This window comes from Paenibacillus sp. J22P165, assembly GCF_059692015.1.
Genome location: NZ_JCAUAP010000001.1, coordinates 461,372 through 519,042, shown reverse-complemented (window position 1 = coordinate 519,042; position 57,671 = coordinate 461,372). Strand labels below are relative to the sequence as shown.

The 57,671-nt window shown below is 48.1% G+C and carries 48 protein-coding genes and 2 riboswitches (2 of these 50 running past the window's edge); of the genes, 15 read left to right on the top strand and 33 right to left on the bottom strand.

Features of this window, described 5'->3' with window-relative positions:
• Nucleotides 1-35, top strand: a riboswitch (PreQ1 riboswitch); it begins 9 nt to the left of the window's first position.
• Nucleotides 36-46: 11 nt separating this feature from the next.
• Entirely contained in the window at nt 47-544 is a 498-nt protein-coding gene (gene queF, locus AC58QM_RS02320) for a preQ(1) synthase (protein ID WP_497281020.1), read from the top strand.
• Nucleotides 545-606: 62 nt separating this feature from the next.
• Here the strand turns inward: queF and AC58QM_RS02315 are convergent, their stop codons facing one another.
• The 4 genes from AC58QM_RS02315 to AC58QM_RS02300 form a co-directional block, all read right to left on the bottom strand.
• Complete coding sequence (locus tag AC58QM_RS02315) at nt 607-3,999, bottom strand: cadherin-like beta sandwich domain-containing protein (protein ID WP_497281018.1); 3,393 nt, start codon at nt 3,997-3,999, stop codon at nt 607-609.
• Nucleotides 4,000-4,817: 818 nt separating this feature from the next.
• Nucleotides 4,818-5,057, bottom strand: a complete 240-nt coding sequence (locus tag AC58QM_RS02310; RefSeq protein ID WP_310501182.1) for a hypothetical protein — start codon at nt 5,055-5,057, stop codon at nt 4,818-4,820.
• 53 nt (nt 5,058-5,110) lie between these two features.
• Entirely contained in the window at nt 5,111-7,168 is a 2,058-nt protein-coding gene (locus AC58QM_RS02305; protein ID WP_497281016.1) for a molybdopterin oxidoreductase family protein, read from the bottom strand.
• 80 nt (nt 7,169-7,248) lie between these two features.
• On the bottom strand, nt 7,249-8,499 hold the full coding sequence (locus AC58QM_RS02300; RefSeq protein WP_497281014.1) for a helix-turn-helix domain-containing protein: 1,251 nt from the start codon (nt 8,497-8,499) through the stop codon (nt 7,249-7,251).
• A gap of 144 nt (nt 8,500-8,643) precedes the next feature.
• Between AC58QM_RS02300 and AC58QM_RS02295 the strand changes: the two genes are divergently transcribed.
• Genes AC58QM_RS02295 through AC58QM_RS02275 form a run of 5 tightly spaced genes read left to right on the top strand, consistent with a single transcriptional unit; the run spans nt 8,644 to nt 13,739 of the window.
• Complete coding sequence (locus AC58QM_RS02295) at nt 8,644-9,687, top strand: ABC transporter substrate-binding protein (RefSeq protein ID WP_497281013.1); 1,044 nt, start codon at nt 8,644-8,646, stop codon at nt 9,685-9,687.
• A 35-nt stretch (nt 9,688-9,722) separates the two neighbouring features.
• Nucleotides 9,723-10,601 (top strand): ABC transporter ATP-binding protein, encoded by an 879-nt coding sequence (locus tag AC58QM_RS02290; RefSeq protein ID WP_497281011.1) that lies wholly within the window; start codon nt 9,723-9,725, stop codon nt 10,599-10,601.
• Complete coding sequence (locus AC58QM_RS02285) at nt 10,594-11,430, top strand: ABC transporter permease (RefSeq protein ID WP_497281009.1); 837 nt, start codon at nt 10,594-10,596, stop codon at nt 11,428-11,430. Before AC58QM_RS02290 ends, AC58QM_RS02285 begins: the two co-directional genes overlap by 8 nt.
• 24 nt (nt 11,431-11,454) lie before the next feature.
• On the top strand, nt 11,455-12,798 hold the full coding sequence (locus AC58QM_RS02280; RefSeq protein WP_497281008.1) for an LLM class flavin-dependent oxidoreductase: 1,344 nt from the start codon (nt 11,455-11,457) through the stop codon (nt 12,796-12,798).
• A gap of 26 nt (nt 12,799-12,824) precedes the next feature.
• Entirely contained in the window at nt 12,825-13,739 is a 915-nt protein-coding gene (locus tag AC58QM_RS02275; RefSeq protein WP_497281007.1) for a TauD/TfdA dioxygenase family protein, read from the top strand.
• Between the two features lie 62 nt (nt 13,740-13,801).
• Here the strand turns inward: AC58QM_RS02275 and sdaAA are convergent, their stop codons facing one another.
• The 9 genes from sdaAA to AC58QM_RS02230 form a co-directional block, all read right to left on the bottom strand.
• Nucleotides 13,802-14,686, bottom strand: a complete 885-nt coding sequence (sdaAA, locus tag AC58QM_RS02270; protein ID WP_497281005.1) for an L-serine ammonia-lyase, iron-sulfur-dependent, subunit alpha — start codon at nt 14,684-14,686, stop codon at nt 13,802-13,804.
• Nucleotides 14,683-15,363, bottom strand: a complete 681-nt coding sequence (sdaAB, locus tag AC58QM_RS02265; RefSeq protein WP_497281003.1) for an L-serine ammonia-lyase, iron-sulfur-dependent subunit beta — start codon at nt 15,361-15,363, stop codon at nt 14,683-14,685. The genes sdaAA and sdaAB overlap by 4 nt, the downstream gene beginning before the upstream one ends.
• Before the next feature lie 314 nt (nt 15,364-15,677).
• Nucleotides 15,678-18,080: a hypothetical protein gene (locus AC58QM_RS02260; protein ID WP_497281001.1), complete on the bottom strand. Its 2,403-nt coding sequence runs from the start codon at nt 18,078-18,080 to the stop codon at nt 15,678-15,680.
• Nucleotides 18,081-18,132: 52 nt separating this feature from the next.
• Nucleotides 18,133-20,226 carry a heparinase II/III domain-containing protein gene (locus AC58QM_RS02255; protein WP_497281000.1) on the bottom strand — a complete coding sequence of 698 codons (2,094 nt, stop codon included), beginning with the start codon at nt 20,224-20,226 and terminating at the stop codon, nt 18,133-18,135.
• A 13-nt stretch (nt 20,227-20,239) separates the two neighbouring features.
• Nucleotides 20,240-21,130 (bottom strand): carbohydrate ABC transporter permease, encoded by an 891-nt coding sequence (locus tag AC58QM_RS02250; protein ID WP_497280998.1) that lies wholly within the window; start codon nt 21,128-21,130, stop codon nt 20,240-20,242.
• A gap of 18 nt (nt 21,131-21,148) precedes the next feature.
• Entirely contained in the window at nt 21,149-22,045 is an 897-nt protein-coding gene (locus tag AC58QM_RS02245) for a carbohydrate ABC transporter permease (protein ID WP_497280997.1), read from the bottom strand.
• Between the two features lie 99 nt (nt 22,046-22,144).
• Nucleotides 22,145-23,539, bottom strand: a complete 1,395-nt coding sequence (locus tag AC58QM_RS02240) for an ABC transporter substrate-binding protein (protein ID WP_497280995.1) — start codon at nt 23,537-23,539, stop codon at nt 22,145-22,147.
• A gap of 142 nt (nt 23,540-23,681) precedes the next feature.
• A complete protein-coding gene (locus AC58QM_RS02235) occupies nt 23,682-25,304 on the bottom strand; it encodes a response regulator (protein ID WP_497280993.1) in 1,623 nt (540 codons plus the stop codon).
• Nucleotides 25,288-27,111 carry a cache domain-containing sensor histidine kinase gene (locus AC58QM_RS02230; RefSeq protein WP_497280991.1) on the bottom strand — a complete coding sequence of 608 codons (1,824 nt, stop codon included), beginning with the start codon at nt 27,109-27,111 and terminating at the stop codon, nt 25,288-25,290. Before AC58QM_RS02230 ends, AC58QM_RS02235 begins: the two co-directional genes overlap by 17 nt.
• Nucleotides 27,112-27,340: 229 nt before the next feature.
• Here AC58QM_RS02230 and AC58QM_RS02225 point away from each other — a divergent pair, with 229 nt between their 5' ends.
• Entirely contained in the window at nt 27,341-27,772 is a 432-nt protein-coding gene (locus AC58QM_RS02225; protein ID WP_497280989.1) for a VOC family protein, read from the top strand.
• A 572-nt stretch (nt 27,773-28,344) separates the two neighbouring features.
• Here the strand turns inward: AC58QM_RS02225 and AC58QM_RS02220 are convergent.
• The 7 genes from AC58QM_RS02220 to AC58QM_RS02190 all read right to left on the bottom strand — a co-directional run bounded on the left by AC58QM_RS02220 (nt 28,345) and on the right by AC58QM_RS02190 (nt 35,220).
• Complete coding sequence (locus tag AC58QM_RS02220; protein ID WP_497280987.1) at nt 28,345-28,863, bottom strand: DinB family protein; 519 nt, start codon at nt 28,861-28,863, stop codon at nt 28,345-28,347.
• A gap of 200 nt (nt 28,864-29,063) precedes the next feature.
• The gene (locus AC58QM_RS02215; protein ID WP_497280986.1) at nt 29,064-29,309 is read right to left on the bottom strand and encodes a hypothetical protein; all 246 of its coding nucleotides are present in this window, start codon (nt 29,307-29,309) and stop codon (nt 29,064-29,066) included.
• 119 nt (nt 29,310-29,428) lie between these two features.
• Nucleotides 29,429-29,656, bottom strand: a complete 228-nt coding sequence (locus tag AC58QM_RS02210; RefSeq protein ID WP_310501200.1) for a spore germination protein — start codon at nt 29,654-29,656, stop codon at nt 29,429-29,431.
• Nucleotides 29,657-29,762: 106 nt separating this feature from the next.
• Nucleotides 29,763-31,757, bottom strand: a complete 1,995-nt coding sequence (locus tag AC58QM_RS02205) for a beta-galactosidase trimerization domain-containing protein (RefSeq protein ID WP_497280984.1) — start codon at nt 31,755-31,757, stop codon at nt 29,763-29,765.
• Between the two features lie 27 nt (nt 31,758-31,784).
• On the bottom strand, nt 31,785-32,654 hold the full coding sequence (locus AC58QM_RS02200; RefSeq protein ID WP_497280982.1) for a carbohydrate ABC transporter permease: 870 nt from the start codon (nt 32,652-32,654) through the stop codon (nt 31,785-31,787).
• A 13-nt stretch (nt 32,655-32,667) separates the two neighbouring features.
• Nucleotides 32,668-33,567: an ABC transporter permease gene (locus tag AC58QM_RS02195; protein ID WP_497280981.1), complete on the bottom strand. Its 900-nt coding sequence runs from the start codon at nt 33,565-33,567 to the stop codon at nt 32,668-32,670.
• A 93-nt stretch (nt 33,568-33,660) separates the two neighbouring features.
• On the bottom strand, nt 33,661-35,220 hold the full coding sequence (locus AC58QM_RS02190; protein ID WP_497280979.1) for an extracellular solute-binding protein: 1,560 nt from the start codon (nt 35,218-35,220) through the stop codon (nt 33,661-33,663).
• Between the two features lie 303 nt (nt 35,221-35,523).
• Here AC58QM_RS02190 and AC58QM_RS02185 point away from each other — a divergent pair, with 303 nt between their 5' ends.
• Nucleotides 35,524-37,857, top strand: a complete 2,334-nt coding sequence (locus AC58QM_RS02185; RefSeq protein ID WP_497280978.1) for a helix-turn-helix domain-containing protein — start codon at nt 35,524-35,526, stop codon at nt 37,855-37,857.
• A gap of 70 nt (nt 37,858-37,927) precedes the next feature.
• Here the strand turns inward: AC58QM_RS02185 and AC58QM_RS02180 are convergent, their stop codons facing one another.
• The 4 genes from AC58QM_RS02180 to AC58QM_RS02165 are packed head-to-tail and all read right to left on the bottom strand — an operon-like array spanning nt 37,928 to nt 42,259.
• The gene (locus AC58QM_RS02180) at nt 37,928-38,554 is read right to left on the bottom strand and encodes a hypothetical protein (protein WP_497280976.1); all 627 of its coding nucleotides are present in this window, start codon (nt 38,552-38,554) and stop codon (nt 37,928-37,930) included.
• Between the two features lie 8 nt (nt 38,555-38,562).
• Nucleotides 38,563-39,396 (bottom strand): amidohydrolase family protein, encoded by an 834-nt coding sequence (locus tag AC58QM_RS02175; RefSeq protein ID WP_497280974.1) that lies wholly within the window; start codon nt 39,394-39,396, stop codon nt 38,563-38,565.
• Nucleotides 39,387-41,339 carry a DUF8034 domain-containing protein gene (locus AC58QM_RS02170; protein ID WP_497280973.1) on the bottom strand — a complete coding sequence of 651 codons (1,953 nt, stop codon included), beginning with the start codon at nt 41,337-41,339 and terminating at the stop codon, nt 39,387-39,389. Before AC58QM_RS02170 ends, AC58QM_RS02175 begins: the two co-directional genes overlap by 10 nt.
• Nucleotides 41,336-42,259, bottom strand: coding sequence for an aldo/keto reductase (locus AC58QM_RS02165; RefSeq protein WP_497280971.1), 924 nt, complete (start codon nt 42,257-42,259; stop codon nt 41,336-41,338). The genes AC58QM_RS02170 and AC58QM_RS02165 overlap by 4 nt, the downstream gene beginning before the upstream one ends.
• Nucleotides 42,260-42,380: 121 nt before the next feature.
• Between AC58QM_RS02165 and AC58QM_RS02160 the strand changes: the two genes are divergently transcribed.
• Complete coding sequence (locus AC58QM_RS02160) at nt 42,381-43,211, top strand: AraC family transcriptional regulator (protein ID WP_497281573.1); 831 nt, start codon at nt 42,381-42,383, stop codon at nt 43,209-43,211.
• A 102-nt stretch (nt 43,212-43,313) separates the two neighbouring features.
• Entirely contained in the window at nt 43,314-43,397 is an 84-nt protein-coding gene (locus AC58QM_RS02155) for a putative holin-like toxin (RefSeq protein WP_497281571.1), read from the top strand.
• Nucleotides 43,398-43,498: 101 nt separating this feature from the next.
• On the opposite strand, the gene AC58QM_RS02150 is transcribed toward AC58QM_RS02155, so the two are convergent.
• Nucleotides 43,499-44,095 (bottom strand): sulfite oxidase-like oxidoreductase, encoded by a 597-nt coding sequence (locus AC58QM_RS02150; protein WP_497280969.1) that lies wholly within the window; start codon nt 44,093-44,095, stop codon nt 43,499-43,501.
• A gap of 34 nt (nt 44,096-44,129) precedes the next feature.
• Entirely contained in the window at nt 44,130-44,519 is a 390-nt protein-coding gene (gcvH, locus tag AC58QM_RS02145; RefSeq protein WP_497280967.1) for a glycine cleavage system protein GcvH, read from the bottom strand.
• A 199-nt stretch (nt 44,520-44,718) separates the two neighbouring features.
• Nucleotides 44,719-44,815: riboswitch (glycine riboswitch) on the top strand.
• A gap of 213 nt (nt 44,816-45,028) precedes the next feature.
• On the opposite strand from gcvH, the gene gcvT reads away from it, so the two are divergent.
• Genes gcvT through gcvPB form a run of 3 tightly spaced genes read left to right on the top strand, consistent with a single transcriptional unit; the run spans nt 45,029 to nt 48,968 of the window.
• Entirely contained in the window at nt 45,029-46,123 is a 1,095-nt protein-coding gene (gcvT, locus tag AC58QM_RS02140; protein WP_497281569.1) for a glycine cleavage system aminomethyltransferase GcvT, read from the top strand.
• 35 nt (nt 46,124-46,158) lie between these two features.
• Complete coding sequence (gene gcvPA / locus AC58QM_RS02135) at nt 46,159-47,514, top strand: aminomethyl-transferring glycine dehydrogenase subunit GcvPA (protein ID WP_497280965.1); 1,356 nt, start codon at nt 46,159-46,161, stop codon at nt 47,512-47,514.
• On the top strand, nt 47,511-48,968 hold the full coding sequence (gene gcvPB / locus AC58QM_RS02130) for an aminomethyl-transferring glycine dehydrogenase subunit GcvPB (protein WP_497280963.1): 1,458 nt from the start codon (nt 47,511-47,513) through the stop codon (nt 48,966-48,968). The genes gcvPA and gcvPB overlap by 4 nt, the downstream gene beginning before the upstream one ends.
• Nucleotides 48,969-49,182: 214 nt before the next feature.
• Here the strand turns inward: gcvPB and AC58QM_RS02125 are convergent, their stop codons facing one another.
• Nucleotides 49,183-50,106 (bottom strand): Gfo/Idh/MocA family protein, encoded by a 924-nt coding sequence (locus tag AC58QM_RS02125; RefSeq protein ID WP_497280962.1) that lies wholly within the window; start codon nt 50,104-50,106, stop codon nt 49,183-49,185.
• A 1-nt stretch (nt 50,107) separates the two neighbouring features.
• On the bottom strand, nt 50,108-51,385 hold the full coding sequence (locus AC58QM_RS02120) for an MFS transporter (protein WP_497280960.1): 1,278 nt from the start codon (nt 51,383-51,385) through the stop codon (nt 50,108-50,110).
• A gap of 129 nt (nt 51,386-51,514) precedes the next feature.
• Between AC58QM_RS02120 and AC58QM_RS02115 the strand changes: the two genes are divergently transcribed.
• Nucleotides 51,515-52,069, top strand: coding sequence for a hypothetical protein (locus AC58QM_RS02115; RefSeq protein WP_497280958.1), 555 nt, complete (start codon nt 51,515-51,517; stop codon nt 52,067-52,069).
• A 109-nt stretch (nt 52,070-52,178) separates the two neighbouring features.
• On the opposite strand, the gene AC58QM_RS02110 is transcribed toward AC58QM_RS02115, so the two are convergent.
• From AC58QM_RS02110 to sigI, 5 genes are all read right to left on the bottom strand, one after another.
• The gene (locus tag AC58QM_RS02110) at nt 52,179-53,630 is read right to left on the bottom strand and encodes a leucyl aminopeptidase (protein ID WP_497281568.1); all 1,452 of its coding nucleotides are present in this window, start codon (nt 53,628-53,630) and stop codon (nt 52,179-52,181) included.
• A gap of 137 nt (nt 53,631-53,767) precedes the next feature.
• Complete coding sequence (locus tag AC58QM_RS02105; protein ID WP_497280957.1) at nt 53,768-54,781, bottom strand: aldo/keto reductase; 1,014 nt, start codon at nt 54,779-54,781, stop codon at nt 53,768-53,770.
• 13 nt (nt 54,782-54,794) lie between these two features.
• Nucleotides 54,795-54,953, bottom strand: a complete 159-nt coding sequence (locus tag AC58QM_RS02100) for a hypothetical protein (protein ID WP_497280955.1) — start codon at nt 54,951-54,953, stop codon at nt 54,795-54,797.
• Between the two features lie 37 nt (nt 54,954-54,990).
• A complete protein-coding gene (locus tag AC58QM_RS02095) occupies nt 54,991-56,400 on the bottom strand; it encodes an anti-sigma-I factor RsgI family protein (RefSeq protein ID WP_497280953.1) in 1,410 nt (469 codons plus the stop codon).
• A 19-nt stretch (nt 56,401-56,419) separates the two neighbouring features.
• Nucleotides 56,420-57,208, bottom strand: a complete 789-nt coding sequence (gene sigI, locus AC58QM_RS02090; protein ID WP_497280951.1) for an RNA polymerase sigma factor SigI — start codon at nt 57,206-57,208, stop codon at nt 56,420-56,422.
• Between the two features lie 319 nt (nt 57,209-57,527).
• On the opposite strand from sigI, the gene AC58QM_RS02085 reads away from it, so the two are divergent.
• Nucleotides 57,528-57,671, top strand: the start of a protein-coding gene (locus AC58QM_RS02085) for a helix-turn-helix domain-containing protein (RefSeq protein WP_497280949.1). 504 nt of this gene lie beyond the right edge of the window; 144 of the gene's 648 nt are visible here — the first part of the coding sequence; it begins with the start codon at nt 57,528-57,530; its stop codon lies beyond the right edge, outside the window.

The window sequence follows — 57,671 nt, the reverse complement described above, 5'->3', positions numbered from 1 at the left end:
GTTCGCAAACTCCCTCTCTAAAAAACTATGAAATGAGGATTTACCCATGGCAGGCAGAAGTAATGAAGATTTGAAAGACATTACGTTGTTAGGCAATCAAGGAACGAAATATATTTTTAATTATGACCCTACACTCTTAGAAGCATTTGATAATAAACACCCGGACCGGGCTTATTTCGTCAAATTTAACTTCCCTGAGTTCACTAGTCTTTGTCCAGTAACAGGACAACCGGATTTCGCTACACTCTACATTTCGTATATTCCTACGATCAAAATGGTCGAAAGCAAATCCTTGAAGCTCTACCTATTCAGTTTCCGCAACCACGGTGATTTCCACGAGGATTGTGTCAATATTATTATGAATGACCTCATCGACTTGATGAACCCACGATATATTGAAGTATGGGGCAAGTTCACGCCGCGCGGCGGCATCTCCATTGATCCTTACTGTAACTGGGGTCAACCAGGTACGAAGTATGAGGCCATGGCTGAGCATCGCTTGATGAATCATGATCTGTATCCAGAGAAGATTGATAACCGTTAATAAATAGAAAAGCCTCGATCATTCCCAGCTAGTTGCTGAGAGTGATCGAAGCTTTTTTTAATTTATTTATCCTTGTCTTTGTCCTTGCCCCGGATTACCTGCAAGTGATAAGTCTTCACTGACGAATTTTCTGCGGTAACGACTATCGTAATCTCATTTGCACCTGGATGCAATTTGATTGTTTTAGAAGGAGAGCCGCTTGCAACAGTTTCTCCGTCTACGGTCACAGTAGCCGTACTGTCTGAAGTGATAGGTGTGAATTGGATTTTAGAATTGCTAGTTGATACATTGACAGTTTGGGTCGTTAGCATTGGATCAAATACAAACGTTCCTGAGCTAATGGCTAGGTTACTCAGATTCGCATTATCAGAGAGTAAACGTGTAACTACTAGATGATAAGTCTTCGTCGACATATCTTCTGCAGTAACTACAATTACAATGACATTCTCACCAACATTTAAATGGATAGCATTGGAAGGTGATCCGCTAACGAGGGAAGCACCATTTACAGTTAATGTCGCCGCTCCGCTCCCTGTTGTTGGTGTAAGGATAAGCTCAGATGTTGTTTTCGGTACAGAAGATACATATTCCGTCACTGCTGCATCAAATGCAGGGCTCAAAGTACCTGCGCTAATACCTAAACCACTTAATGTGTTGTCCGTGGAAGGCCAAATTTCCGATGCCGTAACGCTAGCAGCCTTATCGTAATTTGTACCTATATTGTTTAATCGATTTTTACTTAGCAGAATGTTGTCGCCAGCTTGTAATTGAATTCCATTTGTATTACCAGTAATCACATTTCCTTCAATTTGTACATTCTGAGGGTCACCCGCTCCGATAAAATTAGCATTCTGGTCTCCTCTATCGTGTTCGAGTAAGATCCCCCAGTAATTGGATGCCGTATTATTTCGAACGATGTTATTAACAATACGGGTTCCTGGTCCATTCAAAATATTGATTCCTACCGCATTCTCAACGGAAGTCGTATTTTCAATAATGTTGTTCTCAATTAACGTATCCGGTGTGCCCATTGTAATAACAATACCTTCTCGCGAATTACGGATTACATTGTCATGAATATGGTTTTTAGGACCGGATTTACTATGGTTAGATGGCGCAGTCCCTCCTGTATTGCCTAGTCCTACACCACCGCCTGTCAAAATATTCTCAATGGTATTACCATACACTTCATTCAAGTATTCCAACTCACCGTGGAGATCGATGGCGTCTAATTTGGTATTGATATAATGGTTGTTTCGCAGAACATTATTGTGTGCCACATTCTGAATAAGGGAACCGTGACGTAAATAAGGACCCTCAAATGTGGAATCTTCCACAACATTCCAATACGTATCATTATCAAAACCAAGTCTGTCTACCTTCGGCATCCCTTGAATGGAGGTTCCGTAGCCTGCTCCGCCGCCTCCAAGATCTGTTGCGTTACGGAAGGTACTACGGCGTACGATCACATCGTGACTGTTCTCAATACGGATTGCCATTCGTCTAAAACGTTCCACGGTTACATGATCTATCGTCACGTTATAGGAGGGGATCTCACCATAGTTAGCTACAGCAATGCTGCTGTCAGGACCACCTGCATCGGGATTATTCGTCGCATGCTCTAAAGAAAAGTTTCGATTCCAAGTCGATGTGATCGTCAAGTTAGACACGACAATATCATGTTGGCTCGATGACTTCACTACGGAACTATTTTTAATATCATCGATGCTTGACTTTAATATGGTACCAATTTCACTTTCACCGCGTACATTCACACCGGACTTCAGCTTCAAATTCACAAAGCCATCAGGCGAAGTGATTAGGTTATACACGCCATTCGGCAAATAAACTTCATCCCCTGGTGCAGCCGCATTAATGGCATTTTGAATCGCAACACGGTCATCATTTGCATTATCAGCAAGATCCACACCATAACTGGTTACATTAATCGTTGCACCTATAACAGGATTAGGCGTATGCAGGACATGCGCACTACCATCTGGATGGGTCAATCCTGCTTTAGCGAATGGAACCGTACCCGCAGGAGGTGTTGGTGTAATATTCGGAACAATAGCAACCGGTGTATCGCCTGTTACATATGGCGCGTAGATCATAACATCGGTTAAGCTTGTAAACGTGCTGCCATCAGAATTTCCATGCCCAACAATCCTTACGAAACGGGCATTCGTATCGGGAATATCAAAAGCTTGCATATTCGCTGTGGTTGCGCGACTGCTTCCACTAAATACATTTGTCCACGCTATTGCATCATTTGAGGTTTCAATATCTATCCGAGTAGAGCGGAGATCTCCCTTATAAAAAGCAATTCCTACATAGCCAATCCGCTTGGTTTCGCCTAGATCAAACATTACATATTGACCATCACCCGAGGCTGACCAACGACTAAATAAATTATTGTCTAAGGTGTTGCTTTCTACATTTCCGTCGCTGCTGCTTGCGTTAACTTCAACGACTGGAATTGGCGAAACCGGCGCTGATAGTGTCGTTGTGTGGTAAGTCAACGGCGGCATGGAAACATTTCCAGCAATGTCTACTGCATAGACCGAATAGGAGACACTAGCATTGGGAGTCAAGCCATGTGCTGTATAAGTCGTACTGCCTGAAACCGTTGCTGCAAGTGCATCATTTTGATAGATCTGATAACTAGCTACCGAGCTATCATCGGTTGCCGCTGGCCAAGCCAATTGAACAAAATCAGTTCCAAGATTAGTCGACTTTAGTGCAGCATCTGTTGGCCACTCCGGCGGGGTGCTATCACCTTGTACGATGCGTTTCACAAGAAGCTGCGTTTCTGGATTAGAAACGGATGTATTGTCTTTTGAGTAGAAGTTAACGGATTTCCCTGTTAGCAACGAATCAGCGACTACAAACGTCACCACGCCATCCGCTAAATGACGTCTCACATAATCAGAGACATCAATATCGTGATAGATCGGTTTGGCACCATTTAACGTTGTAATTGTGAATTGACCTACTCGCTCCATTTGCGATAGATCTTTTTGAGGGACAGTCGCATTGTTCCAAGTAAACGTGCTTTCCTGCCATGAATTATCGGTTAGGCCGAATACTTGCAAATCTGCTGTAGTCAGACTGCTTCCTAATTTCGCAGAAACTTGCAACGTATAGGTATAACTCGGATCAGAAGCTGTTGCGACATCAAATTTCATATACATTTGTTTCTTTTGCGAGCTTGTTGAAGAGATACTGAATAACCCATCCGTGGATCCATTCTTTTTATCGTAGTTCGTATCTGCAAAGGTTGGTGAAGCGGCATCTCCGCTCTTCCACTGAATTGCTGCGTCAGCTGACGGGGGAAGTGCTTTGACGATGACCTCAACATCCTCTGCCATCCCTGCTACCGGAAGGAGCAAAGACAATATCATAGAAAACATAAGCATGATTGCGAACTTTTTTTGGACATTTTGAAATTTCATTGTGCAAAACTCCTTATCGTTATATTTCTCCCATTGTAAGCGTATACAAAAATGATCATACTCGCTTTCCTCGTAAATGAATTGTCATTTATTTAGGTTAGGGAGTGGATAATTTGTGATTTCACATCAAAAAAACCTCTATCAAGGCCATTCCTCGATAAGTCATTGTACCACCACTTTAGTGGGCGCCTGCCGGCCGCGGAAATGCTCTTGCGCACATTTTTTGTGCGCTAGCGAGCGCCTGCCGGCCGCGGAGCTGCTCTTGCGCACTTTTTTTGTGCGCTAGCGGGCGCCTGCCGGCCGCGGAACTGCTCTTGCGCACAATTTTTGTGCGCTAGCGAGCGAACGCCTGCGGCGGAAATGATCTTGCGCACTTTTTTTGTGCGCTAGCGAGCGAACGCCTGCGGCGGGACTGCTCTTGCGCACATTTTTTGTGCGCTAGCGAGCGAACGCCTGCGGCGGAACTGCCCTTGCGCACATTTTTTGTGCGCTAGCAGGCGCCTGCCGGCGGAACTGCTCTTGCGCACATTTCCTGTGCGCTAACGACCGCCGCCGCAGGCGGAACTACCCTTGCGCACATTTCCTGTGCGCTAACGACCGCCGCCGCAGGCGGAACTACCCTTGCGCACATTTCCTGTGCGCTAGCGGGCGACCGCCCCCGGCGAACTGCTCTTGCGCACATTTTTTGTGCGCTAGCGAGCGCCTGCCGGCCGCGGAACTGCACATTTCCTGTGCGCTAACGGCAACCGCCCCCGGCGAGCTACCCCCTCCCACACAAAAAAACCGATCCAAAAAGATCGGTTTTTTTGTGCAAATCCCTAGTACAACGGCTGCGGTGTATACACAGGCTGCTGCGGGCATTGTGGGTACGGCAAAATATCTCTTACTTGATTGAATGTATAATGTTTGGTAGCAAATTGCGTATGGTATAAATACTCAATGACGTAGATCGAGCCACCTTGTACACTGCACAGAATACCAGAAACGCCAGTACCATCCATCAGGGATATGCCTACCGGCCTCCCGATTAAGGCGTAAGCTTTTTGCTGAATGGGCATAAGTCATCATCTCCTGATGTACCCTATGCCATCCTCCGCCCAAAGGTTCAACCTCATTGCAACTTTTCCACGCCTACCCGTCCGGAGAAAAAGGTAGCCCCACCGCCCATATCCGCCACGCGATCTGGTGTCAGGACATTCACGCGCGTTTTGCTGCCTGGCGTATCAGCCCAAAGCCCTTGACTGACAACTACCCCCCGCTGCACATCGCGACCAGCCATAACGACCAACTCACACTCGCCGCGCTCGTTCCACACACGTGCGAGATCGCCGCTGGACAAGCCCAAAGCCGATGCATCGTCTTCATGCATATGCAGCTTCGGCACTTTCTCCATGCGAACATGCTTCTCATTATGCGCAAAGGTTGAATTCAAAAAGTTATGATTCGGCGCTGGAATGAACATAAATGGCAAATCACTGTCCTCAGCAAGCGGCACATACGTTGGAAGTGCTGGAAACCCCTTACTCGCCATCTCCGCCGAGTATAGTTCGATTTTGCCACTAGGTGTCCGCAGTTTCCCGGGAAATAAGGGCAGAGTCGCCGCCTTCATGAATCCCGAATCCAATAAGGCATCGAATGAAATGTCTGCTAAAGCTGGATTTCCTGGGTGATTCAAGGCCTGACGAACCATGTCCTCATCGCTGTCCCGCAGCGCTTCATCCTCGTAGCCCATCTTCGCTGCAAGCAGTCGGAACACATCTACATTCGCTTTGCTCTCACCATAAGGCGCAATCACTGGCAGCTGAAGATGCACATAGTGATGCCAATAGGAGCGATAGAAGTCTGTATTTTCAAAAGAGGACGTCGCTGGCAGCACAATATCCGCATACTTGGCTGTCTCGGTTAAAAACAAATCATGCACGACGGTGAATAAATCCTCCCGCTCCAGCCCTTCTTTCACCTTATTCGCATGAGGGGCGACCAACGCAGGGTTGGAATTATACACGTACAACGCATGGAGAGGTGGGTCTAGCTCTAACAATGCGCTGCCAAGCAGATTCATATTGATTAATCGAGCTTCCTTCGAACGCAAATCTGGCCTTTGCAAGGCAGCAAGGTTATGCTCCAAATATGCACCATTTCCTTTGATTGCACCGCCGCCCTGATGCAGCCACTGTCCAGTTAAAGCTGGCAAGCAGGCAATTGTCCGCACACACATGCCACCGTTATCGTGGTGCTGTATCCCATTCCCAATACGAATAAAGGAAGGAGATGTCTCGCCATATAAGCGAGCAAGGCGATATATGTCTTCCACAGGCACACCTGTAATCTCAGAAACGCTGGCTGGATTATATTGCAGCACGTGCGCTCTAAGCTCCTCATACCCTAGCGTGTACTCCTGGAGGAAATCTTCATCCGTCATCCCCTCAGCGAACAGAATGTGCATCATGCCAAGTGCGAGAGCCGCGTCCGTCCCTGGCAAAATAGGAATGAACCAGTCCGCCCAGCGTCCTGTTTGGTTCTTATGCGCATCAATCACGATGATTTGTGCGCCATTTTTGCGGGCTTTCTCAGCCAGCATCACCTGATGCATATTCGTGCTGACGGCATTGATGCCCCACATGATGATCAGCTTCGCATGCACCGTATCCTCGGGATCGGTCCCATAGCTGCCGCCCATCGTATATTTGTACCCCTCGGTGCCTGCCGATTCGCAAATCGAATACATCAACCGGCTGGCTCCCATCCGATGGAAGAAGCGACGATCCATGCCTTCCGTCCCAATCCGCCCCATATTACCATAGAAACTATACGGCAGAATGGCTTCTGGGCCTTCCGTGGCAATAACTTCCTTCCAGCGACTCGTGATTGTATCCAATGCCTCATCCCAAGAAATCCGCTCAAAAGAGGCCTCTTCCCCTTTGGGACCGACACGTTTCATGGGGTACTGCAGCCTTTTATCATCGTAAATACGTGCCGTCATGTTGCGAACCTTGTTACAAATCGCTCCCTGTGTCACGGGGTGATCAGGGTCTCCTTCTATTTTGACAATCTTCCCCTCTTCTTTATGAAGCAGCAACCCGCACTGATCTGGACAGTCCAGAGGACAGACAGCTGGAAAAATTCCTTGTTGTTTATCGGTCATTGTCGTAGTCATCGTTGCACGCATGTTCTTCTTTCTAGCTCCCTTCCACATACCTCATTTCTTTACTATATACCGAAAAGGATTGGAAGTGAAACCGTGCACTTTTAGTACAAATGTTCAGCTGACCAATCTCCCTCTAACGGATGAGGACTCAACTGAGGTAGTTTTAATGCTTTAATCGCTTGTTGTAAATAGTCCCCATTCCAACGAATGTCCTGTATTTTGGGCAATGCGGGCGTGTGAACAGCGTTATCCTCTTGATTGAGCTGTACGAGCGAATTCATATCTTTTGTATAAAAAGAAGCGTCCCATCTGACTTTGGTCATAATGGCAACAGCAATCTCCACCGGGATTCCCTTCATTCGAGAAATCAGCTCTGCCGCTGCATCGGGATTCTTGCGAATAAAGGCGTGTACGCGGAGATGTGCCTTCAAATAAGCGATAGTATCTCCTTCATGATGTTGAACCCACCTTTCGTCTGCGACGACGCCCGTCAGGTAATCTTCCCCTATCCCTTCTTGAAAAAGCACGTTGCCCACTCCGTGATAGTTAACCAAAGAAATATAGGGCTCCCACATGGCACATCCTGCGATCTTCCGTTTGACAATCCCCGCCATACTTTCATCCATCTCTTTGTGGATAACTTGATTTTCGTTGCCCCCTAGTGATTGGAGCAGCTTAGATAACCGTCTACCTGCACTTGATTGTGCCGCCGACGTCAGTGACCAACTGCAAATTTCCGAAATATCACTGGGCGCAAGTCCTTTGCGCAAAATGAGTGATATCCCCTGTCCACCGGACGTTTTACCATCAAAAGCGATAAGTACAGGATTAAAAGCGGGGAACGTCTGACGCAGCGAAGCACTTAGGACAATCGGATAGTCCCCTAACGAAGCAATCTGAATGCTCCCGCCTATCATCCCTTGCAGAAGGACCGCACCATTCGCACCATCAAACCATTTCACCTGAACGACACGACTTGGATTGGCAGCGGTAAGCTCTTCTTCTAGCCAGCCTAGCTCCTTCATGATGAGAGATGTCCACATATGAGCTGTTCCACTCTGATAGCCAACCGTTAACGTAGGGCTTTCTTGCGTAGATACGGTAGATGATGCTCCTGCTGTAAAGACAGGATTCTGTAAACTTACCGCATGGAGACGTACCCATTGCTCTAATTCTTTCTTATCAATTAAGATCTCTTTACCAATTTTCACAAAAGGAAGTTGCTTTAATTTACGCCACCGGTCAAAGGTCGAACGGCTAACGCCAAGTAAATCAATTGCTTCCTCCAAGGGTATCAGATTGAATCGCTGCATAGACATCAAAGTCACCTCGATTAGGTTCATAATGGTCATTCATCGTCATTCCTGTTCATGTGTCGCCAATTTATTGACAGAAAATGGGTGAAATCGTATATTTCATTATAGAAACTAATACAGAGTAAGTCTATAGGAATTATAAGTTTAAAATCAGAAATTATCGTAAGGGGGAATTGGAATATGTTGACCATACCATTGAAAAGAAGTTATGTGACTGCACTGTCTCTCGTCCTTGCCTCATCCCTAGTCGTATCCGCTTGTGGTAACAAAGATCAAACCGTTTCAGCCAAAGGCCAATCGCCAGAAGTAACTGAGCTCCGCTATCAAGGAGGCGTTGGATCTGTTACGTATCCCGAATTAGCTGAAGATTTAGGCTACCTCGCACCCTTGAAACTGAAATTTATCGGCAATACCATCAGCGGCCCACAAGATATTCAATCGGTCGTAACCGGTGATACGGACTTTGGCGGTGCCTTCAATGGTGCCATCGTGAAACTGATCGCTGCGAAGGCACCGATTAAGCCGGTTATTTCTTACTATGGTGTCGATGATGCTACGTGGACGGGATATTACGTGCTGGAGGGCAGTTCCATTAAGAATGCAAGAGATCTCATCGGCAAAAAAATTGCCGTGAATACCTTAGGCGCACATCATGAATTCGTCATTAAGGAATATTTGCATAGAGCCGGCCTTACGGTAGATGAAATCAAACAAGTCACACTCGTTGTCGTGCCTCCTGTTACGACCGAACAGACGCTGCGCGCTGCGCAGATCGATGTAGCTGCACTCGGCGGGGTACTTCGAGATAAAGCTGAAGAGCGCGGAGGCATTCGTCCATTATTCAAAGATAAAGATTTGTTTGGCACTTTTAGTGCCGGCAGCTATGTGCTGACAGACAAATTCATCAAGAACAATCCCAATGCCTCTCGTAAGTTTGTTGAAGCGACAGCCAAAGCCATTGAATGGGCTCGCACAACACCTCCGAGCGAAGTTGTGGCACGTTATGAGAAGATCATTAACGCACGCGATCGCAAAGAAGACGCCTCTACCGTTAAGTTCTGGAAAAGTACAGGCATCGCAGGAAAAGGGGGACTCATTTCTGACAAAGAATTCGACACCTGGATCCAATGGCTTGTCAACGAAGGTGTGATCAAAGAGGGACAACTGAAAGTCAAAGGCTTATATACGAATGAATTTAATCCTTTTGTCAATGAGAAAAAGTAAATACCATCGGAAGAAAACGTGAAGGAGGCAAAACCATGACAGCTAAAATTAGCATTCAGCATGTGCAGAAATCATTTCGTATTCAGCGAAACTTGGGGCATCTGAAAGAAGATGCACAGCCCATCTCCGCCTTACAGGATATTAATTTGGACGTCAAGCAAGGAGAATTCATGGTCATTGTTGGCCCCAGCGGCTGCGGTAAATCCACATTATTGGACCTCCTTGCAGGGTTAACGAAGCCTAGCAGCGGACAAATTCTACTAGATGGGAAACCCATCACTGGGCCTAATCTTGATCGGGGGATTGTCTTTCAGCAGTATGCCTTATTCCCTTGGAAAACAACGCTTGCCAATGTGGAATTTGGCTTAGAAGCCAAGGGCGTCCCTCGTAAGGAACGACGCAAAATTGCCTTAGAGTTTATTCAGTTAGTGGGCCTATCTGGATTCGAAAATAGATACCCCCACGAAATTTCCGGCGGCATGAAGCAGCGCGTTGCAATCGCTAGAAGTTTAGCTTATGACCCTGAAGTGCTGCTGATGGATGAGCCTTTTGCAGCGCTAGATGCACAAACTCGAGAAACACTACAAAGCGAATTATTGCGCATTTGGGAAGCCACGAAGAAAACGATTATTTTTATCACCCACGGTATCGAAGAAGCCGTTTATTTGGGGCAAAGAGTGGCTGTCATGACCTCGCGTCCCGGTCGAATTAAGACGGTGCTTGATATTCCTTTTGAATCGAGGAGAAGTGAAGAAGATTTGAGATCTAACCCCGATTTCGTCAAGCTGCGGCATGAAGTATGGGATTTACTCAAAGATGAAGTAAGCAGAGCGCAAGAACAAGAGAAAAGTAAGACTTTGGATAGCTTTGAGCCTAGTAAATCAGTGATTAAAGGGGGCGTTATCAATGGCTAGTGTGAATGCAGGTAAAGCCTTGGTCTTAGGTAGAAAGGAAAGTTTTGATGCCATCGGTTGGATCGTAACAAAGCTGCGAAAAGCTTTTAAAAACACCATTGTTATTCTCGCTTTGCTGCTCTTATGGGAATTTGCCCCGCGCCTCGGACTCGTCGATGCCACTTTCTTCCCTCCGATCACCGAAATCGCTGCAGCCTGGTGGCAATTGCTGCTCTCTGGCGATCTAGCTGAGCACACGACTGCAAGCCTGTCTCGCTCGCTCGGCGGATTCTTATTAGCCATTGTGCTGAGTATTCCGCTGGGACTTGCGATTGGCTGGTGGAAGCCCGTATCCGAGTATCTCAATCCTTTGCTTGAGTTGCTTCGAAATACAGCAGCGCTGGCCATTCTACCCGTATTCATCCTCTTATTAGGGCTAGGTGAAACCTCCAAAGTTGCCATCGTGCTCTATGCTTGCGCTTTTCCGCTTCTACTGAACACCATTAGTGGTGTGAAAAATGTAGACCCCCTTTTAATTAAATCAGCTCGTTCCATGGGTCTGTCTTCCATCCAACTCTTTCGCAAGGTTATCATCCCTGCTGCAACTCCCACGATTTTTGTAGGCATTCGGCAGGCAGGTGCAAGCTCAATTCTCGTACTTGTCGCCGCTGAAATGGTTGGAGCCAAATCAGGCCTCGGTTACTTAATTCAATACACGCAATTCAGCTTCCAGATTACGAACATGTACGCCGGCATTATTTCGATTTCCGTGATTGGTGTCATTATTAATTTTTTACTTGTTACGCTTGAAAAAAGATTAACCGGCTGGAAGCAAACATACAGCGAATAAACGAAAAAGGTGGCGTAAATGACGATGAGTCAATCCAAAAGACAACTGCATTTAAATGTTTTTCTCATGAACACTGGACATCACGAAGCTTCCTGGAGGCATCAGGATACGGAGCCTGAGAACATCACCGATATACGGTATTTTCAACGGATCGCTCAAATTGCGGAGAAGGCGAAGTTCGACTCTCTCTTTCTCGCAGATGGGCTGGCCGTAAGTCATAATATTAAGCATGGCGCGTTCGTTGGCCTCGAGCCTTTTACTTTACTGTCGGCATTAGCTGCTGTTACGGAGCATATTGGACTGATTGGCACTGTCTCAACGACGTACAACGAACCGTTTCATGTTGCGCGTAAATTCGCTTCGCTGGACCATATCAGCAAAGGTCGCGCTGGTTGGAATATCGTTACGTCTGGCAGTTCCTTTGAAGCCAGCAATTTCAGTAAAGATACCCATTTAGAGCACAGCAAGCGCTATGAACGGGCAAAAGAATTCTTAGATGTCACAACCAGCTTGTGGGATAGCTGGGAAGATGAAGCGATCATCATTGACCGTGAGTCTGGCACCTTCGCAGATCGAAATAAAGTCCGAGAGATCAATCATGTCGGCGACACATTCAAAGTGCGCGGTCCCTTGAATATTCCTCGATCTCCACAGGGGTATCCTGTGCTCGTTCAAGCTGGTTCTTCCGAGGATGGCAAAGAATTCGCTGCCCAGTATGCGGAAGCGATTTTTACGGCACAGCAAACTCTAGTCGAAGCCCAGCAATTTTACTCCGATGTGAAAGCTAGATTAGTGAAGTATGGCCGCTCTCCTGAGCAGTTAAAAATATTGCCTGGCATCTGCCCCATCATCGGTAGAACCGAATCTGAGGCCAAAGAGAAAGAGCAACAATTAAACGAATTAACCGTTCCTGAATATGGGCTCAATCAGCTATCCAATATGCTGGGCGTCGATTTGCACTCCTACCCCTTGGATGGTCTTTTACCAGAGCTTCCTAGCTTGTCCGATATCAACGGCAATAAAAGCCGCTTTCAACTTGTCGTTGACCTCGCACAGCGCGAGAATTTAACGATCCGCGCGCTGCTTCACCGCCTCGCTGGCGGTCGTGGACATCGTACATTCGCCGGCACCCCAATCCAAATTGCCGATCAACTCGAAGAATGGTTCTTACATGGAGGCAGTGACGGCTTTAATGTGATGCCCCCGTATTTACCTGCAGGTATTGAAGAATTCGCTGAGTTCGTGATTCCGGAACTGCAACGCAGAGGTTTGTTCCGCACGGAGTATACCGGATCCACACTGCGGGGGCATTTGGGACTCGCAAGACCCCTTAACCAGTATGCGACTGTTGCCGTAGAAGGCGCATAAAACTATAATTTGTGGAGGTTATGACGATGAGTACACATGAGCAAGTTAATCAAACAGCTGGGAACATTGAGGTATTACCGATTGCGGGAAGAATTGGCGCAGAAATTAAAGGAGTAAGCCTTCAAGCTGATCTGGATACCCAGTCGGTATCAGCGATTCGACAAGCCTTATTGCAGCATAAAGTGCTTTTCTTTCGTGGACAGCACCAGCTGGATGACGCTGGACAAGAAGCATTCGCCCGCTTGTTAGGTGCCCCTGTCGCTCATCCTACGGTTCCCATTAAACAGGGAACTGACTATGTGCTAGAGTTGGACTCCAATCATGGGGGAAGAGCGGATTCCTGGCACACAGACGTAACCTTCGTAGATGCTTATCCACAAGCATCCGTCCTCCGTGCCGTCGTAGTGCCACTCTCTGGCGGAGATACGGTCTGGGCGAATACGGCTGCGGCGTACGAGCACTTACCTGAGGAGCTACGCAATCTGGTTGATCGGCTCTGGGCAGTGCATAGTAATGATTACGACTATGCCGCACATCTTCCGCAAGTATCCGACTCGGCGAAGCAACATCATCGGGAAGTATTTGCTTCAACCGTGTATGAAACAGAACATCCTCTCGTTCGTGTGCATCCAGAAACAGGTGAGCGCTCCTTGGTGCTTGGGCATTTTGCCAAAAAAATTATCGGCCTTTCCTCTGCTGATTCTGCGCAATTGCTGGCGCTGCTTCAATCCCATATCACCAAGCTGGAAAATACCGTTCGTTGGCGCTGGTCAGCTGGCGATGTCGTCATTTGGGATAATCGGGCAACGCAGCATTATGCGATTAATGATTATGGCGATCAACATCGGATTGTTCGCCGAGTTACGGTAGATGGGGATATCCCCGTTAGCATTGATGGTCGACAAAGCGTTACACGTAAAAAGCAGCCTAATGCCTCTTAGTAAATAATACCCGCCCCCTCATGGTACGGAATGCCATGAGGGGGCGGGTATTTGTACGCCTGCTATTGTTTTCGATTTAGATTGAGTTCCTTCATAATCTTCCGTCCCGTTGGTGTCTGGGCTAAACCGCCTTTGGCGGTTTCACGATGCTTCTCCGGCATCGCCGTGCCCACCTCGTACATGACTTGGACGACCTCATCCGAAGGAATAACTGATCTAACACCAGCCAACGCCATATCCGCTGCAGCCATCGCATTTACCGCGCCGAAACCGTTGCGGACGATGCAAGGGATTTCCACTAGTCCGCCGACAGGATCGCAGATCAGTCCGAGTGTATTCTTGAGCGCAAGCCCTACCGCATGCATCGCTTGCTCAGGTGTACCGCCGCGCAGCTCAACGAGCGCGCCTGCAGCCATCCCAATGGCTGAACCGACTTCCGCCTGGCAGCCTCCTTCGGCGCCAGAAACGAAAGAATTGTTGGCAATCACATACCCAATCGCACCTGCACAGAGCAACCCTCTAACCAAATGATCATCTTCCCAGCCAAAACGTTGCTGTGAACTGATGAATACACCTGGAATAATGCCGCATGAACCAGCTGTCGGGGTGGCAATGATACGGCCCATCGATGCGTTGACTTCCGAGACCGCAAGCGCATACGCCATCGCCTTGCAAGCTTCCTCTCCAAGCGAAGCCTCTGTTGTGGTGAGATAGGAGGCGACACGCTGCGCGTCTTTCCCCGTTAACCCGCTTCGAGAGGTCGTATCCTCTGTCAGCCCTTTGGTCACAGCTTCTTTCATGATCTGGTAATACGCACGCATTTTGTCAAACACATACTCAGGCGGTTTGCCTGACTCGTGACTTTGATCTGCCAACATCACTTCCGCAATCGTCATACCTTCTGCCGCACAAATGTCCGCTAATTGCTTTAAAGTCCGAAATCTCATGCGTCGCCTCCTTCGGCTAGATCAACTTTTCTAACATCGGTGATCATATTTAGCCGTAGAAGTTGTTCTACTAAGGTAACTGGGATCGACGCATCCGTCTCAATAACTGTCATCGCCTCTCGATGGCGCCCTTTACGGTCTAAATCCATAAATCCAATATTAATCAGATTGCTGCCTAACAACGTGGTGATATCCGCGATCATTCCTGGACGATCATGATGTGAAATGACCAATGTGGGATAATTCGCTGTGAATTTCACGTCAAATTGATCAACATTAATAATCTCTACATTGCCGCCGCCGATCGAAGCCCCTCTCATGCTGACTTTCCGCGATTCTGAGGTAAGTACAATTCCCACCGTATTCGGATGATCGGCTTTATCTTTACTAATATGAAAAGCTATGGCTACGCCTAAAGCTTCTGCTACTTCGGCCGCTTGAGGTATACGTGGATCATCCGTTTCAAAATCCAAAATCCCGCCGATCAGCGCGAGATCCGTGCCATGCCCTCGATACGTGTCGGCGAATGATCCGTATAGCGTGATTTCCGCTTTAAGCGGAAGCTCGCCAAGGAGCTGCCTTGCTACGCGACCTAACCGAATCGCACCCGCAGTATGCGAGGAGGAGGGACCGATCATCGAGGGACCGATGATGGAAAACACATCTTTAAAACGCATCACACAGCGCTCCAATCCTAAGGTCTTACTTACTATCTTCTCCTATTGTATGAAGCGAAATTATAAAAGACAAGTCTTTAAATTGACTATATAAAATAATTTTTGGAACAGTTGTGAGCACAGAGGAATACACCTTTTTGAGCATTGTGTTGCCCAATTAGTGGGGTGTACCTTTTGACCATTGTTACAAAAAACACCCACGTCAGCCACAAGGCTAACGCAGGTGTCTCCAACAAATTAGTATACTTCAACCTCAGCGAACGCCATCCGATACCAATTCCCATCGCTCGGATTGAGGCGCAAGTGCGTGCCCATTACCTTTTGATTATTCGCACATCACCAGCAATCCCCCATTTGACGAAATGGAAACCTTCCACCTTCGTTTGTTCAGGGGCATCTGGACGGTCCGCAAAATTTTTGACACCTTTATACTGGTCTGGACTCGTTAAATAGCGGTCTCCGTCCACATGATGATGAGGTCCGTATACATTGAATGTACTCGGATATAACAGCACCTCTAGCTCATACGAGCCTGCCTTTACTCCTTGCGGAATTTGCACCAACCAGTTCGGTCCCCAGCACCACCCGAGCTCATCCCCATCTAGTTTCACCAGGGCGACATCTGCCTGTAGATCCGTAAATTCAACGGCTGCCTGCTTCGTATCGTTGAGGTGAATCGTTTTCCTTACTGCGATTGGTGTTCCTGCAAACGGAAATCCTGCTGAAATCAAATTTGCACTATCGACTTCGGTAGGCATTGGCGCTAACTCGAATGGACCTTTAAGCATCCACTGATGCTCGTCCTTCTCAATAAGCAGCGTTTTACTCTTGACGATGAATGCCCCCCGCAGGAAGGCAATCGGACAAGCTTCTCCCACTGGTAACGGCATTACCTCAATACGCAGCATCGTTAGGTTCACAGCAAGCGATGCTGGAACAATCGTCTCGAATCCATGCGCCGTTGGGGTCACTTCTACTTTCTCACCATTCACCCATACAGCACTCACTTCATCATGCAAAAAGAGCGTCATCTCGCCCAACGAATCTGCCTGATCTACGTTGATCTCAGCGGTTAACTTCCCATTCTCCTGAGGTTCCAGCTCCACATAAATCTGGTTCGATTGCGGCACCACAGTCTTCCACGAAGTCTGATTTAAAGAAGACAATTCCTTAGCCGGCTTTACGGATGAAGCCTTCACCGACAGCACCCGCTGCCAGTCCTTCGAATCACAAAGCGTAACCCCAGCAGCGAGTAGTCGCTCAACTAGTGTTGGGTCGTTCCAACGACAGCCTTCTGCCATAAGGACATGCGAGTAATCACGCATGCCGATCCGCAGCTCGCCGTCCATAATGATACCCAACTCCTCTATGACCCGCTCCTCGGTCAATTCGTAATGCAGTCCTGCCTCGTAACATGCCTCGACAAGTGCAAGCAGCTTAGCATTAAGGATACCTGCTGGGCTAGCAGGAATGTTCGATCCATCATGCTCGTTCATTTGCATCGCATCCAGAGAATCGAATGTCGCCATAATGCCTCGGGTTGGCGTGACGATAAGCACGTCCGGCTTCGCCCTTAAATCCGGCAGCTGAGCAGCTTGCTTCTGAAGGGAAGCCAATAGCGCAGGAAATGCGTCCTTCCAAGTTAGATGGCTTGGCATGGAAGGCGGCCAATCTTGGACCGCTTGGGTGGTCAGCTTGAGCTGATTCAAATGAAGCACAAAATGTTCCACGCCATGACTTGCCAGCCACATCACGTAATTGGTAAAAGACTCCGGTGAGACCCCCCAGCCGCTTCCTCCCATAGCTTCAACAAGCACACCATCTCGCCCTTGCTGCATAGCTACGGAGTGAGCAATTCGCGGGTAAAAGTTATTGCCTGGATATCGTTCCAAAGCGTCAATCGCGGGCGTTTCTACTCGTTGCAGCACTTGAAACGCTGATCCGCTATAGGACAATTGGAAAAACGGACTTTCCTCTGCTTTCACATGGGCAGTGAATTTTTTGCCATGCTTAGCGCACCAATCAGCAACGGGTTTATAGAAGCTTGAAATAATTGCATCAGTCAACATTTCCCAGTAACGGACGCGGAAGCTCTGGTAACCCTCGCCTGTTGTGAATAGCAGTGGTAATTGGGACAGTAATGCTTCCCCATACTTCTCCTGATAGAGCTGTGGGAATCGATCATCCCAAGGAATTGCACCTGTTTTGACCGTAATCCCGTGTCCATCCAAGAAAGCGACTTCATCGGAGAAAAAGCCAGTCACATAATCAAACGCTTCAGGGCGCAAGCCTTGGCGATAACCCTCATGCGTGAACGTAATAAACGTATGTACACCCTCCGGATCTAGGGAGGAGACGGCTGTCGTTTCTCCGAAAACGAGCCTGCCACCATGCTCATCTGAAATCCAATTGACATGCTTACAAGTGGATTCAGGTAATCGCTTGATCACTTCGCCACCTGCTGTGCCAGAAGGCCACCCATTTTCATCGTAAATCCAGAAGATCATCCCCGTCGATTTGGCATATACAATCAAGTCTGACAGAATGTCTAGATACCCTTTGCTCATATAAGCAGGCTTGTTAGGATAAAACCGAGGATGAAAAACAACACCTTCCAGTCCAGCTAAACGAAGTTCATCAAGCTGCTCTTGCAGCAGTTCCAGATTCAATTCATCGTTGATGGACCAAAAACTGAGGAATGATAATTTGTTACTCATGCTCTTACACACCCTTTATTTCGAATGGCTTCACATGGGTATCATAATGACATCAGACCTGCTTCTCAATATACACTTTTCTGTCTAATAGCTCTATTTGATAAGTGGCCTTAACTTCCGCATGATTCCACGATATTTGAAGCATATCGCCAGACAATTCCGCCACTTGCAGTCTGCCCCGAAGCTGATCCTCCTCGTTGGCATCATAGTGTAGGGCTTGTACAAATAACACACGCTTTTCCACCATAGCCGTTGTCATATGCGATGTTCGCTGCCCGCTTGGCGGATTATCTGGGGTCAACGCGGTGTAAGTTGTCGTTGGCTGCGAGCACCAAACATGCTGCTCCAATCTACCTTCACGCATTTGATAATGAAAAGCCGAAAGATCCTGCTCCAGCTTCCTCTTTTCCTTAAACCATTGCTGATCCAAGCGGCTCAACTGATCTTCCGTTTTTGTCCACGCAACATCGCCATCTATCAACTTCCCGCTAAAATGATTCGTCCAATGCACCACGCGCGGCACGGCGACGGTCACTTGCACAATATCGAGGAGATGATCCGCGCCAAGGAGATTCACTCTTCGAATTTGAGCCCCTTGATAGGCATCGCTATCCCAAGGATTAAGTTCAGCAGGCAAGATGATTCGATCTTTCATCACGTAATCCTCAGCTAACCAATCCACAGCTGTCTCTAACCATACACCCCACGACTCTTCGTGCATTTGAAGCAGCTTGCCATCACGTGGCGGCTGGTCGGCTCCATCGATACTCACCGTGTTATGCGAATAAGTATGTTTAAACCAACCGTAATGGACAGGGACACCGTACGCCGTCGTGCCGGGATCAATGAGCAGCGGCACATGGCTGTGCATCACGGACAGCCCGAGTCGATCCATGTGATCGTGTTCGCCGCCGAAACGGCTATGTTTCACGATCACGTGCCAGCCCGCTTGGTTCACCAGCTTCGTTAGCCCGCTAGCAGGCAAGGAGCGTGATCGCTGCACCTCGGCTCCAATCGCATCAGACTCAACTGCCTCTCCGTCCAAGCTTTGGCCGAACATCATGGCATAGATCGAATTTCGCTTTGTCTGGCTCGCGACTTGCACACGTGGGTCTGCATACTCCGTGCCATATGCCGTATTTAAAAGCGAGCGATACTTGCCATCGCCATAAATGTCGTAGGCAATTTCGTAATAGGGCGCATACGTGCCGATATGATGACCCAGCCCAGCATCATTCATCGTTGGCATCACGCCGCTTGGCAAGATCAGATGCAATGGAAAATCGAACATCGCTTTCAGCGCTTTCTTTTTCCATACATCCCAAGGGGTCCCTTCCGCAATTAAGGCATAGTGCAGCAGGGATTTGAATGCATAAAAATGATACTGTACATTCCCCTCGTACCAAAAACCATCCTCGATCATGCCTCGGTCCAGTTGGTCATGCAAGCCATATTCGCCTTCTAAGCCAGCATGTAATACTTCTTTATCGTTTAGCAAAAGCCCAAGCGCGGCAATCGCTGATGTAATCAAAACGGAGTGATTATGGATTTGCTGTTCTTTATGCGCGATAAGAAACCGGGCACAGGGCTCAAGCAGCCCTGCTCGAATATGAGCGAGCTCATCAGGGGTCAGATACTCCTGAATCATATCAAAACCAAGCGCCAAATCGGTGATCCAGTGCGCTTCATCCAGCGTTTGGGCAAACAATTTGCCAGGCCCGTTATAAGGTATGTCTCCGTGAATCGCATACGTTTCATAGTGATCGGCATACGCCATGAGATACGTTTTGACGAATTGCAGTCGCGTCTCATCTGGCTCCAGGGCATAAAGTAAAGCTACGTGATACACGGCTTGTCCTAGCTGTCCATGCGCTAAAGACGTCCAGCAGCCATTTAGCAGTGGATTGTTCCGCTGCTTGCCACAGGTTGAACAACGATGAAGAAAGGGCTCGTGCCACTGGAATGTGAGCCGAGTCCCATCTTCTTCACAATGATAATTGTGCGTCCATTCGCCTTGCTCGTTGGGGCGGATGGCGAAGGTGATCTTCGCCGCTTTGTCCGCATCCTGTCTTAGCAGCTCCATCGCTGCTTGAAATTCCGCATCACTTGCATTCTGCCGCAGTCTCTCTAAACGCTTGATGTCCATAGTTGGTATCCTCCTAGCCTTTCAATGAACCTGCCGTCATCTGCATGAACGAACGATTCGCTACCATATATACTAACAGCAATGGCAGTATCGATAAACAAGCTCCAGCCATCATATAATGCGTTTGTACCGCTGCGGAAGCCCCGTAACGCAAGTAAGATAGGCCAACAGTCAACGTTTGCAAATTCGGATTCGTCATCGTAAACACTAATGGTCGCAAGTATTCATTCCACGCCCCGCAAAAGGTGAACAATGCACCTACCCCAAGTCCTGGGCGCATAAGCGGCAAAATAATTCGCCAGAAAATGCCGCCGCTTCCACAGCCGTCGATCCGCGCTGCCTCATCTAATTCCCGGGAAATACCTTTTAAAAAGCTAAGTAAAATAAAGAAAATATACGCGTGACCACTGACGAGAATGAGGACTACGCCCCATAAGCTCGTGTTCAGGTGCAGCTTGACCATCAGCTCGAACTGCGGTCTGATCACGACAGCGCCAATGGAGATGAACATTGTGGACGCTTGAATGGCCACATAGATCGCTTTTCCCGGGAATTTGAGGCGATCAACGACATATGCGGCCATGGAGGCTATGGTCAGAACGCCGATCGTCGTCGCTCCACTCAGGAATAAGCTATTCCAAGTGAATCTCGCGAAGTTGGCCTGTACCCAGGCTTCCTTATAATTTTCAAAATGCCAGGATGAAGGGAATATTTTGCCCCCCTTGGTAATCTCCATATTAGACATAAAGGAGCCTAAAAAAGTCACAACGACTGGAAAAACGATGAGCAAAGCGGTAATCAGTAAAAACAACCAGAGAAGCGCTCTTCCACCCCATCTCCCCACTGAAAATGACTGTGTTTTTTTCTTTATATGAACAGCTGGTATCGATTTTGTCACTTCCATGATTCCCAAGTCTCCTTCCTATTGAAGTTTGTTTAGGCGCTTCGACATCCCATGATAGACAAGCGTGATGATGCCGACAATAACAGCGGTCATGAAGCCTACCGCACTGCCGTAGCCGAATTGTTGCTCAGTTAATGCGTGCGATGGCGTTGGGAAAAAGAGCTTATACACATAGAGATACATGACTTCCGTCTTCCCTACCGGTCCACCTTCTGTAAGAACCATGATGCTCTCATACCCTTTGAGGGAATTGATAATCGCGAGCATGATCACGATTTGAAGCACCGGACCTAACATCGGAATCGTTAAATACCAGAACTGCTGCCATTTATTCGCACCATCCAAGGAGGAGCTTTCGTACACATCATTCGGGATATTTTGAAGACCAGCTAGGAATAACAGCATGTAGTTCCCTACCGCTCCCCAGACTGCAATGATAATCGTTGTCAGCATCGCATGCTTGGGTCCAAGCCAATCGATTCTTTCAGAAATGATATGAAACTTTAATAAATATTGATTAAGAATGCCGTTGTACGAGTTGAAAATGACAAAAAATACAACAGCCATAACAGCCGAGCTAATAATCGTTGGCATAAAATAGATGGCTCTTAACAAGTTACGTCCACGCAGCTTTGAATTTAAGATCACGGCAAGAAGTAAGCATAACGGAAGTGTTATGATTAGCTTGCCACCTGCATAAACGAATGTGTTGATGACTGAATCCCAATACTGCGTATCCCGGAAAAGTCGTCTGAAATTATCAATCCCAATAAAAGTCGGTGCCCCGAAGCCCTTGTACTCATAGAACATGTAGCGAATCGCCCAAGCAATTGGATAGACGCCCAGCACCATGGTCAGCAGAAAGCTTGGAAATAAAAATAGATAGGAAAACCCGATCTGGCGTGTTCTGTTCATCCCATTCCCTCCAATGTTACCCCATAATTATTTATCTCTATGAAGAGCGCGAGAGTGGAGTTTCAGCTCCACTCTCGCTTCCGATCTCTTCAATTGCTCTTATTTCATCATCAGTTTCATTGGATCAAAGCTTGCATTTGGCGCTACTTTGACATCGCCTTTCGCAACAGCTTTATCCAACGCATCGTTATAGCGTTTGTTCAATTCTTGGATAATTTGATCCAAGTTGCCGCCACTGATCATATATTTAAAGAAGGCATCATTGTATTTCATACCTTCAACCGTAACGGTTGGCTGTAGTGGCCATGTGCCGTCATTTCCGCTTGGCAAGAAGCCATCAATGCCTTTAATCTCAGGCTTCTTCGCTACGGACGAAATCGCTGGCACCATCGACAAGCCGAAGCCTTTCTCATGATACGTTTTCAACACATCGTCGGCATACATGAACTGCATAAATTTCCAAGCTTGATCCGCATTTTTAGTTGTGTTGCTAATCGCTAACCATTGACCGCCTACGAAGGAAGTTGCCCCTTTAATCGTACCGTCAGTGGTTGGAACAGGCGCTGCTGCCCATTCAATCTTAGCTGGGAACTGATTTGCGTATACCCCTGGCTCTGAGGAATAGGAGATGTACATCCCGATTTTGCCTTCTGCGAATTGGGCGCGAAGCGGATCAATATCTAGCGACTCCATCCCTGGCAAAGTGCTGCCATCATCGACCATTTGCTTGAAGGATTGAATGATATCTTTAAACCCTGTGAAATCGTACTTCGCTGTTTTGAAATCAAACCCAAAACCACCAACACCGTTAGCTTCCGCGATTACCCTTGCCGAACGACCAAGCGCACTGTCTGGGCTCTTGAAGTTCAGAGCAAAGCCATAGGAGCCACTCGCCTTACCAACCGCAGTAATTTTCTTCGCATCTTCGACCATTTCTTTCAATGTTTTCGGAGGTGCAGCAATTCCCGCTTTAGCGAAAAGATCTTTGTTATAAACGAGACGCAGCGTCGAGCCGTAGTTCGGAAGACTGTACAGTTTACCGCCGATGCGGTTGAAATCATCAATAATCGGGAATTTCTTCTTCAGCGTATCATTCACATAGGAATCGATCGGTTTGAGGTATCCTTTAGCTACAAAAGGCTGGATGGTGTTTTCCTTTACGCGGATGATATCCGGCGCTTGTCCCGATGCGAAAGCCAGATCGATCGCTTGATTGAAATCCTCGGTTTTGACGACAATTTCGACTTCAATATTTTCGCCATTCGTTTCATTGAATTTCTGCACAACACTCTTAATATAGTCCATATCGTGACGATCATTTGTCCAATAAGCGAGCTTCGTTTTTGCCTTGGCAGGAGCCGCGCTTGCTGGTTGATCAGATGCTTTCGCGGACGCCGCTGGGTTTGCCCCTGTATCGGTTTTGGTGGAGCTGCAAGCTACCAAGCTACCCGCGAGTGCGATTGATAATGTGACCGTCCCTAATTTTCTCATCATGTGTAAGCCTCCCTTAAATCTGTTGTTTACACTTCTAATAGTAAAAGAATTTCGATGCCCTGATAATGAGGTCAACTCTTGAACGAGGGCAGATATTTCTATATTTGTTACCCATCCGCCTGCCTAAGAAACAGGCAAGCCCTCACGGCTTGGAGGGCTTGCCCAGAGACATTTCTTTAAATTCGGTAGGTGTGAGCCCTGTCTGCTTTTTGAATACCTCACTGAAATAACGCCGATGCTCGTAGCCTAGCTGCTGTGCAATTTCCTGCACTTGGTAATCCTCAATCAGCATCGACTTTGCCCGCTCCATTTTCGCCTGCGTCACGAATTGCTGGAAGGTCGACCCTGTCACCTTTTTGAATAGGTTCGAGTAGTAGCCCCAGCTCAAGTTCACCTGCTTCGCACAGTGTTCCAGCGTCAAATCCAGATCCAAATTCGCTTTGATATAATCCGCTGAACGGTGAATGATCTTCTGTGACTCGCTAGCTCGTTCCTGATGAATCAGACGGCAGCCTATTTCACACAGCTCAATAAACCAAGCGCGATACTCCAGAATGGCAGCCCCGCTGTCTCGGATTTCAAGCGTCTTGGCTTCGAACTCTGCGAGGCTGGGACGAGGGAATTTCTCCAGCAGCACGCGCAGCATGCGCAGGGCAAGACCTTGCAGCAATCGGTCTACGACACCTGGTTCCGGGAGAACGGCTACTTTTCCCATCTCGGTAAAAATGGTCACTGCCCACTCCACACAGGCGTCTCGATTGCCCGAGCGGAAAGCGAATAAAAACTCATTCTCACTATCCTCGGTATAAATCCACTCCACGGGAAGTGCTGCACCCTCTGTTTGAAAGCTAAAAGCACCATTCCCACCTGTATAAAAATGATACGACAACGCGCTAAGCGACTGCTGATAGCTCTTCGGCAGTTCTTGCACGGTTTTTACACATTGGCCGATGCCAATGGATATCGTAAATTTGGTATGGCGCGCAATGTTCGCGCAGCATTGGTCGGCAATCGCCATCGGCAGCTCCTGATTCGCAACAGTGAGAATACAGATGTAGCGATTGAGCCCCTCGCGAAACACGACGGCTGTCGTGTTAAACGCTATCGTCTCTTCGACGATATTTTGCAACGAAAAACGAACAAGCTCTAGCTCTTTCACAGGCACTTCGCCATATTTATCACTAAATTGATCAATTTGAATCGTCATCACCGCAAAAGGCGGCTTCAGCTCATTGATATCCAGAAAGTCCGATAGGCGCGCTAATTCAGATTCGTTGGTTTGATGATTAACGAGGAGGGATAAGTATTCCTGCCGGAGCGCTGGCATGCTTTCCCTAATCTTCTGCTGAAGACCGATCAGCTGCTTGCGGCTCAGGTTCTCTTGTTCCCAGACTTCCTTTGCCTTGACGACTGCTTTTACAATTTGATCAATGGAAAAAGGCTTCTTTACATAGTCCAATGCTCCATATTGGATCGCTTTTTGGGCATAATCAAAGTCTGTATAGGCACTTAAAATGATTACCTTACTCGTCGGCAAAATCTCCATAATATTACGAGTCATTTCCAAGCCGTCCATTTTAGGCATACGAATGTCGGTTAGAATCAGATCTGGCTTCGTTTCGCGAATCACCGCAAAGCCTTCCTCGCCATCTGTCGCGCTGCCTACGATTTCAATCCCGTGATCGGCCCATGGAATCTTCTTCGTAATCATATCCACAACACTTCGAATGTCGTCCACGACGCATAGCTTAACTCGTTGATCCATGGAAATCCTCCTCTTTTTCATATCGTGGTAACCACAAATCGATGCGGGCTCCGTTCCATGCGTTCGTCGTAATCTCCATACGTTGCTCAGTCCCATAGTACAGTTGAAGTCGCGTGTAAATATTGCGAAGTGCGTAGCCATGCTTCGAAGTTGTAGGATGCAGCATACTTTGGCGCAGCCGCTCCGGAACGAGCCCTTGACCATTATCTTCCACTGTAATATGCAGCCAATCCCCATCCGATCGGGCTGTGAGCTGGATTTCGCCACCGGTCTTCATATCCTTGAAGCCATGCAAAATACTATTTTCAATAAGAGGTTGAATCATGATTTTAGGCACAAGACAAGCTTGCAGCTCAGGCTCGACATCCATCTGAAAGACGAATAAATTCTCATAAGACTTTTGCTGAATGGCCAAATATTGCCGAACATGATCCACCTCATCCGCGAGCGTGATCAAATCCCTGCCTCCACTTAAACTCAATTGAAACATATTCGATAAGGCCAAAATCATTTCATTCACATCATCGTTCTCACCCAGCACTGATTTACAGTAAATCGTATTCAGCGTGTTGTAGAAAAAATGAGGATCCATTTGCGCAGATAACGCCTTGATCTCCGCTTTTCGTTTATCGCGTTCCCGATTCTTCACATCGGCAATAAGCTGTTTGATCTCATCTAGCATGCGATTAAAGCGGAAACCAACCTGTGACACTTCATCCTGATACACGCTTTCGAAGCGCACATCCAGATCATTCTCTTCCACGCGCTTCATCAGTTTCTGCAAACGGAACAAGGGCTTAAGCAGTAAGAGCGTTAAATTGTTCGTAATAAAAAGGGAAACGACGATAAAGCCGATCGTCACATACGTCGTGGCTTGCTTAATGCCATTCAATTTGGCTAATAGTTTATCCTTGGCTTGAACGCCGACAATCATCCAGTCATCCTTGACGTCCAGACGAGCATAGTTCACGAGATAGTCTTTTCGATCGGAATCGCTATAGAAAAAGGAACCCTTGCTATCGTCAGTTAATTGTTTCACAAAATCGGGACGCTGCATGAACGCTCTATCTTGCGTACGATCCGCATAATTAATATCTTCACCTTGCGAATCAACGAAATAATAGTGCTTGTTGGAATCCGTTAAGTTTTCCATAAAAAGATCACGAAGATCGTCTTCCTTCACATTGATGACCACATACACATTCGTCGGCTCATTACGCATGTACGAATCTTCGCTCACACCTTCGGCAACTAGTGAGATGACCCGCTGATTCCCCGTAAAAAAAGGATCCACATGCCCCTTGCTCCAGAACCCTCGCTTCAAGAGCTGAAACTGCTTAAACATATCCGATTGATAAAAGGAATTGGCGTTATTCCGCACGCTTGAGGTCGGATAGAAATCCCCGATCGGCGTGGCAATCAGTATACTCTCAATCATGGTATCGTTGAATTTCACTTGTGAGAAAACGTACTGCAAAGCCGTTAATGATTTATAGTAGCTCGAGCTATCCTTGTTCTGGACATCCTTCATCAGCTGCTTGAACGCATCACTGAACATGAGCGCTCGCACAGCGGTACCGATATTTTTCAGTCTTTCATTGACGATTTGCGCAGATTGATTCACGGTATCCTGACTCGATTGCATGGCATTCCGCTGAATTTCCTTGGACGCGATGAGGTAGGCGATGCTCCCTGTTGCCACCAGACCTACGGTAATTAATATGACAAACGTAAACCATATGCGTTGTTTAAGTGAGAAGGAATGGAACAGACGTGACAGCCACGACCAAATAGCAAGCTTATTCATAGGCGACGTTAGCACCTTTCCTGTGTGTGAGAAGATAGTCTTTATCCACTATATTATAGTATAGGTCTCTTGCCGAAGGCATGGGGAAAATTCAAGATGGAGGGCAGCTATTTCTATATATCTCCATGCAAATAGAACATATGTTCTTTATTTTTCAGAGGAATTGTGGTAATAATAAGAGGTAGACTTTTTCCCCTTCAACTACTTCAATCTAAGGAGCTGTTTATTGATGTCCGTTCGTTTAACTCCGTATTTAGTATTGCCTGGTACTGCCGCTGAAGCTATTGCCTTTTATGAGAAAGCGCTGGATGCTCAAGTTCTATTTAAACAGACCTTTGGCGAAATGCCTGCCAACCCTGAATTTCCACTTGCCGATGAACATAAAGGGCTCGTTGGACATGCGATGCTGCAAGTCGGCGAAAGCCAAATTATGTTCTCCGACTCCGACCTAGGTAAACCCATTCAACAGGGAGATCATGTGACGATTTGTATTACAACGAAGGATGCCAGCTTGTCCAAGCGATATTTCGAAGGGCTCAAAGATGGCGGCACCGTCATCATGGATCTGCATGAAGCATTCTTCAGCCCTGCCTACGGACAAGTGAAGGATAAATTTGGCGTGACTTTCCATCTGTTCACCGAAGGGACATCGATGAATTAGAACGTAGTAAAGGCCCTGTCGCTTGTGACAGGGCTTTTTTATTTGGGGCTGGGCAGATAGCGCTGACTGGCAGCAGACTGAGCGACAGCGCGCACGCAAGCAAACCACACTGACTGGCGCATGGACTGAGTGACTGACTGTCTCGCCTTCCACGCAATCGTCTCTTCGACTGGCAAACTCCCCCTGTCACTCGACCTTCTCATCGACTGGCAAACTCCCCTATAACGCGATCGTCTCTCCGACTGGCCGCCGAAGTAATTAAATGGAAATTATCCATCTATTTTGGATCATTTTTTTAAAATGTTATGATTAGATGGATTTAATGCAGTTAATATTCCCACTTTTGGCCAACTCATCGAATACCCTCATAATTAGCTACAAATAATCCATCTAAATCAATTTTCAAGCTGATTTCGCTCAAATTAACATCAGAAAATCCATCTATTATGCGGATTGCATGCGAGTGTGCCCGTGGGTCGGGCACATTCTGGATGCTTAAGCAGTTCTGAAAGTGGCGGCAATTTTTAGAGCCACCTGAACATGTTTTACAATACAAAATAACATCAACACAGTTAAGTAAGCTGCGCTTCACCTGCATACCAGAACAACGCGAATTCCGTCATGACGGAAGCATAGCCCATTTGGCGCAGCATGGCCGTGACGTTCCCCCGATGATACGTAGCGTGATTCACAATCTGTAAAACGATCTCAGCCAAACTTGTTTCCCGAACTCCAGCATAGGGATTATCGAGTGTGATCTTCTTTTCCAAATCAGGCAACTCCTTAAGAAATGCCTTACCTTGTATCGACAATTCGCCATACATGGCCTCTAGCTCATTTAAGCTCTTGCTCTCTGTTGCTTCAGTTATCTGCCAGGAGGCTGCCATAGCTTCTTTCATACTTTTACCTCCAAGAATGTCTAACCAGGTGCGATCTGTAAGGTAGATATGCGCAATCACTTTCGCAACAGTCGGAAACACACTCTGAATCTCTTGGCGGTAGACCTCCTGTGGAAGCTCCTTCAACCTGTTGATCAGCGTTTGATTCGCCCATACATGATAGTCATACATGCGGTCAGCTGTTTGTGTCATTCAACACACACTCCCTCAATTCAATTGTTTTATCATTGTTTCCAGATATACCCTTATTATAAAACAAGTACCCTGACAACATATTGTCAGGGTACTTCACGCTTTTTTATTTTCCTTGCTTATTCATGTACTTCACATACTCTTTTTCTGCCTATACCCAAAAAACCGCCCCTGCTTAGCGCATTGACGGTCAGTAATTCTTAATTAAATTGACGGAGTACAACAGGATCAAAGTGCTTTTTTTCATCGATTTCCCGTTGCTCACGGTTCGCTTGAATCCACGAACTCACACATAGCGCAACAATCCCCGCAAAGAGCAGAAAACCAAGGAGTTTCCACCAAAAACTACCTGCTATAGAAGGATTAGCCCCTATAATCAGTATTAGAATGGGCAGGAACCATATTAGATTCTTCATATAAATCCAAATCACTTTTCGTTTTAACAAGCTGCTCTATCCCCTAAAATAGTTTCAAGTTCCGTATATCTTTCGCAGCACCACTTCACTTTAGGACCGTCCATCCCAACATAAAAGTCGTCCAATTTATGGAAGTCAATAACCAGTCATCAAATCGTGTTATTCGGCGTGTCTACGAGGTCAGGATCAACCGTATTTGTACTTCCATTCAGCACATTCTGAACACTTCCAAAGCTGTCCCCAGGGGAAAATGAGTTGGCTCCTGCAAAGATTTTGGAGCTGCTTGTGAGACTAACAGCGAAGGTATCGCCAATCTGGACATTGGAGCCCTGAGCGACATTTAGAATTTTGATACCTCCATTAATAATGACAGGCATACTCCGGCCACTCCCTTCCAACTCTAAATCATTGTATGTATTAGAGTGCCTATTGGTCACTTGCGGGGTGGATAGATAACCTTATGAACATAAAGAAGAACAGGTCCTAATAAACCTGTTCTTCTTTCTTGGCGACTTCATACTCGATGACAACCATCTGGTGGCACTCTAGACTAGGTACTGTGTAGTAAACCGTCTGATCCTCATACCTGAATGTGAGCGAGGTCATCTGCGGTGCCATATATACGTTCTTTACGTGGTTAGATGTACGAACAGCAACCTGCACATCATAGATGGTAACAATATCCTCAATGACTTCGATGTTTTTCCCTCTGCGGATTGGGGTTGCGTATAACAAATGATTAACCAGACGATGCTCATCCTGTTGATTCTGCAGGGTGACGATGCCTTGCGCTGGGAGGTTGGTTTGCAACGTCTTGTCTAAGAGAAGGCGATCCAATGCATATAGCACTGCTTCTTTCAATATGAGGCTGCCTTTGGTCGCATAATCTTCAAATATGTTCCACGCGATATAAATACCACTTTTGCTTTCCACCATACCCGGTCCTCCATATTCATAGCTGCTTGGCGTATGCTGGTGCGAGCAGAAAGTAAACAGATCGCGGTTAAAATAAGGATTTTCACGGTGTGCAAGCTCAGTTCCGCCCGCAATTTCGATTTTCTGCCCCTGTGAATAGAAAATGTAAGAGGCTTCTCTACAGCTTCCAAGATTGAACAGCGGACGAAAATAGTCGGGGCGATATGGATTTAACCCTACATGCCGCACCCCAAGGTCGATGGCAAATTGAGTGCCCTCCAGATTAAGGCAGGACCAGCCCGTTGCGAGAACTTTACCGCCTTGCAGGAGGAATTGCGCCAATTTGTTCTGTAGCTTATCATCCACTGCTACGTAATCCGGTAAAATTAGCACCTTATAAGCTGTAAAATCATTATCCTGATCGATCACATCGAATAGGAATTTGCCTTCAAGCAGCATGCGTACTGCCCCTGCGTCCGAATCCGATGTAGACACATTGGCCTTGGGATGCAAACCGGTTGCTTCCAATGTCAGCAGGGCCACATCTGCAACATTCATCGCCTTTACGCACCATGCCTCCTTGGCCTCGACCTCACGATATGCCTCGCCAATCAGTGCGTAGGTCGCTTCATCCATATGACCGTCAGGATGAAGCTGATCGCCAATCGAGCAGCGGGCGCCATTGGCTATGCTGAGCGCAGCTTCATAACGGAGTGCGTTCGGGTGCTTATAGCCACCGAATTCTCCCCAAGACGTATGGAATTTTCCCGTCATACCGAGAAAATCGACACCAAGCGGTTGCGCATACCTAGCCGACAGCGGAAAGTGATCATAGCCCCATCCACCTGTAGGCAGCGATTCCAGTTCTAAATGTGTGTTCATAGCAATCAGATCGCGTCGACCTCGCGCAATGTGTCCGCCATTGTGGAAGATCGGCAGTCCTGGCTTGATCGATTGAACCGTTTCCTTCACCTTCGTCGTATAATTCACGTAGGTTGTCTCCCAGAGCTTTCGCATTGCCTTCTCATCCCGCGGATCCTGTCCTTGCTGGCGCACGCTCTCCACACAGCTATGACAGTAGCACTTTCGTATACCTACTATGTCAAAAAACAGACCGTCTAGATCATATCGGGACACGACTTCCCGAATCTGCTCAATCAAGATTGCCAGATAGGGAGAGTTTAAGCAAAATTGGTGATAGCCTGGCAGCATAAATCCTTTGACCCAATTCGTTTGGTCGTTCTCATCACGGATGAGCCATTCTGGGTGACGTCTTACCAATTTTTCATCCAAGCCAGCCGATAGGTACACGGGTGTCTTCACACCAATGTCATGTGCCGCCTCAATCATGGCCGCAAGTAAGTCAAAGCTCAGCCCAGGATGGATTTCGTTCGCATCCGACGGATGATAAGCCCAGCCGTGATGGCATTTGGCGAAAATCGTAACGGAATCCACATGACCAAGCTTAAGCATTTCCTGAAACTGCCCCTTATCAAAACGTGATCCGATCGGCGCTATAGCTTCCGAAGTGTGAAAATCAAGATGCACCTGACGAAATCGCATGCGGTCTCATCCTTTCCATTCTATATGCTATCCCTTTACCGAACCAATCATTGTACCTTTCTCAAAGTAACGTAGCAGAAATGGATACATGACCAACACGGGAAGAGCGGATACAATGACCGCTGCCATCTTCAAGCTCTCAGGCGCAGGCGGAACCTCATTCACAGCCGTCGTAAACGGATCGAGCCTATTCTCAATTAGAATTTGCCGGACAATTTGCTGTAACACGAATTTGGATTGATCAGTCACATACAACAAATTATCCATAAACGCATTAATGTGATACACAAGCGACCAAAGTCCAATCGTAACCAGAACAGGGACCGACAGCGGCAAAATGATGCGAATGAGAATTCGTAGATCACGCGCTCCGTCAATCCGTGCTGCTTCAATGAGCGCATCAGGAATCGAGCGGAAGAACGAGATCATGACTAGCACCTGGAATGCGTTCGCCGCATGAGGCAGCACGTAGACCCACCGCGTATTCAGCAGATGCAGCTCCTTTATAAGCAAATAGTTTGGCACGATCCCACCGTCGAAGATCATGGTAAAGAGCAGGAGCAGTACCAATACGCGCTTCCAGGGCATTTCATTGCGAGAGAGCGGATAAGCAGCGCATATGGTGACGATCAGGGTAAGCGCTGTGCCAACGACCATGCGGAACAGCGTATTGCCGTACCCTTTCCAGATGAATGGGTAAGTCAACAGTTCCTTGTATGGCGTCAAGGTCAGATCCCTCGGAATCCAGTGAAAGCCGCTGCGGAGCGCCTCTCCCCTTCCACTTAGCGATACTGACAACACGTGAATAAAAGGGTAGACGACAATAATGGCAAGTACGCCAAGTACAATATAAATGAGGCTAACGCTTAATCGATCCTGCCAGTTTCCATTTCTCATGTTGCGAATCCTCCTACCATAAGCCGCTCTCTCCCTTGCTTAGTCTGCGCACCGTGAAGTTAGCCCCCAGAATCAGCAACAATCCTACTAAAGACTTGAACAAGCCAATCGCAGCCGTATAACTGTATTGAAATTGCTGTAGTCCAACGCGATAGACGTAAGTGTCAATGACATCTCCCGTGTCAAAGGTGACAGGATTGAGCAGGTTGATAATTTGTTCAAAATTTGCGCTCAAGAAGCCGCCTAGGCTGAGAATGAACATAATTGCAATGGTTGGCATAATCGACGGAATATTAATATGAAACAAACGCTGCCAGCGATTTGCACCATCCATGGTTGCTGACTCATGCAGTTCCGGGTTAATGCCCGACAGGGCAGCAAAATAAATAATCGATCCCCAGCCGATATCCTTCAATATGGCTGAACCAACTACAATAGAGCGAAAATACTCCTTATGCCCCATATAAAAGACCGGTTTCCCACCGAACCAACTGACCATCTCAGCCACAATGCCCGTGGTCGGCGACAGGAAGTAAATGACAAGACCGGACATAATGACCCAAGAAACGAAATGCGGCAGATACATCGTCATCTGCACGAAGCGCTGAAAAAATCGAGATCTAATTTCATTCAGCAGGAGCGCCAACACGATCGGTGCGGGAAAGGCGAACAGCAGCAAATAGAGATTTAGCAGCAGCGTATTACTCAGCAAGCGGTAGAAATCGGCCGAATGAAATAGCGCCTCAAAATGCTTAAAACCCACCCATGGACTGCCCCATATCCCGTCGACAACGCGAAAATCCTTGAAAGCGATCAGTACACCGTAGATCGGGCCATATTTGAATACGAGAAAAAAGGCAAAAGCAAACAAATAGAGCGCAAACAGCTCCCTATTTTTCATAATCATCTTCATGTCATGTGCACTTCCTCAGGGCCAGTTGCGATCCCTCCCTCGGCATCAGCGCATGGCTTGCAGCCGAGGATATGGATTCGCTTCTTAAGCTGATTATTTTTTAAACTGCTTTTGGTACATCTCATTGGCTTCTTTGGTTAATTCGTCTCCACCCTTAGCTTTCCACTCTGCCACATACTTATCGAAATCGCTAAGCGGCACTTCTCCACTGATGATTTGCGCAAAATATTTTTGCGTCAGTGCCGTCAAATCTTTTTTATATTTGCCATCGGATGGAAGCGCAGCGAATAACAGTGCATCCGTCTGGTTCGGCGCAGAAGAATACGTACGAACGGCTTCGTTCATCTGAGGATTGGAATATTTATCTCGATAAGCTCGAGTCGTGATATTGCCAAGGGAGAACAACCGGATGCCAACTGCATCACGTTGTTCCTGCTTTTCGAAGCCCGTTAAAATTTTCGTTGCGCCAGAAGTTGCTCCGCTAGCTGCAAAATCCCATTGCGTTCCTTTGACGCCTAAGGTCGTCATATTGATCGTTTCTTCGTCACTGCTTTCTGCTCGCAGTATTTCAAAAATTTTGTTCAGCTTAGCTGGATCATTCTTCACCTTGTTGCCAAGCACAATGTAATTACTTTTTACTCCCCAATCCCAGCTGCCGCTGCCGCCAGGTCCCTTCGGATTTTTACCCAGTTGAAGCTTCGCATTCGGATTGATGTCTTTCATCGCTATATTTGTCGCACCATCAGCCAGCGCAGCTTTTCCGACTTGCTCTTCAATCACACCAATCCGACTGTTATAGAGCTTCTTGCGGTACGAATCTTGTGTATCCGTAATATATTCCGGATCGATCACGCCGTCAGCATACCATTTACGCAGCTTCTCAAGAGCAGCCTTTGCTTCTGGCATAACGGAACCGTTCATAATCTGACCTTGTTTTTCGTGCCACATGGTTGGTTGTACACCAAATGCGCCAAATATGGAGTAGAAGCCCGTCGACCACGTCGACGTCGCCGTGCCGGTCAAACCGTAGGTGTCGTTCTTGCCGTTACCATCGGGGTCTTTCTTCGCGAAAGCATAAGCCGCCTGCTCGAATTCATCCAGTGTCTCTGGAAGCTTCGTGATACCGACTTTGTCGAGCCAGTCTTTGCGCCACAACATCGTAAGGTCATAAGGTTTCAAATCAATAAACATCGGGACTGCCCAGAGCTTGTCACTAAACGTTACCGTCTGGAACAGCGCCTTCGACTGCTCGACATCTTTATAGTATTCAGGCATTTTCTCTTTCACCATGTTCGGATCCAGGTCCATCAGAACACCTTGCGCTTGATAGGCAGATACATTGGATGGATCACCCAGCATGAACACATCTGGTACGTCACCGGAAGCGATACTGGCATCAGTCACTTTGACAGGTTTGATTTTGATATTGAATTTCTGTTCAAGCCACTTCTGTACTGGCGTATCGGCAACGACTGCCGGCGCTTGGAATTGAATGCCCCACGTAATTTCAATTGGCTTTGCAGAAGCAGTACTACTCGGTTGACTCGATTCGGAAGTTGTTTTATTTTCTGTGGAACATCCACTAAGTACGCTTGCGGCCATGCTGGCTGCTAATACGGTGAGTGCGACTGGTTTCATTTTATAGATAGGCAAAATAAATTCCCCCTGCTTCACATCATGATTTCCGTTCCTTAACGCGCTCTACCCCGGCCGGGAATTGGGAACGGTTACATCTTTTACGATATCCCGTGGCACACAACTACACAATGATCTCATTCGATTTTTGTTATGTTATTCCTTTCCGTGGCTGTTTTTATAGCGTTATGTTATTCGGTTTTTCGTATGTTTTTCGCCTCTCAGCTTCCCCCTTCTTCATTCTGTGCTATAATTTTCTTCGTGCCGAGTGCTTCATCCACCTAATCTTGAAAACGCTAACACTTCGAAAGGAGGGTCTGGATGCCTAGTCTTCAAGTGATTCGCAACCGATCGCTATTCGTCAAGCTGCTGTTATCTATGACAGCCATTATCGTTGTTACCGTCATCCTCATTTCCTCGGTTACCTATACGATTTCTGCCGATACCAGCATTCAGAATTCGATTGAATATAATCAATCCATTATGGAACAGCAGCGAGAACTGATTCATAAAGAACTTCTTGCGATACAGAACATCGCCTCCAGCATGGTCATGACCCAATCCTACTTGGTTCATAAAATCAACGATAAACTCAGTGTGTCTTCCCTCATTGACTTGACGAGGTTCCTAGAGGAGCAGCAAAAACTAAGTCCTTATATCGACTCCATTTATCTCGTCTATAATAAGCTCGATCTCGTACTGACCTCCCGTTCTGATATGAAAATGTCCCCGCTATCTTCGTTCACCGATCGTTCTTGGCTGACGGTCATGAATGAAGAAACCGCGAACCGAACGGTATGGCTTACCAATCGTCCTGGCAGTGCGGTAAAAGGGCTGCTTGCCACCAGTTTAATGCAAAAAATGCCGCTCATTGGTCCTGTTGATGGGGCCATTGTCATCAATTTAAAGCTCGACCTTCTCTTTAAAGAATATTTGAGCCATTATCATAATAAAAAAGGCCTGACACTAGTCCTCGGGTCTCAAGGCGAACCGCTCTACAGTGAAACGGAAGAAGCAGCAGCCCTGATCGGGAAGTTTAATCCTAGCGTGCTTTCCGCTCCAGGAAGCGGCTCCTACGTTGATGATCGCCAGTGGATTGTGACGTACACAACCTCTAATGTGACAGGGTGGAAGTTTGTTAATTTAACCAAACGATCTGTACTGCTTGAGGGTCTAGGCCGTATTAAAATGATCGTAGCCGCCGTGTCTGCTCTTTACGTCACTGTTGCCATTTTGCTGCTGATCTACATCTCACAGCGACTATACCGGCCACTTAAAAGTGTTCTCACCTATATTAGCGGCAGCGAAAGAGTAAACCCTGATGCCTCATTGCCGGCCGCCGACGAAGCAAGCTTCATCCAGCAAGCATTCGAACGGCTTCGTCATAGCCGGGAAACGATCCTTAGCGAGAAGGAACGGGTAGAAACATTGCTTGGCGACAACCGTTCAGCGATCAAGGAGAAATATTTGAGCGACCTCATGAAGGGGCGGGCGATTTCCCAGCAAACCAGTGGTCAGGAGAAGGATGCAGCGGAGCTTTTGGGATTAAAGTTGAATTTTGAACGATTTGCCATCCTAACGATCGAGCTAGAGGAACAATCCCTGCTGAATGACTCGACTGGCAATCTCCATTTTCACCTATTTCAATATGGCTTAATTGAAGAACTCGGACCCGAAATCGACGGCGAAATCTTCGCCAAGGACGATGAACGCATCATCATCATTCTTGCTGTCCCAGCTAATCAAGATGATTTTCCAATTGAGCTTGCGAGAAAACTACAGTTTAATCTGGAGAGCCGTTACAGCATCACTGCAACGATTGGAATTAGCCGCATCCACACGGGTGTGTCTTCTGCTCAAACCGCCTATGAAGAATCGGTCGAAGCCCTCAATCTGAAAATGTATGTCGGCAAAGGCGAAATCGTCCCCTATACCATCGTTAGTTCCTGGAAGCAGGATGAAGATACCTATTATTACCCTTATGAGCTAGAGACAAAGCTGCTTCAGGCACTACTTCAGCTGAACGAGGAGGAGTGTGTGGACACGATCAGCCGTATTACGCAAGAAGTGACCACCCGCAGGCTTGGGAAAGCCAACGTGCAACAGCTCTTCTTTCAAGTAAGCGGGGAAATCGTAAAAACACTGGTGCAAACCGGCGGAGATATGACCGCCGTACTCGGCGATCGGCCGTTCGTCCTGTCAGGTATCCAAACACTTCGTGATATGGAGGCACGCTTGATGGAGATGTGCACTCAAATCATTGCCCACAATCGAGAGAAGCGGTTGAAACTGAACGATATGACCTTGCAGCTCGCTACCGAATTTATGGAAAAGAACTATAATAACAACATCACAATCGAGACCGTTGCCGGGCACGTGCAGCGAAGCACGTCCTTTTTGAGCCGCATTTTTAAGGAAACGACGGGCACAACGATCAACGACCATTTGATTCATTTGCGAATCAAACGGGCTTGTGAGCTGCTGAAGCAGCCCAAATATTCGCTGGAGGACATTTGCCGTGAAATTGGCTATGCCAACGTCAGCTATTTCAGCAAGCTGTTTAAGTCGCGGATGGGGAGTACGCCAGGGCAATACCGTCTATTACAGACGGTAGAACAGGTACCGGCGGGTGGTATGGAAGATTCGGAAAAGTAAGAATGCAAAGAAGCCAGCCTACTCTCTTTAGGAGCTCGGTTGGCTTTTTGACGATACAAGGCTTTAATGATTAAAAGGTCAAAATTGTGTCCATCGTTTCCCACAAGATAGGTCCCTGCTCGCTCTCCGACCAAGGGATAAAATGCGGCTGCATCACGTCATGCCAGTTCTCTGGCGTAATCGGTGCAGGCCATGTCATTCGCGTCGCCCCTTGCTCAAAATTGGGCGCCGGACGTTCATGATAAGAGAAGATCAGTTCCTCATGCACTCCGATGAGATAGGTTGGATTAAAACAGCTCGGTTTCTCCTCCTGCATAGCGTAATGATAGAAGATGTAGCTGCTGTACTTCGACGGTCTCAATCGTGCAAGGCTACCAACTCGCTCACCTCTTCGTCCGGCTTCTTTCATCTCCGGCTCACCATCGTGGAAGATATCGAGCATCGGAACGGCAAATCGCTGCTCACCTCCAAAACTGCCCGGCCATGTCTCTAGCAACGGCTTGCATGTTGTTGGCCATTCCCATTCGCACTCTTCGCCCGTCGTTTCAAAATAAAGAAATATACCGCTTCCCTTCGCGAAAATCGAGCAACTCACTACATCCTGCCCCCGAAGTTCGCGCTGCCAGCTTGCGGCTGCTTCGGCTAACGCGAGCGCGAAGCCCACTTCGCAGCCAACTTTCGTCTGCGCCCTATACATCCTTCTCATCATGTCAGTATCGGGTAGAATCGACCGGCGTTGCCCGAACGAATCATTCCCTTCTCCTCCTCCGTAAGGTCATCAGGAAGTACCGCCTCGAACAAGTCGATGACGTCCCTATAGCCGCCTGCCTGCAAGGCGACCGGCCAATCACTGCCAAACAGCAGCCGTTCACTGCCGAACATCTGAAGCAACTGATCAATGTAAGGCCGAAGTCTCTCAGGATGGAATCCGCCTGCCATCGTGATCATCCCGGACAGCTTAACCGCCACGCCCGGAAGTCTGGATAGCCGCTCCATGCCTGTTCGCCACGGTTCCATTTGCTGCTCCCGAATGTTTGGACAGCCCAGATGGTTGACGACCAACTTACGCTGCGGCAGCTCTTCTAAATACGATGCCACATCTGCAAGGTCATCGGGCTGTACGAGCAGATCCAGCGTGAGATCAGCCTGCATCAGCGCAGCGAGTACCGACCGCAGCTTGTTCTGGTCGCTCTCCGACCGATCAGAGCGAAATGCGCTGCCGTTTAATCGAATGCCGGTAAAGCGCGAGTTGGCCTTCAAAGATTCCAGCTGCTCATGAAAAAGATCCACAAACGGATCGAGTCCTCCGCTCACACCGGATATAACTGGCCAGGTCTGCGCTAGCTCCAGCAGAAATGCCGCTTCCTCCCCCTTAAAGGCGGCCTGAACGGCTACAAGCCCTTTAACATTGTAGGCGACCAGCTCCGTAAGCAACTGCTCTGGCAGGTAGTCCCGATAGAGCAGCTCATTCTCGGGTTTCAACCAGCCATAATCAATGTGCGATGGCTTCCAAAAATGAACATGACTGTCTACGTACATGACGCATCCCCATCTTCCCTACGCCCTACCAGCAGATCAGCGGCATATGGGTTCGTCCACGGCATCTCATAGCTCGGCGGATTGACGTAACGCTTCATGCCGAGCTTCAGCCTAATGCCAGAGCCTCGCTTTAGATGAACCGCCAGCCATTTGCCATCGAGCTCTATGTGCGAGCCCGGTACAGCGCAGTCATCTCCGTCCATTTGATGGGCACTGGTAAACTCGTGTTCTCCGAAACTTCCTGCTTGAATAACGACCTCGCGTTCATCAAACAAACTCGTGTTGCAGAGCTGCAGCGTCACACTGTCCGTTGTAAGCGCCTCCACTAAAGCAGATACACCTTGTGGAAGACCTGGCCGTTTCTCCTGTGAATCAAAGTAGCGCACCCGCGCATGCTGCAGGCCACCGTGCGATATGTGCATTGGTCCCCCTAGTGTCAGTTGTACAAGTGACTCGAAATATATCGGGCACATCTCTTGCCAGATATGGATGTTTGAGAAGTCACCGTCAGCAAAGTCGCTTTTCCACCCATGCGGGTCGCCTTTGTCCGAGCGCATTTTCTCCAACTGCCGACCGACCAGCTCCATATTGGCGGCAAGTATCCGCTTCGGATAGTCCGGGTTGATCCCTCTAATGTACTGGAACCAGGGCTCCGTATTACCGATATAGTGCTTCGTTTCCCTTCCTGTTCGACTGTCTCTTCCTGATACAACAGGCACGCTAATTTCATTCCAATCATGATCCTTCGGAATCCGTTCTAGCCGCTCTAGATCCTCGTCTGCCATGGACATCGTCCACAAGTAGACCGGATATTTCGGCAGCGCCTTCCGCCAATCGTACCAGCCATTATCCCCGTGTTTATTCGGCACGAGTACCTGGCCGTTCTCTTCCCGCCTCAGCGCCCAGTTGGCATCCAGTTGGGAACGGGCTAGCTCAAGCTGGTTCATGTCTCCCGTAAGTAAAACAGCATTCATACACGCGTTCGTCAGTGGCTCAATAATGGTCATGAAGCCGTGCGGCCATCTCCATCCATAGTAGCCTCCCCACCATTTACCGTCGTTGTACTCGCCTATTAAGCCAGACAGTCCGACATTATCAGGAATAACGCCTCCGTTCGCACGGGTACGTTCTTCCCATGCTGCCAGATAATCGACTGCCCAATCGCGAAGGGCTGCGTCTCCAGTATACATGAAGGCGTGCGTGATCAGTCCGGTTGCATTCAAATTCAGCGGGACATCTCCCCGATTCATTCGCTCATTCATCATCGCAATCATCTTCTGATAGACTGCATCGTTGGACCATGGGCACTTGCCGCTCGCAAAATCGACACCAGGAATATCTTCATACGGTGCAGGATAGTGATCGAGAATGCTGCGATGCGTGACCCAATCCTCCTCCGACACCGTGAACCGCGGACCTTTGCTTCCGTTCAATGGTGATCGGATAAGCTTTTGCACTTTATCATAATTCGGAGCTTCCGGGTCATCTCCTGTATACATGTTGGCAAAACGTACTGCTCTCTGCTTGTCCTTGCTTGTTGCAGGACCAGCAAGTCCGAGAAAGTACAGAAATAAATAACCTTCCCCATGATGCATCCAATCATAGTAAGCATCAAATTCTCGGGAAACTTGCCCATACTCAGTCCACTGCCACGTAATCCCTTCCCAAATCTTACGAGATACTTCGTGAAGCTCACGACTGCCGCCTAAAACGTAGAGCAGCGCTAGATTCATGAACCCTTCATAGGGATCATCTGAACCGTCCATACCAGGCCATTCCTTCTGCCAGATCAGAGTTCCATCAGGCTGTGTGTAACGAGCCACAAACTCCTTCGCCGCCTGATTCAGCGTAGCAAATAACCACTGTTCCTGCAGCGCCCACTCTGGTGGAACCATTCGTTCTTCCGCTACAATCCTTGGCAACTTACCTGCTTCTGTGTTCATTTCGATTCCTCCTTCTCTGCCGGAAATAAACTTTTGCCCTGAAATAAAGCATATACCCGTTGCAGATCTTCTGGATCCAATCCATGCCCATCGCAAAATGCCAAGTTCGTACGCAGTACTTCCGATGTGGCAGCTCCCGTCAGGGTAACATGAATGGCCGGATGCGACAGACTGAAACGCATGGCTGGTTCGACGAGTCCGTGCGGCTCTGTTTTACGCAAAAACGTAAGTTGCTCCATCCGCTTCGCTGCCTCATCAATGAGGTTAGGCCTCAAAAACGGTGCTGGTGTATCGGCAAGCAGGCCGAGTCCGAGCACACTGCCGTTAATAACACCGATTTCCTTCTCTGCCGCGAGCGGGAGCAGGTCATCCTTTGCCGTATGATCAATCAGCATATATCTCGCATAAAACTGGATGCTGTCAAACCGATTTAACCCAGCATATCGCTCCAGAAGTGATAATATTCTTGTCGAAACGCCGATATAGCGAATCTTTCCATCCTCCCGCAGCTTCTCCAGGGCAGGAAGCGTCTCATTCACAATCGTTTCATACGGAACCTGCTCTACATCGTGAATTTGCAGCAAATCAATCCAATCAGTTTGAAGCCGCTCCAAACTATGCTCAACCGAGCGAATCGTCGTCGCATAATCAAACGATTCTCCTGGACCTACTGCTTTCGATGCCAGCACGACCTCGTTTCTTCTGCCGCCGATCAGCGCCTTGCCGATTCGGCACTCCGACTCACCTCTGCCGTAGCTCGGTGCCGTGTCGATAAAATTGATGCCGCTGTCCAAAGCCTCATGGATCATCTTCTCGACGCCTTGTTCATCCGCAGGTCCAAAAACCCCTCCAAGGGGTGCGCCGCCAAGCCCGAGTTTCGATACGCGAAGTCCGGTGCGGCCGAATGTAGTATACTCCATTTGTATATCCCTCCTACTGTAAATTGTAGTGTTCATCCTTTATAATCAAAATAGCCAGAGTTCCCCATCTTATGGCATATCTTCTCTATTTGAGGAAGAGGCGGAAGCACACGTGGAATTTATGTATACGGAACCGATCGGTCTAACCGATCTTGCGGTGCTCGAAGTCGGCACGCAAAGTTGCCTGCCAAACATGACATTCGGGCCCAGCGTAAGAGATATGTACATTCTTCATTACATTCACAGCGGATATGGCACTTACTCGACGGGAGGCCGAACAGAACCGCTCGGCGCTGGAGAACTGTTTCTCGTTATGCCAGACACCGTCCACACGTATCGCGCCGATTCGGTTGAGCCTTGGAGCTACTCTTGGTTCGGCTTTGTTGGGACATTAGCCACTCGTGTGGTCGAAATGGCCGGATTTACTGCCCTGTCCCCTGTTCGGACCGCTGACTCGTCATTGCCCGTTGAATCTCTTTTTGGCAATTTAATGAGCCTGCGCAAGGAACCAGCTAAGGAGCTCCTTCTGACCGCTCTGCTGTACCAAATATTTGGGACACTGGCCATACCGGACGATACGCCCCCACTTAGAGCAGATGTCGGACACCATGTACGTAATGCTGTTTCCTATATGAACACCCGCTATGCCGAACGTATCGGTCTACACGAAATCGCTGACCATGTCGGGCTAGACACCAAATACTTGTGCCGTCTTTTCCAACAGCGCTTATCCATGTCCCCCTACCGATATTTGACAGATGTTCGGATGAGAAAAGCTTGCCGTCTTCTCCGCAGGCAGCTTCTTGGCATCGCGGAAATTGCTCATTCCGTGGGCTACCCAGACGCCCTCATGTTCTCGCGCATGTTCAAGCGGACCATTGGTATTTCGCCAACAGCGTACAGGGAGAAGGCTAAATTGGAGAGTGGAAGTGCATCCCATGAAACTTCCTGATTATTCCTAAAAATGAAAAAAAACCTATCGATGATAGGCTTCAAAGTATAATTCTCTCTTACAACTGAACTTGGGTGGTCGGCATCCTCCAGAAAGGAGGTAATGCCTATGTCATTTTCATTTCATGAGTTAATACTGTTCGGGATGTTTATTCTCGCACTTTTAACCTATGTGAAAAGAAAATAACCCCACTCAGGTTAGCGCCATAGGGTAGGGGTTATTCATTTCCGGTATGTCACTCGGAGTGTCGCAAATAATTATTAAATGCCACTTAAGTTTTTGAACCGTTAATCAAAATCGTACCTCTGTTCCTTGAAGGGATCTCCGTACATATGGTAACCATTCCTCTCCCAGAAACCCGGCTTATCCTTCGCCATGAACTCGATGCCTCGCAGCCATTTGGCGCTTTTCCAGAAATAGAGATGCGGAACCACCATCCTTACGGGTGCTCCGTGGTCAGGTGTCAGCAGCACGCCATTATGCCGGATGCCCAGAAAGGACGTCTCCAACAGGAAATCTGCCAGTGGAAGATTCGTCGTCCATCCATGCTCGGCATGCAGCATCACATGGGTTGCTTCTGGCTTCAGCTTCACTTTACTCATGAGTTCAGACACAGCAATGCCCTCCCACACATTATCCAGCTTGGACCATGTGGTGACACAATGGATATCGTTAGCAAACTCCTTACGCGGTAGCGCCATGAAATCCTTATACGGAATGGTGAGCTCTTCCTCCACCAATCCAAACAAACGTAAATCCCATTCGCTCATGTCGTTGTAGTAGGGCACGGACCCATAGTGCAGCACAGGCCAGCCTTGTGTCAGCGTTTGCCCAGGAGGAACACGATCACTCGGATCCTGCGGTTGCTTTTGCCCAAATTGCATGGAACACCCTCCATCTGTTCTACTTCTTCAAACCTTAGTCGTTACCGATATAGGAGCCGTATTCCGCAGCGCTTAATAAGCCTTCCAATGCTTCTGGTCCTGAGATTTCAACCTCAACCATCCAGCCTTCACCAAAAGACGCATTGTTTACGAGCTCAGGTGAGCCTTCCAGCGTGCTGTTTACAGCCGTTACTTTGCCTGATACTGGGCAGAAAATGTCCGAAACCGTTTTGACCGATTCCACGCTGCCAATACTCTCATTCGCCGTAACAGAAGCACCTACCTTCGGAAGCTCCACGAATACAATATCCCCCAATTGATCTTGTGCAAAATCGGTAATCCCTATGCGAACCACCCTATCCGATAGCTTCTCTACCCACTCATGCTCTTTGGTGTATAACAAATTGGCTTGTACGTTACTCATCAGTCCACGCCTCACTTACTTACAAATTTTGCTTATAGCTTAATCTACAGAGAACATCAAAGTCAAGACGGACATCGTGGAGGGTACAATTTCTACTGAAACAGGCGGCTGACTACCTTCGAACCTAAAAGTTACTGTTGACAATTCATACCGATTTAGGCTCATAATGAGGATAAGTAGGCTAATTAAATATTGGCGAATGAGGATACAGGGAGAGACTGCGGAGAATGTTGGCAGCGCCGAAGGAGTAAGCCCAATGTGGTGAATCTCTCAGGCAAAAGGACCTGTATCGGACGCGACTCTGGAGAGCTTCGAACACTCGTTAATCACGAGAAATCGGACACCCAAGGGGAAACTTAACGTTTGAGCATATGAGTTCATCCGTTCTAGGCAACTCTCAGGTACAAAGGACAGGGGCAAAAGGTATGTTTGTGTTGCATACCTTTTGCTCTTTTTTTGCGTTTCCGGAAATAATACCAACGGAAAATCACTCGATTGAAGGTGAGGTTATATGCATGCTGAAACGAACACCGCTTTTCCCGATTTACGCGGAGTATGGCGCGCGAATCATTGATTTTGGAGGTTGGGAGCTGCCCGTACAGTTCACTGGCATTCAAAAAGAGCATGATGCTGTCAGGGGGCAGGCGGGGCTTTTTGATGTGTCGCATATGGGTGAAGTACGTGTCCAAGGCCCGGATGCTTTCGCTTTTGTACAACACGTCACGACGAACGATGTGTCCAAACTGGTAGAAGGACAGTGCCAGTATAGCCTCCTATGCTATCCAAATGGCGGTGTGGTTGATGATCTGCTCGTTTACAAGTTCAGCGACGATGATTACATGCTCGTTATCAATGCCTCCAACATTGAGAAAGATATCGCTTGGCTGCAGCAGCACCTGACAGGTCAAGTCGAGCTGACCAACATTTCCGATGAGACTGCCTTGTTAGCATTGCAAGGACCTCGGGCCCTAGACATTTTGGCTAAATTGACCGACGCACCGATTGAGACGTTAAAAAGCTTCCATTTCCTTCATGAGGTAAAAGTTGGAGATGTGAAAGCGCTGCTTTCCCGTACAGGGTATACAGGTGAAGATGGTTTCGAGCTTTACGTCGATCAAAAGGATGCCATCCCCCTATGGCGGGAACTGCTGGAGGCAGGAACCGAGCATGGACTCATCCCCACAGGATTAGGTGCTAGAGATACGCTTCGATTCGAAGCGCGACTTCCCCTTTATGGGCAGGAGCTATCCTCGGAGATTTCGCCGCTGGAGGCGGGCCTTTCCTTTTTTGTAAAGTTGAATAAAGGTGATTTCATAGGTCGGGATGCCCTGCTCGAGCAAAAAACACATGGAGTTCCACGTAAGCTCGTTGGCATTGAAATGCAAGAACGCGGCATTCCTCGTCCGCATTATGCTGTATACGCCGAAGGTAAACAGATTGGTGAGGTAACAACAGGCACACAGTCTCCAACGTACAAAACGAATGTGGGCTTAGCTTTAATCGACTCCGCGTATAGCGCTCTAGGTACGGAAGTACTCGTTGAGATCAGAGGCTCACAAGTGAAAGCTACAGTCGTATCTACCCCTTTTCATAAAAAGAAATAATCCCCGAATTCGGGTTGGAAGGAGCATTTTCGGATATGAAACATCGTTATTTGCCTATTACGGAGCAGGATCAAAAGGAAATGCTGGATACAATCGGCATCTCCTCGATGGAAGATATGTTTAGTGATATTCCGCAGCAGGTGCGGTTTCAAGGTGAACTGCAAGTGGGGAATGCGCTCAGCGAACAGGGATTACTCCGATATATGCGCGAGTTGGCGGGGCGCAATGCGGATTTTCAGCGCTACGCCAGCTTCCTCGGCGCTGGCATCTATGATCATCACCTTCCGGTGGTGATCAATCATGTTATTTCACGCTCGGAGTTCTACACCGCGTATACGCCTTATCAACCGGAGATTAGCCAGGGGGAATTGCAGGCGATTTTTGAATTTCAGTCGTACATCTGTGAGCTCACCGGCATGGCCGTAGCGAACGCCTCGATGTACGATGGCGCAACCGCGTTGGCCGAAGCCGGCGCGCTAGCCAGCGGCGCGACGAAGCGCAGCCGTCTGCTCGTGTCCCGCGCGGTGCACCCGGAGGCGCGCGCCGTCTTGCGCACGACCGCCCGCGGGCTGAACTTGGACGTCGTCGAGATCTCCGTGACCCCCGAAGGTGTCACGGATCTGGACGATCTCGCGTCCAAGCTCGAGAGCGACGCAGCCGCTGTCATCCTCCAATCGCCGAATTTCTTCGGCTGCTTGGAGGATCTCGCGGCTGTGGAGCCGCTCGCGCACGGCGCGGGCGCACTGCTCGTCGTGAGCGCCAATCCGCTCACGCTCGGGCTGCTCGAAGCGCCGGGCAAGCTCGGCGCTGACATCGTCGTCGGCGATTGCCAGCCGCTCGGCATCCCAGCTGCGCTGGGAGGACCGAGCTGCGGCTACTTCGCCGTCGCGGAGAGCTGGATGCGCCGCATGCCGGGGCGCATCGTGGGCCAAACCGTGGACCGCGATGGCAAGCGCGGTTTCGTGCTTACGCTCCAAGCGCGGGAGCAGCATATCCGACGTGAAAAAGCCACGTCGAACATCTGCTCCAACCAAGCGCTGCTCGCGCTTTGCGCATCCGTGTACTTGTCCACGATGGGCAAGCAAGGCATTCAGGACGTCGGCACGCTGAACGTCCGTAAAGCGCACTACGCGGCAAATCGTCTTGCCGCGTCACCTAAGTTAGAGCTGCCATTCACCGGCAGCTACTTCAATGAATTTACCGTCAAGCTGCCAGACGGCACGAACATCGAGGAGCTGAATCGTCAGCTCCTTCAGCGCCAAATCATCGGCGGCTACGACCTCGGCCGCGACTATCCAGAACTAGCTGGCCATATGCTAATCGCCGTCACCGAGCAACGAACACGCGAAGATATTGATGCCTTCGCAGCTGCATTGGAGGAACTCGTATGAACAACGAAAAAGCACTCATTTTTGAAATGAGCCATCCAGGGCGTGTCGCTTATTCCTTACCAGACTCGGATGTTCCAGAAGTGAATATTGGTGAGCTTTTGCCAGCTAAATTCCTGCGACAAGTCGAACCTGACCTGCCCGAAGTGTATGAAGTCGATGTCATCCGCCACTACACGGCGCTTTCTCGTCGCAACTTCGGTGTGGATAATGGCTTCTATCCATTAGGCTCGTGTACGATGAAATATAATCCCAAAATCAACGAAGACGTCGCCCGCTTCCCCGGCTTTGCTCATATTCATCCGTATCAGCCGGAGGAATCGATACAAGGTGCCATGGAGCTGCTGTACAATCTCCAACACGATCTTGAAGCGATCACCGGAATGGATCGGGTAACCTTACAGCCGGCAGCTGGTGCACATGGCGAGTGGACGGGGCTCATGATGATCCGCGCCTATCACGAAAGCCGTGGTGAGCACCGTACCAAAGTCATCTGTCCAGATTCCGCGCATGGCACGAATCCTGCGAGTGCGACGGTCGCTGGCTTCCAAACCGTCACGATCAAATCCGATGAGCGCGGCCTCGTGAATCTCGAAGAATTACGCCGTGCCGTCGGTACAGATACAGCCGCGCTCATGCTCACAAACCCGAACACACTCGGTTTGTTCGAAGAACAAATCGTCGAGATCGCCGAAATCGTGCATGCTGCAGGCGGGCTGCTCTACTATGACGGCGCAAACGCGAATGCCATTATGGGCATCACGCGGCCAGGAGACATGGGCTTCGATGTTGTCCATCTTAACCTGCACAAAACCATGAGCACACCGCACGGCGGCGGCGGCCCTGGCGCTGGTCCTGTCGGCGTTAAAGAACGGCTGATTCCTTTTCTGCCGACACCGCTTGTTGCCAAACGGGAGGATAATAGCTTCTACTTCGACTACAATTATCCGCAGTCCATTGGTCGCGTCAAAGGCTTTTACGGCAACTTCGGCATTCTTGTTCGTGCTTACACGTATATTCGTACACTAGGTCCTGAGGGTTTGCGCAAAGTATCCGAATACGCTGTACTGAACGCCAACTATATGCTAGCTCGGTTAACACCTTATTTCGACGTACCGCATCCCCGCTTCTGTAAGCACGAATTCGTGCTATCTGGGAATCGCCAGAAGAAGCTAGGTGTACGTACACTCGATATTGCCAAAAGACTGCTCGACTTCGGCTACCATCCACCAACGATCTACTTCCCGCTCAGCGTGGAGGAATGCATCATGATCGAACCGACAGAAACCGAAAGCAAGCAAACCTTAGATAGCTTCATCGACACGATGATCGCCATCGCCAAAGAAGCAGAAGAAACGCCAGAGTTGGTGAAAAATGCCCCTTACACAACCGTCGTTAGTCGGATGGATGAGGCATTGGCCGCTCGGAAGCCGGTTCTGAACTGTACCTGCGGGTAAAACGATAAGTTTGAGTGACGCATCAATCATGTAAAAAAGCTGATCCTGAAGTAGATTGCTACTTTTAGGATCAGCTTTTTTAAGGACCTTATCGCTGCGCTCGCGGACAGTACTTTAAGGCCTTAAAAGTGCCTTATCCTTCTGCTCGATGCCGCATGGCAAAGAAATAGCGCCCTTCTGAGGCGCTATTTCTGCTTTTCCACTCCCTCAATACTCACACCGACAACTTCTCCACCAACTCGTGCGAAGCCAGCACAAGATCCGCCCGAATACCGCACGCGTTCGGATCATCCAGCGAACGCAAGAAATGCTGAACAACGCCAGCGAAGCCCCTGCGCTCCAGCACGGTATCCCAGCTGCCAAAGGTGCGCAGGCGCGGAGCGGCATTTTTATCATAGAAGACTGCTGACTCCAAATTCGTCACCTCAACGGATCTGCCGCTGCCGTGCAGCTCGACTTTTTCCAAGTCAACACCGGCTAATCTCACCATGCTGTATGAGCCAGTTGCAGAACCGAAACCGAGCGTACCTGAGGCATGCAGCAACTTGCCACTATTATCCACCTGTTGATGGGATGCCCTAATTTCGTAGGAACTATCCCCTAACCAAAGCAACGTGTCCAGCATATGGATTAGATCATCATATAGCGTCTCTTTGGCGCTATGCCCCTGCAGTTTGGTACGATGCTTCACGGCCGAGACGACATCAAACCCTCCCGCTTCCTGCAACCACATCTTCGCCTCGATATATAACGGCGCATAGCGACGGTTGAAGCCCGCTGCTAGAAGTACGCCTTTTCGTTCCGCATACGATGCCATTTCCACCGACTCTGCCCACGTATACGAAAGTGGTTTATCTACATAGACAGCTACCCCTTGCGCCATGCAGGCCATCGCAATATCAAAATGCGTTGACGTCGGGCTATGTACAAATACGGCATCCAAACCAAGGGCTAATAGTTCATTCAACTGCGTTGTTCCGAACGGAATCCTATACTTCGTCTTCATTCGTTCAACGGTTGCTGCTGTAGAGCTCATGATACCTACAAGCTCTACCTGCTCATTTACGGACAGCAACGGTAGATACACTTTTTGCGCAATATCTCCTAAGCCGATAAGGCCAATTCTCTTTTTAGACATGTTACACGCCACTCCTTATTTGTGTTCGTAATACGTAACGCCCTACCCACAAGCCAAGTATGAGCAAAATAGCACCGACCACCGTGGATACGCCATATACCTGAACCCACATGGGTTGATCAGCAATTAGTGCATATATTTTCCCGCCTACAACAGGTCCTAGGAAAGCTGCGAATCCCGTGATCGCCGAGTATGTTGCAATGTACATGGGACGCTCACTCTTCGGAGTATCTCCAATTGTAAAAGCAAATACCATCTGATTGAAGCCGCCTAAACCGACGCCAAGCACAATATGAACGACAAACAGCACAACAACGGCTGGTATAAAAGCGATCGCTCCCCATAACAAGCACGCCAAGGCAATAATCGGCAAAGACCATAACAGCAAAGTTTGAGCTGAGAAACGCGCATTCAGATTGCCCCACACATAATAGCTAGCCATCATCACTAAGGTATGTACCACCGTTATATAGGAAACCGTTCCGTAGGAAATGTTCATCAGCTTCAGCATAACGTAGGAAAATAGAGGCACAGTCAGTCCTTGAACGAAAAGGAAGGCGGCAAGAAAAATAATAGCTCTGAGAAAAGCGCGGTCCATTAATGGTTTCTGAATCATGCCTACAGGATTCGAAGCGGTTGATGGCTCGAAAGGCGGGTTTGGGTACATAAAGTACGCAATCACATTAAACACCACACACACACTGACAATCATGAAAATATAGCTAAAGCCCTGTTCACCTGGATATGTATCGAGAATTTGACCGCCTATGAAAAGAGCAAGCGAGCTTACTCCCCCCAAGATGGTGTTCCGTAGTCCAAAATACCGTCCCCGAATCGGTCCCGGCACCGCATCACTGATGAGCGATGTCCACACAATTCCCCCAGCAGCATTCCCTAGATGAGCAGCCGTGTACAGAATCATATACGTGATGACCCAATACTCTTGCGGTAAGACAAATGGAATCAGACCTACACAAGCCCATAAAATTCGATGCGTAGATCCAAATATGATGAGCATACGCTTTCGATTACGGAATTTTTGCATAACGACCGCCATCGCGATTTGAACGATATTGACGACGGTTGTGATAGCCAGAATAAAACCAATCTCCGTTGAGCTTGCGCCTAAGTAAATCAAATAACCCGTTAAAAATGGACCACCCAACAGTTGAAAAATAATGACAGCAGGAAAGCCTTCGAATGTCGCGACGAATAAGCTTTTACGGTAGGTGGACATCTTTCTCTTTGGCTTACGCGCGTTCGGATCGAATAATTTCAAAGGCATAAACCTCCTTATGTCTGGCTCGCAAGGTTAGCAGGATCTAATAGTTTACAACCTATGGGTCGCTTATGGTAAAATAGTAGGGACTACCTAATCTATCACGTCAGGCGGGATCATCGTAAACTTATGAAACTTAAACTTTTGGGTCTAATCGCAACCTTGTTGCTCTTTTTGACTTTCATTGTACTCTCTATCAAGTTTGAGTCAACTACTTATTTGTATATTGCTAGTGTTTGCCCGCTTCTAGTTGTTCCTTTTCTACCAGATATCCGTTCGAATCAATATATTAAGCCTAAGGCTAATGGCGCTGTACGCCTCATTACCATGGAGAGCAAGGATAGCGGAGATTCCGATTTTCTTGTGATTCTTTTTGAACCAGGCTACATCAAGTGGAATGGCGGCAAGCTTTTCTTCAATTTGGCAGATAATATGAAAGATGTGTATGTGAAGCCAGATCCATTGGCAGCAACGCTTACTGTTCTAAAATTTGATCTGCTCACGCACCGACGCAAAAAGAATTGGATCGGCATATCCTTGGCACAGCTGCAACAACGCACAGAACAACTCTCTTATACAACCAATGAAGTAAACCGACTCATTATTCGTATTTCAGATATTCAAGAGTTGCAACAAACCAACATCAACCAGCCCGCTTCCGTCGGGCAACAGGTTGGCGCTTAACAACTCGCTAGAAAGCACAAAATCACCCAACGTTGGAGATCTCCGCCTACATGCAACACGTAGGTCAGAGGAGTCTCCCTCGCGGGTGATTTTTTATTTTATCCAAAGGTTAAGTAAGCTGCTCACCGCACAAGTATGCGGCTAATGTTCGGACCATCACACCTGTTGCCCCTTTGGGTTCAATGCCTTTGGCCGACCAAAGCCATGCCGTACCGCCAGTATCTAGATGGATCCAAGGCGTTTCCTCAGCAAAGTAACCGATGAATAAACCTGCCGTAATCGCGCCTGCCCAGCGGTCGGAGGAGGTCGCGTTTTTGATATCCGCTACATCACTCTTCAGCATCGCACGGTATTCAGGGTAGTTAGGAAGCTGCCAAACCTTCTCTCCGGCTGCTGTGGCGGCTTGTAGCAATGGCTTCAAGAACTCATCATCATTCGTCACAGCCCCAGTCGCGATATCGGCGAACGAGATTAGGATAGCCCCCGTTAATGTTGCTACATCGATCAGACGGGTCGCTCCATGCGCTTTCGCGTAGGTGATTCCCTCTGCCAAAATAATACGACCCTCCGCATCGGTATTCAGCACCTCCACGGAATGCCCGCTGAGCATCTTGACGATATCTCCTGGGCGATATGCGCTGCCCGACGTCATATTCTCCGCTGCCGGAATGACGACAACCAGGTTCACCTTCGGCTTCAATTGTCCCACGACGTGCAAGGCACCTAACAGTGTGGCGGCTCCGCCCATATCACTGATCATTTCTTCCATGCCGTCGGGCTTTTTCATCGAGATACCGCCGGTATCGAAGGTCACGCCCTTGCCGACGAGGCCCAGCACGTCGGCATTATCGGGATCACCTGTGTAACGCAAGGTGATCATACGCGGTGGGTGGACGCTGCCAGCGCCAACCGCCTTGAGGCCGCCCATCCCGCGGGCGGCAATTTCGTGCTCATCCAGCACTTCACAGGCGAAGCCATAGTGAAGGGCGAGTTGCATGGCTTCCTGAGCGAGGGAAGCCGGCACAAGCTTGTTGCCCGGGAGGTTCGTGAGATCCCGGGCATAGTTGGTGCCCTCCGCAACCGCCTCGGCGGCTGCGATCACTTGCTTCAGAAGCGCTGCATCCGCAGCCGCTTCTGTGAGCAACACCGCCTGGCGCAGCTCCGCGCGCGCAGGCTCGTTCTTGCGGTACGCCGCGATGCGGTACGTACCGAGGAGCAGCCCTTCGGTCAGCGCAGAGGCGGCTGACCGGCTGTCGAAGCCACTTGGCAGCTTCAGCGCCAAGCTTTCGAACTGCAGCGCGAGCATCCGCCGCGCTGCAAAGACCGCGGCTGCGCGCAGCGTTTCGCGCGTGGTTGCCGGTCCGAGCCCCGCAACCAGTACATACGCGTACGGCAGCAGCCCGTGGGTCGGAAGCGCCTCGAGCTCGCCTGAGGCGCCTGTGAATAGGCCCTTTACGCGCATGCGCTCAAGGGCCTGGTCGAGCTGCGGCAGGCCGAGGACACTGTCCTGGCGCAGCTCCGCTTCTGTGACGCAGACGAGAATCGCGTCTGCTCCTTCCATATTCTCCAACAACGAAGTGTACACACGCGTTGTAATGTCTGTTATTTTTGTAAACATAGGCAATGATCCCTACCCTCATCCGTATTTCTATTCCCACCAACTAACTGTAAAAACGCCAGCTAATTCCTTCACTCGCCCTAATAAAACGAAGCCGCCTTCTGCACAACCGACGACATCGGCAGTTGGTATGGACACTTCGCTTCACACAGCGGGACTACTTTACAAGGATCATGGTCTGCACAGCTAGTTATTTTTTCCTGATGACGCTGAAAAAATCCATCCCCTTTCGGCAGCAAACCAAATTTCTCCCTAAACTTGCTCGCGATCATCACATCTGGAATTGGGATTTCTAATGGACAGGAGCAATAGTTGCACCGTCTGCAATCGTGTTCACCTAGCTCTATGGCAAGCTGCTCTAGCTCACGGCGCTCCTCTGGCCCAACTTCCTTATTTTGGGCATCCAAATTCTCCTGCACTTCTTTGATGCTGACCATCCCTGAGATCGTAACATGCACATCTTGACTATACGGATAGCGGATCGCCCGATCCACGGGTTGAATGAAACCGCCCGATAAGGGCTTCATCGCTACCCGCATCAAATCCATCTCAGAAGCTTTAGGAATCAGTTCATCGAGTGCGAAGGGCTGCGCCAAATTCAGATGAAACAAAATTTGCGAGAATTGCCCCTTCGCAATCCATTTCACAAGAAGATCTGGCCGGTGTCCGGAAATACCAATAAAGCGTACTTTTCCTTCTCGCTGAGCCTCTAACGCAGCCTCGTAAGCGCCGCCAACTTCCATCGCTTTCTTGTATTCCGTCACATTGTTCACATAGTGAATTTGTAACAAATCCACATGATCCGTCTTCATACGCACTAAACTGCGCTCAATTTCCGCTTTCGCCGTTGCATAATCACGTGCTCCTGTTTTCGTGGCTAGGAAATAGTCCTGTCGCCGATGCGAGATACACTCTCCTATAATTTCTTCACTATTCCTATAGGCAGCAGCCGTATCTATATAATTAATGCCATGATCCAAGGCATAATTGAGCGCTTCTCTTGCTTGTTCTAACGGTACACTCGGTAAATTCATTGCACCGAATCCCAGTGACGATACTTTATAACCTGACTTTCCAAACGTCGAATACCTCAAGCCCTATTCCCCCTTAGGTTCGCTGACACACCAGCAGCATTACTTTCTGATCCTCCATGCTCTCCCGCATGAGCTCATACTTCACTTCAATATTGTAATACAAGTCAGTTCCACTTTCCATGTTCTGCAAAAAGTAGACGACATACAAAAGCACTTGAGACGATGGTCTCAAGTGCTTTTCCTTCCGTTCTACTACCCATAAAGGAGACTTATCGTCTTCCTTCATTCTGATTATTGTTATCGTCCCGGTCTTTGTCTCCCCAGCCCCAATTCACACCAGGGAATTTCCCGTTGTCATCCCTTTGAAATGGCTTCACCGTAGGTTTACTCGTGCTTGTCGGCTTCACGGTAGGCTTTGTAGTTGGCTTAGGTGTCGCGGTTGCCTTCGGCGTTGGCGTTGGAGTTGCCTTTGGTGTAGCTGTTGGTTTCTTCGTTATACTGGGTTTCCCATCGTCGTCATCTTTACGATCAGGCTTTGGGGTAGGTTTGTGATCATCTTTATTGTTATTATCGTTATCGTTATTGTTTTTGTCATTTCCGTTGTTCTTACCATTGTTGTTATTATTGTTGTTATTATTATTTCTGCCGTTATTGTCATTCTTGTCTCTATCATTCTTCGATGATGGCGGCGGTGGCGTTGGTTTATTGGTTACTTTCCCTGGGGTCGTACTCCCTGAGTTATTCCCTTTGCCGTTGTTATTTTTACCGTCTTTATCGTCATCTTTGGAAGAGGAATGACCATTACTACCTGATTTAGAAACCATTGCAGTCTGTTGTGCGCGTTCGTTCAGTTTTCCGGATTTCTCGTCAGCAAGCAATCTTTGCAAAGAAGACTTATCTATCGGTTTATCTGGTTTAACAAAGGTTTGGATACCACCGTTGTCCTTGGCAAGCTGATGAATAGAAGTTGTTTTAATATCATCCAGCGAGACTTTCACACCATTATCAATCGCGTTTAGATATATCGCATATTTACCAGCAGATACACCACTCGCTTGGGCTTCCTTCCTGACCTCTTGCGGGGCAGCAAATGCTTGCACCTCGTAGTTTTTCACTTGGTCTGGATGGCTGTCCTCGATATGCTTAGCGACCTGAGCTTTCAGTTTCGTCGCGATAGCTTCATCACTGACTGTTGTTTTGGATTCCACCACGGTTGAAGAAATAATAATATCTCCTTCACCTTTGGCCAGGGCTCCTTGCTCCGCCTTATCAAGAATATCAGATGTGACATCCTCCAGGGATTTACCCTCAAACACCAAAGCTTGAATTAAATCCTCACCATCTGTATTAAGCCCATGAAGATCACGAACAATCTCATGATCATCAATGCCAATTTCAATACTGGGATTAATATCAATGGTAACATACGCAACTACGCCATTACCTGGTACACCTCCAGATAAGGTAGAAACCAAGACGAAGCATACGACAATCGCTGCAGCTAGTGCCGATACGATAGCCATTTGCGGAACTTGCAGCCGACGCTTCATCGGCGCGTATAGAATCTCTTCCCCCAACTCACAGCTGCGCGTCCCTCTTGGCAGCTTATCAAACCGACCCTCTGAATTCATTACAATAATGGAGCTGTCGCTTAATTCCATTACGATCCCCTTGTTCATGCGCTGTTCTTCCTTTCATTCAACTTTCGTCATCACGAATATGTAAGTAATCCCGTAAATACGGATAAGGACCGTTAAAAATAAGTGCAATTGCAATGATGTACTTACGATTTCGCTCCAAAGTTTTCCTTGAAACCTGGACTTGCTCGAGCAGCTCTTTTATCGGCAGCTGTCGTTTCGTCAACAGAGTGCGCATAAGCTCTGAATCCTGTGCAAGTGTACGGCCAATGCCAAACAGCATCTGCCTTGAGTCGTCATGCTTCGGAGAGGCATCTGTCAACTCCGAGAAATTAATTTCAAAATCACTTAAACAGCGATTAAAATCGATAATTTCACTTCGTCTTTCTTCTAAGCCCTTCTGCTTCTCATAGGCTTCAATCGCTTGATGAACCTCAATCGGATTCATTAAGTTGTCTTCATCATCTTCTTGATCAAACGAGCTATAAGGGATCTGCCCTTTAAAGCGTTGTTCCTTACGAATAAAATCAATTAGCCTTCGCCTAATTACCGTCTCTGCGAAACCTAGGAAAGATCTTCCCATGACCGAAGAGTACTGGTTAATAGCCTCATTAAAGGCCGCTAATGCAATACTAAATTCATCATCCCGTGCGGGATCAATAAATCGTTTGCAGAATCTGCTCGTTACTTTAGCTACATACGGTTGATAATCCGCAATAAATTGATTCCTTAGTCGTAGGTCTCCTGTTTGTATTTGATGTATTGTGACCTCAAGTGAAGAGGCTTGCGGTTCATTTTTTCCATGGGACTCATTCTTTCCCAGAAACTTTTTGAATAGTACCAGTAGCACCTTTCCACCTCACAGTATAGTAGTTTCGTCCTTATGTATATCAATTAGGGGGGTACACATGATGAAAATCACAAATAAATTGCTGATTCATTATAACATAGATATCTAAATGAGCACCTACTGGCAAATAAACCCTTGTTTACGGTTTCAATTGCTTTATCAATCCTTTATAATATTAAGATAACCTCTATCGATTTGTCATCTCGGATGACGGATTGTGAATAGAGGTAACTTTTATTACCAATGAGATGGACTTTTCAGAAAGCTTTTTCTGGCAATTTTTTCTAATCTGATGTGGTAAGACAGGGGGGTGTTTCATATGGAAGCAAACAATCATTTCGGTAAGTTTCTTGAAACGTTACGAGGCAAAGCTTCTTTGCGTAAAGCAGCTAACAAAAGCGGCCTATCACATGCATATATCAGGGATCTGGAGCTAGGGAGAAACCGAACAACCAATGATGTC

Coding starts and splice junctions, on each gene's coding strand:
- AC58QM_RS02210 (WP_310501200.1), bottom strand. CDS start 29,656: ATGCCTGTCATTATTAATGGAGGTATCAAAATTCTAAATGTCGCTCAG.
- AC58QM_RS02280 (WP_497281008.1), top strand. CDS start 11,455: ATGAGTCAATCCAAAAGACAACTGCATTTAAATGTTTTTCTCATGAAC.
- AC58QM_RS02300 (WP_497281014.1), bottom strand. CDS start 8,499: ATGACCATTATGAACCTAATCGAGGTGACTTTGATGTCTATGCAGCGA.
- AC58QM_RS02160 (WP_497281573.1), top strand. CDS start 42,381: ATGTATACGGAACCGATCGGTCTAACCGATCTTGCGGTGCTCGAAGTC.
- AC58QM_RS02315 (WP_497281018.1), bottom strand. CDS start 3,999: ATGAAATTTCAAAATGTCCAAAAAAAGTTCGCAATCATGCTTATGTTT.
- AC58QM_RS02170 (WP_497280973.1), bottom strand. CDS start 41,339: ATGAACACAGAAGCAGGTAAGTTGCCAAGGATTGTAGCGGAAGAACGA.
- AC58QM_RS02165 (WP_497280971.1), bottom strand. CDS start 42,259: ATGGAGTATACTACATTCGGCCGCACCGGACTTCGCGTATCGAAACTC.
- AC58QM_RS02290 (WP_497281011.1), top strand. CDS start 9,723: ATGACAGCTAAAATTAGCATTCAGCATGTGCAGAAATCATTTCGTATT.
- AC58QM_RS02200 (WP_497280982.1), bottom strand. CDS start 32,654: ATGAGAAATGGAAACTGGCAGGATCGATTAAGCGTTAGCCTCATTTAT.
- AC58QM_RS02260 (WP_497281001.1), bottom strand. CDS start 18,080: ATGAGTAACAAATTATCATTCCTCAGTTTTTGGTCCATCAACGATGAA.
- AC58QM_RS02175 (WP_497280974.1), bottom strand. CDS start 39,396: ATGTACGTAGACAGTCATGTTCATTTTTGGAAGCCATCGCACATTGAT.
- AC58QM_RS02250 (WP_497280998.1), bottom strand. CDS start 21,130: ATGGAAGTGACAAAATCGATACCAGCTGTTCATATAAAGAAAAAAACA.
- AC58QM_RS02095 (WP_497280953.1), bottom strand. CDS start 56,400: ATGAACAAGGGGATCGTAATGGAATTAAGCGACAGCTCCATTATTGTA.
- AC58QM_RS02155 (WP_497281571.1), top strand. CDS start 43,314: ATGCCTATGTCATTTTCATTTCATGAGTTAATACTGTTCGGGATGTTT.
- AC58QM_RS02285 (WP_497281009.1), top strand. CDS start 10,594: ATGGCTAGTGTGAATGCAGGTAAAGCCTTGGTCTTAGGTAGAAAGGAA.
- sdaAB (WP_497281003.1), bottom strand. CDS start 15,363: ATGCGTTTTAAAGATGTGTTTTCCATCATCGGTCCCTCGATGATCGGT.
- AC58QM_RS02295 (WP_497281013.1), top strand. CDS start 8,644: ATGTTGACCATACCATTGAAAAGAAGTTATGTGACTGCACTGTCTCTC.
- AC58QM_RS02245 (WP_497280997.1), bottom strand. CDS start 22,045: ATGAACAGAACACGCCAGATCGGGTTTTCCTATCTATTTTTATTTCCA.
- AC58QM_RS02255 (WP_497281000.1), bottom strand. CDS start 20,226: ATGGACATCAAGCGTTTAGAGAGACTGCGGCAGAATGCAAGTGATGCG.
- AC58QM_RS02150 (WP_497280969.1), bottom strand. CDS start 44,095: ATGCAATTTGGGCAAAAGCAACCGCAGGATCCGAGTGATCGTGTTCCT.
- AC58QM_RS02220 (WP_497280987.1), bottom strand. CDS start 28,863: ATGACACAAACAGCTGACCGCATGTATGACTATCATGTATGGGCGAAT.
- AC58QM_RS02205 (WP_497280984.1), bottom strand. CDS start 31,757: ATGCGATTTCGTCAGGTGCATCTTGATTTTCACACTTCGGAAGCTATA.
- AC58QM_RS02110 (WP_497281568.1), bottom strand. CDS start 53,630: ATGGAAGGAGCAGACGCGATTCTCGTCTGCGTCACAGAAGCGGAGCTG.
- AC58QM_RS02230 (WP_497280991.1), bottom strand. CDS start 27,111: ATGAATAAGCTTGCTATTTGGTCGTGGCTGTCACGTCTGTTCCATTCC.
- AC58QM_RS02275 (WP_497281007.1), top strand. CDS start 12,825: ATGAGTACACATGAGCAAGTTAATCAAACAGCTGGGAACATTGAGGTA.
- sdaAA (WP_497281005.1), bottom strand. CDS start 14,686: ATGAGATTTCGGACTTTAAAGCAATTAGCGGACATTTGTGCGGCAGAA.
- AC58QM_RS02180 (WP_497280976.1), bottom strand. CDS start 38,554: ATGTATAGGGCGCAGACGAAAGTTGGCTGCGAAGTGGGCTTCGCGCTC.
- AC58QM_RS02195 (WP_497280981.1), bottom strand. CDS start 33,567: ATGAAGATGATTATGAAAAATAGGGAGCTGTTTGCGCTCTATTTGTTT.
- AC58QM_RS02115 (WP_497280958.1), top strand. CDS start 51,515: ATGAAACTTAAACTTTTGGGTCTAATCGCAACCTTGTTGCTCTTTTTG.
- queF (WP_497281020.1), top strand. CDS start 47: ATGGCAGGCAGAAGTAATGAAGATTTGAAAGACATTACGTTGTTAGGC.
- gcvPA (WP_497280965.1), top strand. CDS start 46,159: ATGAAACATCGTTATTTGCCTATTACGGAGCAGGATCAAAAGGAAATG.
- AC58QM_RS02305 (WP_497281016.1), bottom strand. CDS start 7,168: ATGCGTGCAACGATGACTACGACAATGACCGATAAACAACAAGGAATT.
- AC58QM_RS02225 (WP_497280989.1), top strand. CDS start 27,341: ATGTCCGTTCGTTTAACTCCGTATTTAGTATTGCCTGGTACTGCCGCT.
- AC58QM_RS02235 (WP_497280993.1), bottom strand. CDS start 25,304: ATGGATCAACGAGTTAAGCTATGCGTCGTGGACGACATTCGAAGTGTT.
- AC58QM_RS02310 (WP_310501182.1), bottom strand. CDS start 5,057: ATGCCCATTCAGCAAAAAGCTTACGCCTTAATCGGGAGGCCGGTAGGC.
- AC58QM_RS02240 (WP_497280995.1), bottom strand. CDS start 23,539: ATGATGAGAAAATTAGGGACGGTCACATTATCAATCGCACTCGCGGGT.
- gcvH (WP_497280967.1), bottom strand. CDS start 44,519: ATGAGTAACGTACAAGCCAATTTGTTATACACCAAAGAGCATGAGTGG.
- gcvPB (WP_497280963.1), top strand. CDS start 47,511: ATGAACAACGAAAAAGCACTCATTTTTGAAATGAGCCATCCAGGGCGT.
- AC58QM_RS02125 (WP_497280962.1), bottom strand. CDS start 50,106: ATGTCTAAAAAGAGAATTGGCCTTATCGGCTTAGGAGATATTGCGCAA.
- AC58QM_RS02185 (WP_497280978.1), top strand. CDS start 35,524: ATGCCTAGTCTTCAAGTGATTCGCAACCGATCGCTATTCGTCAAGCTG.